The 57,133-nt window shown below is 63.7% G+C and carries 47 protein-coding genes (2 of these 47 cut by a window edge); 25 read left to right on the top strand and 22 right to left on the bottom strand.

Features of this window, described 5'->3' with window-relative positions; translation table 11 throughout:
* From HNE05_RS15230 to rpoS, 10 genes are all read left to right on the top strand, one after another.
* Window positions 1-568, top strand: partial view of an SOS response-associated peptidase gene (locus HNE05_RS15230; protein WP_173208908.1) — the 3' portion only. Its footprint begins 50 nt before the window's first position; 568 of the gene's 618 nt are visible here — the last part of the coding sequence; the start codon falls outside the window, past its left edge; the stop codon is at window positions 566-568.
* A gap of 243 nt (window positions 569-811) precedes the next feature.
* On the top strand, window positions 812-1,924 hold the full coding sequence (locus HNE05_RS15225; RefSeq protein ID WP_173208906.1) for an S-(hydroxymethyl)glutathione dehydrogenase/class III alcohol dehydrogenase: 1,113 nt from the start codon (window positions 812-814) through the stop codon (window positions 1,922-1,924).
* A 97-nt stretch (window positions 1,925-2,021) separates the two neighbouring features.
* Window positions 2,022-2,870 (top strand): S-formylglutathione hydrolase, encoded by an 849-nt coding sequence (gene fghA / locus HNE05_RS15220; RefSeq protein WP_173208903.1) that lies wholly within the window; start codon window positions 2,022-2,024, stop codon window positions 2,868-2,870.
* Between the two features lie 99 nt (window positions 2,871-2,969).
* On the top strand, window positions 2,970-3,443 hold the full coding sequence (ispF, locus tag HNE05_RS15215; RefSeq protein ID WP_173208901.1) for a 2-C-methyl-D-erythritol 2,4-cyclodiphosphate synthase: 474 nt from the start codon (window positions 2,970-2,972) through the stop codon (window positions 3,441-3,443).
* Window positions 3,440-4,498, top strand: coding sequence for a tRNA pseudouridine(13) synthase TruD (truD, locus tag HNE05_RS15210; RefSeq protein ID WP_173208899.1), 1,059 nt, complete (start codon window positions 3,440-3,442; stop codon window positions 4,496-4,498). The genes ispF and truD overlap by 4 nt, the downstream gene beginning before the upstream one ends.
* On the top strand, window positions 4,486-5,235 hold the full coding sequence (gene surE / locus HNE05_RS15205) for a 5'/3'-nucleotidase SurE (protein ID WP_173208897.1): 750 nt from the start codon (window positions 4,486-4,488) through the stop codon (window positions 5,233-5,235). Before truD ends, surE begins: the two co-directional genes overlap by 13 nt.
* Window positions 5,235-5,909 carry a protein-L-isoaspartate(D-aspartate) O-methyltransferase gene (locus HNE05_RS15200; RefSeq protein WP_420826971.1) on the top strand — a complete coding sequence of 225 codons (675 nt, stop codon included), beginning with the start codon at window positions 5,235-5,237 and terminating at the stop codon, window positions 5,907-5,909. Before surE ends, HNE05_RS15200 begins: the two co-directional genes overlap by 1 nt.
* Window positions 5,910-5,931: 22 nt before the next feature.
* Complete coding sequence (locus tag HNE05_RS15195; protein ID WP_173208895.1) at window positions 5,932-6,870, top strand: polyprenyl-phosphate transporter; 939 nt, start codon at window positions 5,932-5,934, stop codon at window positions 6,868-6,870.
* A gap of 102 nt (window positions 6,871-6,972) precedes the next feature.
* The gene (locus HNE05_RS15190; protein ID WP_420827011.1) at window positions 6,973-7,797 is read left to right on the top strand and encodes a peptidoglycan DD-metalloendopeptidase family protein; all 825 of its coding nucleotides are present in this window, start codon (window positions 6,973-6,975) and stop codon (window positions 7,795-7,797) included.
* Window positions 7,798-7,992: 195 nt separating this feature from the next.
* Window positions 7,993-9,000, top strand: a complete 1,008-nt coding sequence (gene rpoS / locus HNE05_RS15185) for an RNA polymerase sigma factor RpoS (RefSeq protein WP_173208893.1) — start codon at window positions 7,993-7,995, stop codon at window positions 8,998-9,000.
* A gap of 450 nt (window positions 9,001-9,450) precedes the next feature.
* On the opposite strand, the gene fdxA is transcribed toward rpoS, so the two are convergent.
* Both fdxA and mutS read right to left on the bottom strand, forming a co-directional pair.
* Window positions 9,451-9,774 (bottom strand): ferredoxin FdxA, encoded by a 324-nt coding sequence (fdxA, locus tag HNE05_RS15180; protein ID WP_160078909.1) that lies wholly within the window; start codon window positions 9,772-9,774, stop codon window positions 9,451-9,453.
* A gap of 139 nt (window positions 9,775-9,913) precedes the next feature.
* Window positions 9,914-12,481 (bottom strand): DNA mismatch repair protein MutS, encoded by a 2,568-nt coding sequence (gene mutS, locus HNE05_RS15175; protein ID WP_173208891.1) that lies wholly within the window; start codon window positions 12,479-12,481, stop codon window positions 9,914-9,916.
* Between the two features lie 78 nt (window positions 12,482-12,559).
* Here mutS and HNE05_RS15170 point away from each other — a divergent pair, with 78 nt between their 5' ends.
* The 3 genes from HNE05_RS15170 (at window position 12,560) to recX (ending at window position 14,688) form a co-directional block, all read left to right on the top strand.
* Window positions 12,560-13,051 (top strand): CinA family protein, encoded by a 492-nt coding sequence (locus HNE05_RS15170; protein ID WP_173208888.1) that lies wholly within the window; start codon window positions 12,560-12,562, stop codon window positions 13,049-13,051.
* Window positions 13,052-13,146: 95 nt separating this feature from the next.
* Entirely contained in the window at window positions 13,147-14,199 is a 1,053-nt protein-coding gene (gene recA / locus HNE05_RS15165; protein WP_173208886.1) for a recombinase RecA, read from the top strand.
* A 30-nt stretch (window positions 14,200-14,229) separates the two neighbouring features.
* The gene (recX, locus tag HNE05_RS15160) at window positions 14,230-14,688 is read left to right on the top strand and encodes a recombination regulator RecX (protein WP_173208884.1); all 459 of its coding nucleotides are present in this window, start codon (window positions 14,230-14,232) and stop codon (window positions 14,686-14,688) included.
* Between the two features lie 96 nt (window positions 14,689-14,784).
* Here recX and HNE05_RS15155 read toward each other — a convergent pair whose 3' ends face one another.
* Window positions 14,785-15,864 carry an LOG family protein gene (locus HNE05_RS15155; protein WP_173208882.1) on the bottom strand — a complete coding sequence of 360 codons (1,080 nt, stop codon included), beginning with the start codon at window positions 15,862-15,864 and terminating at the stop codon, window positions 14,785-14,787.
* Between the two features lie 385 nt (window positions 15,865-16,249).
* Window positions 16,250-17,653: an MBL fold metallo-hydrolase RNA specificity domain-containing protein gene (locus HNE05_RS15150; RefSeq protein WP_173208880.1), complete on the bottom strand. Its 1,404-nt coding sequence runs from the start codon at window positions 17,651-17,653 to the stop codon at window positions 16,250-16,252.
* A gap of 123 nt (window positions 17,654-17,776) precedes the next feature.
* Here HNE05_RS15150 and HNE05_RS15145 point away from each other — a divergent pair, with 123 nt between their 5' ends.
* Together HNE05_RS15145 and HNE05_RS15140 are read left to right on the top strand one after the other, a co-directional pair.
* Window positions 17,777-20,182: a phosphoketolase family protein gene (locus HNE05_RS15145; protein ID WP_173208878.1), complete on the top strand. Its 2,406-nt coding sequence runs from the start codon at window positions 17,777-17,779 to the stop codon at window positions 20,180-20,182.
* A gap of 69 nt (window positions 20,183-20,251) precedes the next feature.
* Complete coding sequence (locus HNE05_RS15140) at window positions 20,252-20,446, top strand: hypothetical protein (RefSeq protein ID WP_173208876.1); 195 nt, start codon at window positions 20,252-20,254, stop codon at window positions 20,444-20,446.
* A gap of 9 nt (window positions 20,447-20,455) precedes the next feature.
* On the opposite strand, the gene HNE05_RS15135 is transcribed toward HNE05_RS15140, so the two are convergent.
* Window positions 20,456-20,857, bottom strand: a complete 402-nt coding sequence (locus HNE05_RS15135; RefSeq protein WP_173208874.1) for a quorum-sensing-regulated virulence factor family protein — start codon at window positions 20,855-20,857, stop codon at window positions 20,456-20,458.
* A gap of 118 nt (window positions 20,858-20,975) precedes the next feature.
* On the opposite strand from HNE05_RS15135, the gene HNE05_RS15130 reads away from it, so the two are divergent.
* A complete protein-coding gene (locus HNE05_RS15130) occupies window positions 20,976-21,686 on the top strand; it encodes a tRNA-uridine aminocarboxypropyltransferase (RefSeq protein WP_173208872.1) in 711 nt (236 codons plus the stop codon).
* Between the two features lie 140 nt (window positions 21,687-21,826).
* Here the strand turns inward: HNE05_RS15130 and HNE05_RS15125 are convergent, their stop codons facing one another.
* On the bottom strand, window positions 21,827-22,717 hold the full coding sequence (locus tag HNE05_RS15125; RefSeq protein WP_173208870.1) for a DMT family transporter: 891 nt from the start codon (window positions 22,715-22,717) through the stop codon (window positions 21,827-21,829).
* 122 nt (window positions 22,718-22,839) lie between these two features.
* Between HNE05_RS15125 and erdR the strand changes: the two genes are divergently transcribed.
* Window positions 22,840-23,490 (top strand): response regulator transcription factor ErdR, encoded by a 651-nt coding sequence (gene erdR, locus HNE05_RS15120; protein WP_173208868.1) that lies wholly within the window; start codon window positions 22,840-22,842, stop codon window positions 23,488-23,490.
* 74 nt (window positions 23,491-23,564) lie between these two features.
* Window positions 23,565-23,930, top strand: a complete 366-nt coding sequence (locus HNE05_RS15115; protein WP_173208866.1) for a diacylglycerol kinase — start codon at window positions 23,565-23,567, stop codon at window positions 23,928-23,930.
* A gap of 235 nt (window positions 23,931-24,165) precedes the next feature.
* Here the strand turns inward: HNE05_RS15115 and HNE05_RS15110 are convergent, their stop codons facing one another.
* The 7 genes from HNE05_RS15110 to HNE05_RS15080 all read right to left on the bottom strand — a co-directional run bounded on the left by HNE05_RS15110 (window position 24,166) and on the right by HNE05_RS15080 (window position 32,071).
* Entirely contained in the window at window positions 24,166-25,497 is a 1,332-nt protein-coding gene (locus HNE05_RS15110) for a DUF58 domain-containing protein (protein WP_173208864.1), read from the bottom strand.
* A 37-nt stretch (window positions 25,498-25,534) separates the two neighbouring features.
* Entirely contained in the window at window positions 25,535-26,599 is a 1,065-nt protein-coding gene (locus HNE05_RS15105; RefSeq protein ID WP_173208862.1) for an AAA family ATPase, read from the bottom strand.
* Entirely contained in the window at window positions 26,596-27,879 is a 1,284-nt protein-coding gene (locus HNE05_RS15100) for a DUF4350 domain-containing protein (protein ID WP_173208860.1), read from the bottom strand. Before HNE05_RS15100 ends, HNE05_RS15105 begins: the two co-directional genes overlap by 4 nt.
* A complete protein-coding gene (locus HNE05_RS15095; RefSeq protein WP_173208858.1) occupies window positions 27,876-29,465 on the bottom strand; it encodes a DUF4129 domain-containing protein in 1,590 nt (529 codons plus the stop codon). The genes HNE05_RS15100 and HNE05_RS15095 overlap by 4 nt, the downstream gene beginning before the upstream one ends.
* Window positions 29,452-30,432, bottom strand: a complete 981-nt coding sequence (locus tag HNE05_RS15090; RefSeq protein ID WP_173208856.1) for a stage II sporulation protein M — start codon at window positions 30,430-30,432, stop codon at window positions 29,452-29,454. The genes HNE05_RS15095 and HNE05_RS15090 overlap by 14 nt, the downstream gene beginning before the upstream one ends.
* Window positions 30,429-31,163, bottom strand: a complete 735-nt coding sequence (locus HNE05_RS15085) for an RDD family protein (RefSeq protein ID WP_173208854.1) — start codon at window positions 31,161-31,163, stop codon at window positions 30,429-30,431. The genes HNE05_RS15090 and HNE05_RS15085 overlap by 4 nt, the downstream gene beginning before the upstream one ends.
* Before the next feature lie 92 nt (window positions 31,164-31,255).
* Window positions 31,256-32,071 carry a DUF2189 domain-containing protein gene (locus HNE05_RS15080; protein ID WP_173208852.1) on the bottom strand — a complete coding sequence of 272 codons (816 nt, stop codon included), beginning with the start codon at window positions 32,069-32,071 and terminating at the stop codon, window positions 31,256-31,258.
* A 172-nt stretch (window positions 32,072-32,243) separates the two neighbouring features.
* Here HNE05_RS15080 and sbcB point away from each other — a divergent pair, with 172 nt between their 5' ends.
* Window positions 32,244-33,677 carry an exodeoxyribonuclease I gene (gene sbcB, locus HNE05_RS15075; protein ID WP_173208850.1) on the top strand — a complete coding sequence of 478 codons (1,434 nt, stop codon included), beginning with the start codon at window positions 32,244-32,246 and terminating at the stop codon, window positions 33,675-33,677.
* 81 nt (window positions 33,678-33,758) lie between these two features.
* Here sbcB and mvaT read toward each other — a convergent pair whose 3' ends face one another.
* Complete coding sequence (mvaT, locus tag HNE05_RS15070; RefSeq protein WP_173208848.1) at window positions 33,759-34,133, bottom strand: histone-like nucleoid-structuring protein MvaT; 375 nt, start codon at window positions 34,131-34,133, stop codon at window positions 33,759-33,761.
* 377 nt (window positions 34,134-34,510) lie between these two features.
* On the opposite strand from mvaT, the gene purU reads away from it, so the two are divergent.
* From purU to HNE05_RS15055, 3 genes are read left to right on the top strand one after another with little or no spacing between them, the layout of a single operon-like run.
* Window positions 34,511-35,362: a formyltetrahydrofolate deformylase gene (purU, locus tag HNE05_RS15065; RefSeq protein WP_173208846.1), complete on the top strand. Its 852-nt coding sequence runs from the start codon at window positions 34,511-34,513 to the stop codon at window positions 35,360-35,362.
* Between the two features lie 48 nt (window positions 35,363-35,410).
* Window positions 35,411-35,830, top strand: a complete 420-nt coding sequence (locus HNE05_RS15060; protein WP_173208844.1) for a CBS domain-containing protein — start codon at window positions 35,411-35,413, stop codon at window positions 35,828-35,830.
* 32 nt (window positions 35,831-35,862) lie between these two features.
* Window positions 35,863-36,048, top strand: a complete 186-nt coding sequence (locus HNE05_RS15055; protein WP_173208842.1) for a hypothetical protein — start codon at window positions 35,863-35,865, stop codon at window positions 36,046-36,048.
* A 147-nt stretch (window positions 36,049-36,195) separates the two neighbouring features.
* On the opposite strand, the gene HNE05_RS15050 is transcribed toward HNE05_RS15055, so the two are convergent.
* Window positions 36,196-38,073: a methyl-accepting chemotaxis protein gene (locus tag HNE05_RS15050; RefSeq protein WP_173208840.1), complete on the bottom strand. Its 1,878-nt coding sequence runs from the start codon at window positions 38,071-38,073 to the stop codon at window positions 36,196-36,198.
* Window positions 38,074-38,201: 128 nt separating this feature from the next.
* Here HNE05_RS15050 and HNE05_RS15045 point away from each other — a divergent pair, with 128 nt between their 5' ends.
* Window positions 38,202-39,698, top strand: a complete 1,497-nt coding sequence (locus HNE05_RS15045; protein ID WP_173208838.1) for a helicase HerA-like domain-containing protein — start codon at window positions 38,202-38,204, stop codon at window positions 39,696-39,698.
* Between the two features lie 72 nt (window positions 39,699-39,770).
* Here HNE05_RS15045 and HNE05_RS15040 read toward each other — a convergent pair whose 3' ends face one another.
* From HNE05_RS15040 to HNE05_RS15010, 7 genes are all read right to left on the bottom strand, one after another.
* Window positions 39,771-39,965, bottom strand: a complete 195-nt coding sequence (locus tag HNE05_RS15040) for a hypothetical protein (protein WP_173208836.1) — start codon at window positions 39,963-39,965, stop codon at window positions 39,771-39,773.
* A 350-nt stretch (window positions 39,966-40,315) separates the two neighbouring features.
* Window positions 40,316-42,217 (bottom strand): sulfate adenylyltransferase subunit CysN, encoded by a 1,902-nt coding sequence (gene cysN / locus HNE05_RS15035; RefSeq protein ID WP_173208834.1) that lies wholly within the window; start codon window positions 42,215-42,217, stop codon window positions 40,316-40,318.
* The gene (cysD, locus tag HNE05_RS15030; RefSeq protein ID WP_219637198.1) at window positions 42,217-43,140 is read right to left on the bottom strand and encodes a sulfate adenylyltransferase subunit CysD; all 924 of its coding nucleotides are present in this window, start codon (window positions 43,138-43,140) and stop codon (window positions 42,217-42,219) included. The genes cysN and cysD overlap by 1 nt, the downstream gene beginning before the upstream one ends.
* Window positions 43,141-43,252: 112 nt before the next feature.
* Window positions 43,253-44,158, bottom strand: coding sequence for an extracellular catalytic domain type 1 short-chain-length polyhydroxyalkanoate depolymerase (locus HNE05_RS15025; protein WP_173208829.1), 906 nt, complete (start codon window positions 44,156-44,158; stop codon window positions 43,253-43,255).
* 26 nt (window positions 44,159-44,184) lie between these two features.
* Window positions 44,185-44,577 carry a hypothetical protein gene (locus HNE05_RS15020; protein ID WP_173208827.1) on the bottom strand — a complete coding sequence of 131 codons (393 nt, stop codon included), beginning with the start codon at window positions 44,575-44,577 and terminating at the stop codon, window positions 44,185-44,187.
* 14 nt (window positions 44,578-44,591) lie between these two features.
* Window positions 44,592-45,500 (bottom strand): sulfotransferase family protein, encoded by a 909-nt coding sequence (locus tag HNE05_RS15015; RefSeq protein ID WP_173208825.1) that lies wholly within the window; start codon window positions 45,498-45,500, stop codon window positions 44,592-44,594.
* A complete protein-coding gene (locus tag HNE05_RS15010) occupies window positions 45,500-46,336 on the bottom strand; it encodes a sulfatase-like hydrolase/transferase (protein ID WP_173208823.1) in 837 nt (278 codons plus the stop codon). Before HNE05_RS15010 ends, HNE05_RS15015 begins: the two co-directional genes overlap by 1 nt.
* Before the next feature lie 1,017 nt (window positions 46,337-47,353).
* Between HNE05_RS15010 and HNE05_RS15005 the strand changes: the two genes are divergently transcribed.
* Together HNE05_RS15005 and HNE05_RS15000 are read left to right on the top strand one after the other, a co-directional pair.
* Window positions 47,354-55,378, top strand: coding sequence for a type I polyketide synthase (locus HNE05_RS15005; RefSeq protein WP_219637197.1), 8,025 nt, complete (start codon window positions 47,354-47,356; stop codon window positions 55,376-55,378).
* A gap of 5 nt (window positions 55,379-55,383) precedes the next feature.
* On the top strand, window positions 55,384-57,133 hold the 5' end (the start) of the coding sequence (locus HNE05_RS15000; RefSeq protein ID WP_173208819.1) for a type I polyketide synthase. It continues 2,894 nt past the right edge of the window; the window shows 1,750 of its 4,644 coding nt (coding positions 1-1,750); the start codon lies at window positions 55,384-55,386; its stop codon lies off the right edge, out of view.

Raw genomic sequence — 57,133 nt, 5'->3', positions numbered from 1 at the left:
GCCGGGTTTCCCTGCCGGACAGGCACCGCACTGGAACCTCGCGCCGGGCAATCAGGTGCTGTTCCTGCGCCACGTTGATGGTGAACTGCACGCCGCCAGCGGCCGTTGGGGGCTGACCCCGGCCTGGCTGAATGACCTGAGCAAGGCGCCGTCCCATGCCCGTGCGGAAACCCTCAGCGAGCAGCCGATGTTCCGCGAGGCGTTCCGCCAGCGCCGCTGCCTGTTGCCGGCCAATGGTTTCTACGAGTGGCGCGGCGAGCTGCGCAAACGGCCATTCTGGCTGACCGGCGAAGAACCCCTGCTGCACTTCGCCGCACTGTGGGAGGCTTATCCGGCGGGTGATCAGTTGTACCTGAGCGTGGCCATGGTGACTCAGGCTGCCGCGCACCTGCGCCGACCCTTGCTGCTGGATGCCGAGCAGCAGCGCGCCTGGCTGGCCGAAGACACCCCGCTAGCGGAGTTGCAGGCGTTGTTGCTGATCCCGACCCCGCCGCTGCGTGAACGGGTGCTGGCCAACCTGGTCAACGATCCCAAGTTCGATGCCCCGGAGTGCCTGACGCCGGCGTGAAACAGTCCTATCTCTGTAGGGGCGAGCTCTGCTCGCGAAGCTCTTGATTGGCCGGCTTCGCGAGCAGAGCTCGCTCCTACAAATCCGCTGCGTCTCGCCTGCCGATAAATCAGCCGAGTGCTGATACTCCGGCCGTTGCGCCAAGCCCTCCTTCAATAATGTTTTGCTTGGCGGCGGATTATTCGGCAAAGCGCACTGATCTACACTCTGCGCCACTTTCTACCCGCCTGTTGGAGAACTCCCATGATCAAGTCCCGCGCCGCCGTGGCTTTCGCCCCGAACCAGCCGCTGCAAATCGTCGAAGTGGATGTGGCGCCGCCCAAGGCCGGTGAAGTGCTGGTGCGCATCGTCGCTAGCGGCGTCTGCCACACCGATGCCTACACCCTGTCCGGTGCCGACTCCGAGGGTGTGTTCCCGGCGATCCTCGGTCACGAAGGCGGCGGCATCGTCGAGGCGGTGGGTGAGGGAGTGACCTCGCTGGCGGTCGGCGACCATGTGATCCCGCTGTACACGGCCGAATGTCGCGAGTGCAAATTCTGCAAATCCGGCAAGACCAACCTGTGCCAGAAAGTCCGTGCCACCCAGGGCAAGGGCCTGATGCCGGACGGCACCAGCCGCTTCAGCTACCAGGGCCAGCCGATCTATCACTACATGGGTTGCTCGACTTTCTCCGAGTACACCGTGCTGCCGGAAATCTCCCTGGCCAAGATCCCCAAGGATGCGCCGCTTGAGAAGGTCTGCCTGCTCGGCTGCGGCGTCACCACCGGCATTGGCGCGGTGCTGAACACCGCCAAGGTGGAGGAGGGCGCCACCGTAGCGATCTTCGGCCTGGGCGGTATCGGCCTGGCGGCGATCATCGGCGCGAAGATGGCCAAGGCCGCGCGGATCATCGCCATCGATATCAACCCGGCCAAGTTCGAGGTGGCCCGCGAGCTGGGCGCAACCGACTTCGTCAATCCCAAGGAGCATGACAAGCCGATCCAGGACGTGATCGTCGAGATGACCGATGGCGGCGTCGACTACAGCTTCGAGTGCGTCGGCAACGTCAAACTGATGCGTGCCGCGCTGGAGTGCGCGCACAAGGGCTGGGGCGAGTCGGTGATCATCGGCGTGGCCGGTGCCGGTGAGGAAATCAGCACCCGCCCGTTCCAGCTGGTGACCGGGCGCGTCTGGCGCGGTTCGGCCTTCGGTGGCGTACGCGGCCGCACCGAGCTGCCGAGCTACGTGGAAAAGGCGCAGAAGGGCGAGATCCCGCTGGATACCTTCATTACTCACACCATGGGTCTGGAGCAGATCAACGAAGCCTTCGACCTGATGCACGAAGGCAAGAGCATCCGCACCGTTATCCACTTTTGATCCGTAGGGTGGACAACGCGGCCGTCCCGGCCGCTTGTCCACCTTGATTGGTGGAAAACGCTGCGCGGTTTTCCACCCTACGCGGGAGGAGTTTCACGTGACCCTGGAAATCGTCTCCAGCAACAAGAGCTGCGGCGGCTGGCATAAGCGCTATCGCCATCGCTCCAGCACGCTGAATTGCGACATGGTCTTCGCCGTCTACCTGCCGCCGCAGGCCGAGCAGGGCGCCAAGCTGCCAGTGCTGTACTGGCTGAGCGGCCTGACCTGCACCGACGAGAACTTCATGCAGAAGGCCGGCGTGCAGAAACTGGCCGCCGAGCTGGGCCTGGTCATAGTCGCGCCGGATACCAGCCCGCGCGGCGCCGAGGTGCCGGGCGATCCGGATGGCGCCTGGGACTTCGGCCTCGGTGCCGGCTTTTACGTCAACGCCACCCAGGAGCCCTGGGCGCGCCACTACCGCATGCACGACTATGTGGTGCACGAGCTGCCGGCGCTGATCGAGGCCAACTTCCCGGTGTCTGACCGGCGCGGCATCAGCGGTCACTCCATGGGCGGCCACGGCGCGCTGGTCTGTGCCTTGCGCAATCCAGGGCGCTACCGCTCGCTGTCGGCCTTCGCGCCGATCAGCAACCCGAGCAACTGCCCCTGGGGTGAGAAGGCCCTGGGCCGTTACCTGGGTGAAGATCGCAGCCGCTGGCGTGAGTGGGATGCTTGCGCCTTGCTGGCCGAGGCTACGGAGCAGCTGCCGATCCTGGTAGACCAGGGCGATCGCGACGACTTCCTCGTCAACCAGCTCAAGCCCGAGGCGCTGCAAGCGGCGGCCAAGGCCGCCGGTCATCCGCTGACCCTGCGGCTGCAGCCGGGCTATGACCACAGCTACTACTTCATCGCCAGCTTCATCGACGACCATCTGCGTCATCATGCGGCGGCCTTGCGCAACGCGTAGTCCGGATGCAATCCGGGAAATTGGCCCCCCGGATTTCATCCGGGCTACGGGTCAATCCGGTTAGAATCACGCCCTGACTTCTGCAGGGCGTTTTCTTTTATGCGTATCGGCCATGGCTACGACGTGCACCGCTTCGGCGAGGGCGATTTCATCACCCTGGGCGGCGTGCGTATTCCGCACAAATTCGGTCTGGTTGCCCATTCCGACGGCGATGTGCTGTTGCACGCGCTCAGTGATGCGCTGCTCGGCGCTGCGGCGCTGGGTGATATCGGCAAGCATTTCCCCGATACCGACCCGACCTTCAAGGGCGCCGACAGCCGTGTGCTGCTGCGCCATGTGCTCGGCCTGATCCATGCCAAGGGCTGGCTGGTTGGCAACGTCGACGCCACCATAGTCGCCCAGGCGCCGAAGATGGCACCGCATATCGAGACCATGCGCGGGCTGATCGCCGCCGATCTGCAGGTCGAGCTGGACCAGGTCAACGTCAAGGCCACCACCACCGAGAAGCTCGGCTTTACCGGTCGCGAGGAAGGCATCGCGGTACACGCCGTGGCACTGCTGGTGAAAGCATGAACGAATTGCAACTGCTCGGCCCGCGCGCCCATGACGAGGCTTGCGGGCGCGCCGTGCTCAAGGCCACCGCGGAAGACTTCCAGGTCGACGAAGTGCTCGACATTCCGCTGTCCGGCCAGGGCGAACATCTCTGGCTCTGGGTGGAGAAGCGTGGGCTGAATACCGAGGAGGCGGCGCGTCGCCTGGCCCGGGCCGCCGGCGTGTCGCAACGCAATATCAGCTATGCCGGGCTGAAGGATCGCCAGGCGCTGACCCGTCAGTGGTTCAGCCTGCACCTGCCGGGCAAGGCCGATCCGGATCTGAGCGGCGCCGAAGGCCACAGCCTGAGCATCCTCAAGAGCGCACGGCATTCGCGCAAACTGCAGCGCGGCGCCCATTCGGCCAACGGCTTCACCCTGCGCCTGACCCAGTTCGACGGCGACAAGGATGCTCTGGAGCAACGCCTGCAGCAGATCCAAGCCCAGGGCGTGCCCAACTATTACGGCCTGCAGCGCTTCGGCTTCCAAGGCGGCAACGTCTTCGAGGCGCGCCAGTTTGCCGAGCGCCACGAGCTACCGGAACAGCGCAACCTGCGTTCGCGCCTGCTCTCGGCGGCGCGCAGCTACCTGTTCAATCGCCTGCTGGCCGAACGGGTGGCGGCGGGCAACTGGAATCAGGTAGCCGTCGGCGATCTGCTGGCGTTCACCGACAGTCGCAGTTTCTTCATGGCCGGCGAAGCCGAGTGTAGCGATCCGCGCCTGGCCATTCTTGACCTGCATCCCACCGGCCCGCTGTGGGGCAGTGGGCCGTCACCGGCGGCTGGTGCGGCGCACGCGCTGGAGCAGGGCGTGGCGGCGAGCGAGCAGGCATTGGCGGACTGGCTGGTCGAAGCGGGCATGGCGCACGAACGGCGTATCCTGCGCCTCCCCATCGGCGGCTTGTCGTGGCATTATCCGGAGCCTGACATTCTGCAACTGCACTTCGTCCTGCCGGCCGGATGCTTCGCCACCGTAGTGGTGCGCGAACTGGTCGATCTACTGCCGGCAGGGCAGACGGAAAATCCATGCGAATTCTGATTTCCAACGACGACGGGGTAATGGCGCCCGGCATCGCCGCGCTACATGGCGCGCTGGCCGACTACGCCGACTGCGTCATTGTTGCCCCGGCCGAGGACAAGAGCGGCGCCAGCAGCTCGCTGACCCTCGACCGGCCGCTGCACCCGACGCGCCTGCCCAACGGCTATATCAGCCTCAACGGCACACCGACCGACTGCGTGCACCTGGGCCTCAATGGCCTGTTCGAGCAGGTGCCGGAGATGGTGGTGTCAGGGATCAACCTGGGCGCCAACCTGGGCGATGACGTGCTGTACTCCGGCACCGTCGCGGCGGCGCTGGAAGGGCGCTTCCTCAATCGCCCGGCATTCGCCTTTTCGCTGTTGTCGCGGCAGACCGAAAACCTGCCGACCGCCGCCTATTTCGCCCGCAAGCTGGTCGAGGCGCATGGCCAGCTCGACCTGCCGCCGCGCAGCGTGCTCAACGTCAACGTGCCCAACCTGCCGCTGGAACGCATCCGCGGCATCCAGCTGACTCGCCTCGGTCATCGCGCCCGCGCCGCGGCGCCGGTCAAGGTGGTCAACCCGCGTGGCAAGGAAGGCTACTGGATCTCGATTTCCGGCGACGCCGAAGACGGCGGCCCGGGTACCGACTTCCATGCGGTGATGCAGGGCTACGTGTCGATCACCCCGCTGCAACTGGATCGCACTTTCAGTGATGCCTTCGCCAGTCTCGAAGGCTGGCTGGAGGGCTTGCTCTGATGCGCGGCCAGGATCATCTGCAGCGCCACGGGATCGGCATGACCTCGCAGCGCACCCGCGAGCGTCTGATCGAACGGTTGTACGAAGAAGGCCTGTCCAATCCGCACGTGCTGGAAGTCATCCGCCGTACGCCGCGTCATCTGTTCGTCGATGAAGCCCTGGCGCATCGCGCCTACGAGGACACCGCGCTGCCGATCGGGCACAACCAGACCATCTCCCAGCCGTACATGGTCGGGCGCATGACCGAGCTGCTGCTGTCCGCCGGGCCGCTGGACAAGGTGCTGGAAATCGGCACCGGCTCCGGCTACCAGACTGCCGTGCTGGCGCAACTGGTCGAGCGGGTGTTCTCGGTCGAGCGCATCCAAAGCCTGCAGGATCGCGCCAAGGAGCGCCTGGCCGAACTCAAGCTGCGCAACGTGGTGTTCCGCTGGGGGGATGGCTGGGAAGGCTGGAACGCCCTGGGTCCCTACAACGGCATCATCGTCACTGCGGCCGCGGCAGAAGTGCCGCAGGCGCTGCTGGATCAGCTGGCCCTGGGCGGACGCCTGGTGATTCCGGTCGGCGCCGGCGATGTGCAGGAACTGCTGCTGATCGTCCGCGAAGAAGACGGTTACTCCCGGCATGTGCTGGATGCGGTGCGTTTTGTGCCTCTGCTCAATGGGCCAGTGGCCTGACCGACCTGCCAAGGAAAGCGCTATGAAGAATTACCTGCTGCTCTTCGCCAAGGGTATTGCGATGGGCGCGGCTGATGTGGTGCCGGGCGTTTCCGGTGGCACCGTGGCCTTTATCAGCGGCATTTACGATGAACTGCTGCGCTCGATCGCCAGCGTGCCGGAAGCCCTGTTGCAGCTGCTGCGCGGACGCATCGTCAAAGCCTGGCAGACGGCCAATGCCACCTTCCTGCTGGTGCTGATGAGCGGCATTCTGACCAGCATCTTCAGCCTGGCGCGGCTGATTACCTGGCTGCTGGCCGAGCATCCTATTCCTGTCTGGTCGTTCTTCTTCGGCCTGATCCTGGTGTCCAGCCACCTGGTGGCACGTGAGATCACGCGCTGGAACTGGACACGTTTCGCCAGCTTCGTGCTGGGCATTGCCTTCGCCTGGTGGATCACCGTGGCCTCGCCGGTGCAGTGGGACAGCGATCCCCTGAGCTTGTTCTTGGCCGGCGCCATTGCCATCTGCGCGATGATCTTGCCGGGTATTTCCGGTAGTTTCCTGTTGGTGCTGATGGGCTTGTATGCCGTCGTACTGGGTGCGGTGAAGACGCTGGATATCGCTGTGTTGGCGGTCTTCGCTGCTGGCTGTCTGGTGGGTATTCTGAGCTTTGCCCGTTTGCTCACCTGGCTGCTGGCGCGCTGGCGTGATCTGACCCTGGCGTTCCTGGTCGGCCTGATGCTCGGTTCGCTGAACAAGGTCTGGCCGTGGAAACAGACCCTGACCTGGCGCACCGACAGCCATGGTCAGCAGACACCCCTGCTGCAGGACAACCTGCTGCCGGCGCAGTTCGCTCAGCTCAATGGTCAGGATGCCCAGCTCTGGCTGGCTATTCTTCTGGCCATTGCTGGTGTGGTCCTGGTTCTGGGCCTGGAGTGGCTGGCCGGACGCAAACAGCAAACGACTGGCTCCGCTGCATAATTCCGGCACAATAGCCGCTCTTATAAGAAACACCTGCATAGGGAGCTCGGGGTGACAGTCACAACCAAACAGCAGCGAAATGGCCTTGCCGGTCGAACCGGCCTGGGTGCATTGCTTTTCGCCGTCTTGCTCAGCGGTTGTGGCAGCTCTCCGACTACGCCGGTGCAGGTGGTTGATCGCAATCATGCCGGCGGCCAGCAGGCGCGCCCCCAGGCCACCGGCGGCCAGTACATCGTGCAACGCGGCGATACTTTGTATTCGATTGCGTTCCGTTTTGGTTGGGACTGGAAGGGGCTGGCAGCGCGCAACAATATTCCCGCGCCCTATGTGATTCGCCCCGGCCAGATCATCCGTTTCGACTCCCCCCAAAGCAGCGCCCCGGTAGTGGCTCAGGCCAGCAAGCCGAACAATCCTCCTGTAGTGGCGGCTCAGCCGCCGGTTACTCGTGTGCCACAGCAACCGCCGACGCAGACTTCGTCGCCCCCCGTTCAGGCCAGCAAACCACCGGTAACGGCCCCGGTTGTACCCGGCAAAGTGCAGCCGGTAACCCGTTCGGCGAAAGGCTGGGCCTGGCCGGCGAATGGCGTTCTGATTGGCAAGTTCTCGTCAAACGGCAGTTTGAATAAAGGAATTGATATCGCCGGTGAATTGGGCCAGCCTGTTTTGGCTGCGTCTGATGGTTCCGTTGTGTACGCCGGAAGTGGGTTACGGGGCTACGGCGAACTGGTGATCATCAAGCACAGCGATACCTACGTAAGTGCTTACGGACATAACCGTAGACTGCTGGTGCGGGAGGGGCAGCAGGTCAAAGCCGGACAGAATATCGCCGAGATGGGTTCCACGGGAACCGACCGGGTGAAACTCCACTTCGAGATTCGCCGTCAGGGCAAACCTGTGGATCCGCTGCAATATCTGCCACGTCGCTGACCTTGCTACCAGTCTGTTCCAGAGTAGGAGGAACGGGCTCGGGTGTTGCCAGGGAGTGAGTTCAGTTTTATTTCAGGTGCGAAGTGAACGGCAGCAGGTCTGTTTCGGCAGGCGTGGGGGGCCGGTTCTCTCTGAAGTGAAACTGGAATGGGCGCCGCCAGGGCTTGTTGTCGAACTCAGCAAAGGACAACAACAATGGCACTCAATAAAGAAGCGCCGGAGTTTGACGTCGACGATGAAGTGCTGCTCATGGAGCCCGGCATCGTCCTGGAAGATGTGTTAAGCGAGGATTCCGAGCTACCGCTTTCCAGCGCCAAATCCAGAAACTCGACCACTAGTCTCAAGCAGCACAAATACATCGATTACACCCGGGCGCTCGACGCCACTCAGCTCTATCTCAATGAAATCGGCTTTTCCCCTCTACTGACTCCTCAGGAAGAAGTGCACTTCGCGCGTCTAGCGCAGAAGGGTGATCCTGCGGGTCGCAAACGCATGATCGAAAGCAACCTGCGGCTGGTGGTGAAAATCGCCCGGCGCTACGTCAATCGGGGTCTTTCCCTGCTGGATCTGATCGAAGAGGGCAACCTCGGGCTGATCCGCGCGGTGGAGAAGTTCGACCCGGAACGTGGCTTCCGCTTTTCGACCTATGCCACCTGGTGGATTCGTCAGACCATCGAACGGGCGATCATGAATCAGACCCGCACGATTCGTTTGCCGATCCATGTGGTCAAGGAACTCAACGTCTACCTGCGCGCCGCGCGTGAGCTGACGCAGAAACTCGATCACGAGCCATCGGCCGAGGAGATCGCCAATCTGCTGGAAAAACCCGTGGGCGAGGTCAAGCGCATGCTCGGCCTCAACGAGCGGGTTAGTTCGGTGGATGTTTCCCTGGGGCCGGATTCGGACAAAACCCTGCTCGATACCCTGACCGACGATAAGCCGACCGACCCCTGCGAGCTGCTGCAGGACGACGACCTTTCGCAGAGCATTGACCAGTGGCTGTCGGAACTCACCGACAAGCAGCGCGAGGTGGTGATTCGCCGCTTCGGTCTGCGCGGTCACGAGAGCTGCACCCTGGAGGAAGTCGGCCAGGAGATCGGCCTGACCCGCGAGCGGGTTCGGCAGATCCAGGTCGAAGCGCTCAAGCGTCTGCGCGAGATCCTCGAGAAGAATGGCTTGTCGAGTGACGCCTTGTTCCAGTAAGTACTTCTGGCGGCATGAGAAACCCGGCTTCGGCCGGGTTTTTTATTGTTGGCGTTGTAAGTCATTGCTTACAGGGGCTGTAGGAGATTGCAGGCGGCTGGCGCCGGTGATGGGCTTTTTTATTACCTTGTAAAAATTCAACTATTTGAAAAGTATAGGTTTATTTTTAAATGCGGTTCGCTCTTGGCTTCTCTTGTCGCCCAGTGGTGGCCTTGTTCGGCAGGCACGAAGCGCTAATATGAACCCCGTGCAAAGGGAAAAGCACAGGCCCTCAAGGAAGAAGGTCAGGAACCACCGCAGGACGCGGTTCATCAGGATGATGAGCAGGAGACAGAGGGAGTAGGGAAAAAAGAGCGGGCGGTTAATCACCGCCCCTTTTTTTGTCCGCAGAAAAGCTGCACACAGTAAAAGGCCCGCATTGCGCGGGCCTTTTGCGTTGCAGTGAAGCGCTTAGCGCTCCAGGTGCTGCAGCTTGTCCTTCACGCCGTCCCACTCTTCGGCGTCCGCCAGCGCTTCTTTCTTCTCGGTGATGTTCGGCCAGACTTCGGCCAGGTCGGCGTTCAGTTCGATGAACTCCTGCTGGTCTTCCGGCACCTCGTCTTCGGAGAAGATCGCCTGGGCCGGGCATTCCGGTTCGCACAGGGCACAGTCGATGCACTCGTCCGGGTGGATTACCAGGAAGTTCGGGCCTTCGTAAAAGCAGTCAACCGGGCAGACTTCCACGCAGTCGGTGTATTTGCACTTGATGCAATTGTCGGTAACGACGAATGTCATGGTTCGATTCTCTCCTCGGGCGGCGGCCTGATCCCTTTCTGCGTCGGGCTTGCAGGCGTTCTGTATTGGCCGCGGCTCAGGCTGTAAACCGGGCGGTCGTAAAATTGCGCGCGATTCTATCAGCTTGCGCCGCTTGGCGTTAGATGCGCGTCTTCCATGTATATAACAGCTCCAGGGCCCGGCGCGGTGTCAGATCATCGGGATTGATCTTGGCCAATTCCTCCAGCACGGGGTGCGGCAGGCTGGCAAACAGGTCGTTCTGCAACGGAGCTGCTGGCTGGCCAGGGACGCTGCGTGGCATTTCGTGGGGCAGACTGGTGGTTTCCAGGCGTGCCAGATGTTCGCGGGCGCGGGCGATCACCGGCGCCGGCACACCGGCCAGTTGTGCCACGGCCAGACCGTAGCTCTGGCTGGCCGGGCCAGGCAGCACGTGATGCAGGAAGACGATGCGCTCGTTGTGTTCGGTGGCGTTGAGGTGCACGTTGGCCACCACCGGCTCACTTTCCGGCAGCACGGTCAGTTCGAAGTAGTGGGTGGCGAACAGCGTCCAGGCGCGCAGGCTGGCCAGCTGCTCGGCGGCCGACCAGGCCAGCGACAGGCCGTCGAAGGTGCTGGTGCCACGGCCCACTTCATCCATCAGCACCAGGCTGCGTTCGCTGGCGTTATGCAGGATGTTGGCGGTCTCGCTCATCTCGACCATGAAGGTCGAGCGGCCGCCGGCCAGGTCGTCGCTGGAACCGATACGGGTGAAGATGCGGTCAACCAGCGACAGCTCGCAGCTGGCTGCCGGAACGAAACTGCCGATATGGGCGAGCAGCACGATCAGCGCGGTCTGGCGCATGTAGGTCGACTTACCGCCCATGTTCGGGCCGGTGATGATCAGCATGCGCGTGTTGTCGTCGAGGCCCAGGTCGTTGGCCACGAAGGGCGTATCCAGCACCTGCTCGACCACCGGGTGGCGACCCTGACTGATGCGCATGCACGGCTCTTCGACGAAGCGCGGGCGATTGAGGTCTAGGTTCAACGCGCGCTCGGCCAGGTTGCTCAGCACGTCCAGCTCGGCCAGGGCCGCGGCGGTGTCCTGCAGCGGCGCCAGGTGGCCGATCAGGTGTTCCAGCAGTTCGTCATACAGCAGCTTCTCGCGGGCCAGGGCGCGGCTCTTGGCCGACAGCGCCTTGTCCTCGAATTCCTTGAGCTCCGGGGTGATGAAGCGCTCGGCGCCCTTCAGGGTCTGGCGGCGGATGTAGTCGGCCGGGGCCGATTCGGCCTGCTTGCTCGGCAGCTCGATGAAGTAGCCATGCACGCGGTTGTAGCCAACCTTGAGGTTGGCCAGGCCGGTACGGGCCTTCTCGCGCACTTCCAGATCCATCAGATACTGGCCGGCGTTCTCGCTGAGCGACTGCAGTTCGTCCAGTTCGGCGTCGTAGCCGGTCTTCAGCACGCCGCCGTCGCGGATCACCGCCGGCGGGTTGTCGATGATGGCGCGGGCCAGCAGGTCGGCCAGTTCCGGGTAGGTGCGGATGCTCACCGCCAGTTCGGCCAGATGCGGCACGTCCAGCTGGGCCATGCCGCTTTGCAGTTGTGGCAACGCAGCCAGGGCATCGCGCAGGCGCGCCAGGTCGCGTGGGCGGGCATTGCGCAGGCCGATGCGGGCGAGGATGCGCTCTAGGTCACCGATGTCCTTGAGTTGCGGCTGGATCAGTTCGAACTGGTAGCGGTCGAGCAGGCAGGCGATGGAGTCCTGGCGGCCTTCCAGTACGGCGCGATCACGCAGCGGGCGGTTCAGCCAGCGGGTCAGCAGGCGGCTGCCCATGGCGGTCTGGCAACGGTCGACCACCGATTGCAGGGTGTTGTCGCGCCCGCCGGCGAGGTTGGTGTCCAGTTCCAGGTTACGCCGGCTGGCACCGTCGAGGATCACCGTGTCGTCCAGGCGCTCGTGGCGCAGGCTGCGCAGGTGCGGTAGGGCGGTACGCTGGGTTTCCTTGGCGTAGCCGAGCAGGCAGCCGGCGGCGCCGATGGCCAGGCTCAGGTTCTCGCAGCCGAAGCCTTTCAGGTCCTGAGTGGCGAATTGTTGGCACAGACTTTTGCGCGCCGTGTCACGGTCGAAGTCCCAGGGCGCGCGGCGGCGGGTGCCGCGGCGCTTGTCCACCGGCAGGCCCTGCGGCCAGTCGTCGGGGATCAGCAGTTCGGCCGGGCTCAGGCGCTCCAGCTCGGCCAGCAGGTTTTCCCAGCCCTTGAGCTCCTGCACGGTGAAGCGACCGCTGGTGATATCCAGCGTGGCCAGGCCGAACAGGCGCTCGTCGCCCAGCACGGCGGCCAGCAGGTTGTCGCGGCGCTCGTCGAGCAGGGCCTCGTCGCTGATGGTGCCGGGGGTGATGATACGCACCACCTGGCGTTCGACTGGGCCCTTGCTGGTGGCCGGGTCGCCGATCTGCTCGCAGATCACCACCGACTCGCCGAGCTTGACCAGTTTGGCCAGGTAGCCTTCGGCCGAGTGGTGGGGAATGCCGCACATCGGGATCGACTGGCCGGCCGACGAACCGCGCGCGGTCAGGGTGATATCCAGCAGCGCCGCGGCTTTCTTCGCGTCTTCGTAGAAAATCTCGTAGAAGTCGCCCATGCGGTAGAACATCAGCTGATCGGGGTGCTGATTTTTCAGCCGCCAGTACTGCTGCATCATCGGCGTGTGGGCGGAGAGATCACTCATGGTTCTGGCTGTCCGGCTTAATTCACAAAGTCGCGTAGTGTACGGTATCCGCCGAACCCGCTTAACCCCGGAGCGCATATGGATTCCCTAACTGTATTGGCTACCCGCCTGGGGCAGGGCCTGCAAGCCGCACACGCCCAGGTCTGCACGGCCGAGTCCTGTACCGGCGGCGGGATTGCCGAGGCGATCACCCGCATTGCCGGCAGCTCGGCCTGGTTCGAGGCGGGCTATATCACCTATTCCAATGCGCAGAAGACCGCCCAGCTGGGGGTGCCGGCCGAACTGTTCGAGCGCGTCGGTGCGGTCAGCCAGGAAGTGGTCGAAGCCATGGTGCGCGGTGCCCAGCGGAATAGTGGGGCGCGGTTCGCCGTGGCGGTCAGTGGCGTGGCCGGCCCAGGTGGTGGCTCGCCGGAGAAACCGGTGGGTACGGTCTGGCTGGCCTGGGGCGATGCCGATCAGCTGTATAGCCAGCGTTGTCAGTTTGCCGGCGACCGCAGCGAAGTACGCAGGCAGACGGTCGAGCGCGCGCTGCAGGGGTTGCTCCGACTGACGGCAGGAGAAAAACCCTGACAGGGGTAGGCGAGCGACTTGCCTTATGGAATACTACTGTCTACTTATACAGTTGTTAGTGGGCGATTGGCCCTCTTGAATACGTGAGGATGGAAATGGACGACAACAAGAAGCGTGCTTTGGCGGCGGCCCTGGGCCAGATCGAAAAGCAATTCGGCAAAGGCGCAGTGATGCGCATGGGCGACCATGAACGCCAAGCCATTCCGGCCATTTCCACCGGCTCCCTGGGCCTCGACATCGCCCTTGGCATTGGCGGCCTGCCAAAAGGCCGGATCGTCGAGATCTACGGCCCGGAGTCCTCGGGTAAAACCACCCTGACCCTGTCGGTGATCGCCGAGGCGCAGAAGATGGGTGCCACCTGCGCCTTCGTCGACGCCGAACACGCCCTCGATCCGGACTACGCCGGCAAGCTCGGCGTGAATGTCGATGACCTGCTGGTATCGCAGCCGGATACCGGCGAACAGGCCCTGGAAATCACCGACATGCTGGTGCGCTCCAACGCCGTCGACGTGATCATTGTCGACTCCGTGGCCGCCCTGGTACCGAAAGCCGAGATCGAAGGCGAGATGGGCGACATGCACGTCGGTCTGCAGGCCCGTCTGATGAGCCAGGCGCTGCGCAAGATCACCGGCAACATCAAGAACGCCAACTGCCTGGTGATCTTCATCAACCAGATCCGTATGAAGATCGGCGTGATGTTCGGCAGCCCGGAAACCACCACCGGCGGTAACGCCCTCAAGTTCTACGCTTCGGTGCGCCTGGACATCCGCCGTACCGGCGCGGTCAAGGAAGGCGACGAAGTGGTCGGCAGCGAAACCCGCGTCAAAGTGGTGAAGAACAAGGTTGCGCCGCCGTTCCGTCAGGCCGAATTCCAGATCCTCTACGGCAAGGGCATCTACCGCACTGGTGAAGTCATCGACCTCGGCGTGCAGCTCGGCCTGATCGAGAAGTCGGGCGCCTGGTACAGCTATCAGGGCAACAAGATCGGCCAGGGCAAAGCCAACTCGGCCAAGTACCTGGAAGACAACCCGGAAATCGGCAGCGCCATCGAGAAGATCATCCGCGAGAAATTGCTGGTGGCTTCCGGCCCAACCGCTCGTGCCGAGTCGACGGCCGATGCCGACGATCTGGCCGATATCGACGCCTGATCGTCACCGCCTGAGCGCCGGTAGCCGTCCATGATGCTCGATACCCTGGTTGCGGTGCGGCGTACCGCGATGGATCTGCTGGCGCGCCGCGAGCATGGGCGTGTGGAGCTGACCCGCAAGCTGCGTTTGCGCGGCGCCCCGGTGGAGCTGATCGACAGCGCCCTCGACCGCCTGGCGGAGGAGGGGCTGCTGTCGGAGTCGCGCTATCTCGACAGCTTCGTCAGTAGCAAGGCTCGTTCCGGTTATGGGCCGCTGCGCATTCGCGAGGAGCTGGCCCAGCGCGGCTTGCCGCGAGCAGCAATCGAGCAGGCGCTGGCCGCCGCGGATATCGACTGGTCGGCGCAGTTGCGTGAGCTCTGGCAGCGCAAGTTTCCCGCTGGTTTACCCACGGATGTCCGTGAGCGGGCCAAGCAAGGGCGCTTCCTTGCCTATCGCGGTTTTTCCCAGGAACAGATCGGTCGCCTGCTACGCGGCGCCGACCTGGACTGAATTCCCCTTTGAGCCTGGGGTTCTCACCTCCGGGCTCTCTTTTATCCGCACTCTCCATCTGTTGCAGCGCTGTGCCGGTGGCCAGTGCCGTGTGTCTCAGCCGTTCTGCGCCCAGTTCTGTGGCAGGTTGATGAAGTCCACCAACTCGCGCAGGCGGCCATGGTCGCGGGCGTTGAAGTGGAAGGCCAGGCGGGTCAGCTCGCAGAACTCCGGTTCGTCACTTTCCGCCTCGCTGTGATCCTTTTGCGAATAGCCACCGCTCAGGCACAGATCGGCGAACTCCTTGTCCAGGGTCTTCAGGGCTGCGGCGTTGAGCGGGTGGTTCATGCGAATCAGGAAGCTGCCCTTGAGCCAGCGCGTCGAGTGGAAGTTGCGGTAGAAGCGGGCGATCTCCTGACCGGCTTCCTCGGCGCTGTGGGCCACACGCATCAGGTGCATGTCACTGGGCAGGATGTAATGGCGTTCCAGCAGTTGTTCGCGGATATAGCGCAGGGCTTCTTCCCAGTAGTTGCTGCCTGGTTCATCCAGCAGAACGATGGGCACCAGTGGGCTCTTGCCGGTCTGCACCAGGGTCAGTACTTCCAGCGCCTCGTCCAGTGTGCCGAAGCCGCCCGGGCAGAGCACCAGGGCATCGGCCTCCTTGACGAAGAACAGCTTGCGCAGGAAGAAGAAGTGGAATGACAGCAGGTTGCCGCTGCCATGCACGGTGGCATTGGCACCCTGCTCGAAGGGCAGGGTGATGTTGAAGCCGAGGCTGTTTTCCAGGCCGGCCCCTTCGTGGGCGGCCGCCATGATGCCGCCACCGGCGCCGGTGATCACCATCAGGTCCAGGCGGGCGAGGGTCTGGCCGAGTTCGCGGGCCAGGCGGTAGGTCGGGTGATCAGTCGGGGTCCGCGCGGAGCCGAACACGGTGACCTTGCGCCGGCGTTTGAACTGTTCGAGGGCGCTGAAGGCGAGCTCCATTTCCCGCAGGGTTTGCAGCATGATCTTGGCGTCCCAGCGGTTGCGGTCGGCCTGGGCCATGCGTACCACAGTGGTGAGCATTTCCTGGTACAGCGGAAGGTTGGGGCTTGCGGGCGGTACCACCAGGCTGGCGAGTTCGGCCACTTTGCCGCTCAGGTCGATCCCGCTGGTTTGAAAATGCCGAGACAGATAGTCGTCCGGTTCATAAGGCATAGAACTTCTCCTTTCTGGGTCCGGTTCGGGTCATTTCACTTCCTTGAAGCGCCCGACCCTGCATAAGAACCTGTTTACGATCTCCTGGCCGTCGGCCATGCCGCGTTAAAAACAGCCTCTGAATGCTCATTTACAGCACGTAAACTCCGCTTCCTCGGCGTTTTGACCAGCCGGAGGCTGTTACTGGCGTAGCGCCTTGTCTGGCTCTAGTCCAAAAGATCGTAAACAGGTTCTACGAGTATGGCTGGGTCGTGGCGCTTTGAGAGGCAAACGAGCGGCGGGTTGCAGCGCGGCAGCCAGGCTTTTGTAACCGGATTGATCGGCGGAGGCGGCAGGTCAGCCTGTGGGCTGAACAGCAGGCTGACCTCGACGGAGGCGAGGTCCCTCAGAGAGCAATCTGTTCGCCCGGTTCGGGGATGCTGGCGACCCAGTTGAGTTGGTCATGCAAGGCCTGCTGCAGCACCTGCATTTTTTCCAGCTCGCCATGTACCAGGTACAGCTCCGGGCGATGGTCGAAGTGCCGGACCCAGTCGATCAGCTGCGACTGCCCCGCGTGGGCGGAGAAGCCGCCGAGGGTGTGTACTTTGGCTTTCACCGCAAGGCGCTGGTGCAGCACCTTGACTGTACTGGCGCCGTCGACGATGGCACGACCCAGGGTGCCCTTGGCCTGGAAACCGGGGAATACCAGGTGGCACTCGCTGCGCCAGAGGTTGTGCTTGAAGTGATGGACGATGCGCCCGCCGGTGCACATGCCGCTGCCGGCGATGATGATGGCGCCGCTGCGGATCCGGTTGATCGCCATGGAGTCTTCTGGTTGCGGCGTGCAGCGCAGGATCGGCAGCCAGTCTTCGATGCGCTTGCTGCTTTTGCTCTGCAGGGCGGCGCGATCCGCCGGGTCGAACTGCTCCTGGTAGCGTGAGTAGATGGCGTTGGCGCGAATGGCCATGGGGCTGTCGAGGAACACCGCTTGCTGCGGCAGACGGCCTTCCTGATAGAAGCGTCCGAGGTAGTAGATCAGGTCCTGGGTGCGGCCGACGGCGAAGGAGGGGATCAGCACATTGCCGCCATCGCGGTGGGCCTGCTGCAGGATGGCGGCGAGCTCGTCGAGGGTGTCGCTGCTGCAGCGGTGATCGCGGTCACCGTAGGTGGATTCGAGCAGCACCACGTCGGCGCGATTGAGAGTGGTGGGGTCGCGCATCAGCGGTGAGCAGGTATTGCCCAGGTCGCCGGAGAACACCAGGCGGCGGCTCAGGTGATGATCCTGCACGACCATCTCGACGATGGCCGAGCCGAGGATATGTCCGGCCTCATGGAAGGTCACCTGTACGCCCTTGGCCACTTCATGTGCGGCCCCATAGGCCAGTGGTCGGCGCTGGCGCAGCACCTGTTCCGCGTCGAGGCTGGTGTACAGCGGGCTGATCGGTGGCTTGCCCAGACGCGCGCGCCACTTGTTCTCCCACTCGGCGTCATGCTCCTGGATATGCGCGGCATCCAGCAGCATCAGCTCCATCAGTTCGCAGGTGGCCTCGGTGGCGAAAATCGGCCCGCGGTAGCCGGCGGCGCTCAGTTTGGGTAGCAGGCCGGTGTGGTCGAGGTGGGCGTGGGAAATCACCACCGCATCCAGGCTGAGCGGATCGAAGGGGAAGGGCGCGCGATTGCCACCTTCCTCCTCGCGACGACCCTGGCGCAGGCCGCATTCGAGCAGCACCCGCGCGCCATCGCGGCTTTCGATCAGGTAGCAGGAACCGGTGACTTGCTGGATAGCGCCGAGAAAGCTGAGCAGAGCCATGGACGTGTCCTTACAGGTTGAATGACTGCAGGTTGCCGTGTCCGTTGGTCGCGGGCCTTGATACAGGTCAGCCGGGACGGGGATGGCGAGGCCTAGACTGCGATAAACCCGAGGAGCCGAACCATGTCGCAGATCTTTCCGAGTGCCGCTGAGCTGGACGCACATGCCGCTGACGAGAGCAGTTTTGCCCAGTGGCGGCTTGGCTACGGCCCTGTGCAGCATAGTCCAGAGACCCAGGCGGCCGTGTTCCGCCTGGCTCATCAACTGGTACAGAGCGGTCGGCAGCCGGATCTGGCCCGCGTCTATCGATTCCTCTGGGCGCTGGATCGCCTGAATGCTGCCGGTCTCTGGCTGGTAGTACACATGACCTATGCCCGGCGCGTACGTCTCGATGGCACGGCCTTGCAAACCGAGGACTTCAAGGTGCAACCAGAAGGGCATACCGGCGGTGCCCTGAACATGGTGCCGGCCTATGCCGGCTATCTGGCGCTCAACGCGCTGACCGGTGAAACCCGCGGCTGGTTGATGGGGCAGGGGCACTGCGTGGCGGCCATCGAGGCGCTCAACCTGCTCACGGCCAACCAGCATCCGCAACAGGCACAGCGCTACACGCGCGACGAGGCCGGGATGAGCCGCCTGGTGGCGGACTTCTACAGCTATGCGCAGGCACCGGATGGCAGTGTGGGCGTGCCGCTGGGCAGTCACGTCAATCCGCATACCGGCGGGGGCATTGCCGAGGGTGGCTACCTTGGCTTTGCCGAGTTGCAATACACCCATATACCGCTGCCCGGCGAAAAGCTGGTGGCCTTCCTCTCCGATGGAGCGGCCGAGGAGCAGCGTGGCAGCGACTGGATGCCGCGCTGGTGGCGCGCCGAGGATTGCGGGGTGGCGCTGCCAGTGATGATCGCCAATGGTCGGCGCATCGAACAGCGTACCGAACTGGGCACCCACGAGGGGCTGGACGGCTTTCGCCAGCACCTGCGTGGCTGCGGCTTCGACCCGCTGAGCTTCGACGGCCGCGACCCGGCGGCGTTTGCCTGCGCCCTCTGGGAGATGGAACAGCGCCTGGAGCACCGCGTGCAGGAGTTGCACAACCAGATCCTGCACTATCCGCTACCGATGTCCTACGGCATTGCCGAAACGCAGAAAGGTTTCGGTTTCTATGGCGCCGGCAGCAATGCCGCGCACAACCTGCCACTGCCGGGCAATCCACATGGCGATGCTGCCGTCCGAGCGCTGTTCAATCAGCACGCGGCGCCCTTGTGGGTAGCGCCGAACGAACTGGCACAGGCCTGTGCGCTGTTCATCACCTCACGCAGTGCGCGCCCGGCTGAGCGTGAGCATGTTCTGGCAGTACGTCAGCCAGCCACCCCGCAATTACCTGAGCTGCACTACCAGTCCAGCGATTGTTCACCGATGGCGGCCCTGGATCGATTCTTTGTCGATCTGGTGCAAGCCAATCCGGGGCTGCGGCCGCGGGTGGGCAATCCGGACGAGCTGGCCAGCAACCGCCTGGGCGGCGTGCTCAAGGCGCTGAAACATCGGGTCAGCAGCCCGGAAAACGAGCAGGAGTCGCTGCACGGCGCGATCATCACCGCGCTCAACGAGGAAGCAGTGGTATCCGCCTGCCTGGCCAATCAGGGCGGGCTGAACCTGGTCGCCAGCTACGAGGCTTTCTGCGTGAAGATGCTCGGCGCCGTGCGCCAGTGCCTGATCTTCGCCCGTCAGCAGAAGGAGATCGGGCGCCCGGCGGGCTGGCTGGGTTGGCCGCTGGTGGCGACTTCGCATACCTGGGAGAACGGCAAGAACCAGCAGTCGCATCAGGACACCACGTTCTGCGAGGCCTTGCTTGGCGAGATGAACGACATGCTGCGGGTGCTGTTTCCCGCCGATCACAACTCGTTGCTGGCCTTGTTACCAGAGATCTACCAGGCACGCGGACAGCTGGCCTGCGTGGTGGCACCCAAGCGCGAGCGGCCAACGGTCTTCGATCAGCAGCAGGCCGAACGCCTGGCCCGTGATGGCGCCATCCTGCTGGATCAGGCGCCGGGTGCCGAGCCGCTGCTGTTGATTGCTACCGGCAGCTACCAGTTGGCCGAGATGCGCCGCGCCGCCGTTCGTCTGAGCGCCGCAGGCTGCGCCTGGCGTCTGATTTACTTGCAGGAACCAGGGCGCTTCCGCGCGCCGCGTGATGTCTGGGAGGCCATGGCCGTGGCCCCGGCAGCGCTGCTCGAGGAGCTGTTCCCGGCGGCCTGTGGCCGCCGGATACTGCTCACCCACATGCGTCCCGAAGTGGCTCGCGGGCATCTCTGGCCGATTCTGGGCGAGGCCCGCTGGCAGCGTGTGCTGGGTTACCAGAACCGCGGCGGGACGCTGAACGAGGTCGGCATGCTGTTTGCCAATCGGGCCAGTTGGGCGCATGTGCTGCAGGCGGCGGCTGAACTGCTGGAGATGAGCCCGCTGCAGTTGCTCAGCCCTGAGGAGTGGGCGGCGGTCTGTGGTGAGGGAGATCCCCTGAGCCTGCGTTGACAACCTGTAAGCAGGTTCTGAGGCGGGTTGGTCAGGGATGACATGAGGACGGCAAAGGGAGTGGCAGGTATGCCCAAGTTGACGCTGGAACTGGATCTGGAGCTGTATCGCCTGCTGGTGCAGGCCTCGCGAACCGCTGGACTAAGCCTGGAAGACGAGTGCCGCCGACGCCTGGAGGGCGGTGTGCGGCGCTCACGCTACATGGAGGCGCTGCTCGCCGAGTTACGTGCCGACGACGAGCAGAGGCGCGCCGAAGGCAGTTGAGCGCGCGGTCTATTGCAGACCGCAATCGGTCTTGGCGAAACGCTCGGTGGTGACCGGACGATTGCTCTGGTACTCGCTGAACTCGTAACGCAGCACGGCTCCGCGGGCCAACAGCTGGCGATAGCCGGTGTTGGCGCAGACGCTCTTCGCCAGTTGCTGGCGTACCGCGTCGGGGTTGCCGCGCATCTGCGCCGCGTGTCCGCTGCGCACGCTGAGGTGATTGATCAGTTCGTTGCCTTGCACCGTGTAGCCCTGGTCGAGGATGTCCTCGTTGATCGCCCGCGGCGTACCGACGCTGCTTTCCTTGGCCACCTGGCCGAGCATGCGGGCCAGCTCGTATTCCTGCAGGGAAGCCGCCTGGGCGATGGGCAGGACGAGGCTGAGGGCGAGCAGGGTGACGGGGCGCAGCATGGACGATCTCCTTAAATAAGACAGAATCCTTCGACCGGCCGGCAGCTGGCGGGTTCAGTCGTTGCCCATCTTACTCTAGACTTGCGCGCCCTTTGCTCTTCACTCCGCAGGTTTATCCATGACTCACGCCGTTGCCCGGCTGCGCGCCGAACGCCTGGCACGCAGCCTCAAGCCTTTCGTGGCGCGCGGCTCGCGGGCACCGCGCTGCCCGCGTTGTCGGGTGCTGGGTAGTCATTGCCTGTGTGCCTGGCTGCCGCAGGTCGAGGCGCGGGCGGGGGTATGCCTGCTGATGTACGACGTGGAAGCGCTGAAACCGAGCAACACCGGCTGGCTGATTGCCGATCTGGTGGCCGATACCTTCGCCTTCGGCTGGCAGCGCACGACGGTCGATCCGGCCCTGCTGGCCTTGCTGGCCGATCCGCAGTGGCAGCCCTATGTGGTGTTTCCCGGTGAGTATGCCGAGCCGCGGCGGGTCATCGGCGAACTGCCGGCAGACAGCGGCAAGCGCCCGCTGTTCATCCTGCTCGATGCGACCTGGACCGAGGCGCGCAAGATGTTCCGCAAGAGCCCCTACCTCGACAGCCTGCCGGTGCTCAGCCTGCAGCCGGAGCAGCTGTCGCGCTACCGCCTGCGTCGCTCCAAGCGCGACGAGCACCTGTGTACCGCCGAAGTCGCCGCCCTGTGCCTGGAACAGGCCGGCGATGGCCGGGCGGCGGGCGCGCTGGATGCCTGGCTGGACCTGTTCACCGAACGCTACCTGGGGGCCAAGCACCGCTGGCCGGTGGACGAGAACAGCTCCGCGCATCTGGCCGTCAAAGCCTTTCTCTAGCAGGTTGTTGAAAAACTACCTGCGTTGCCATCGCGGCGTTAAAAACAGGCTCAAAATGCTCATTTACAGCTCGTAAACTGCGCTTTTTCGCCTGTTTTTGCCTTGCGCTGGCTGCCTCGCCAACGTTTTTCAACAACCTGCTAGTTCGTCAGGGTCTTCTTCGGCCATAGCTGCGCCAGCAGCATGCCGGCGAACATCAGGGCGCAGCCGATGTAGCCCTTCAGTGCCAGTGCTTCGCCGAGGAGCAGCGCGCCGGCGATGGCGGCGAATACCGCTTCCAGTGACAGGATGATGGCCGCGTGCGAGGCGATGGCATGCTTCTGCGCCACCACCTGCAGGGTGAAGCCGACGGCCACACCGAACAGGCCGCCGTAGAGAATCGCTGGGCCGGCGGCGAGGATGGCGTCGAGTTTGATCTCTTCGAGGATCAGGGCCAGGACCAGGCTGATCACCGCGCAGGTGGCGAATTGCAGCAAAGCCAGGCGCAGCGGATCGTGGCGGCTGGCGAAGAAGCTCACCAGCAACACATGCACACCCCAGACGAAGGCGCCGGCCAGCTGCAGCCAGTCACCGGAGGCGACCTGGAAACCTTCGCCTACGCTCAACAGGAACATCCCCGCTACCGCCAGGCCGGCGCCCAGCCAGGTGCCCATACCGGTCTTGTGGCCGATGAACAGGCCAAGCAGCGGCACCACGATGACGTACAGACCGGTGATGAAGCCGGAGTTGGTGACGCTGGTGAACAGCAGGCCGACCTGCTGCAGGTTGATGCCCAGCGACAGGGCCAGACCCATGATCAGACCGGCGAGCAGCAGGCTGCGGTTGATCGGTTCGGGCGCTTTTTCGCCACCACGGCGGCTCAGCAGCACGACCAGTGGCAACAGCACCACGCTGGCCAGGGCGAAGCGCAGGCCGGTATAGAGGAAGGGGCCGATGGCATCCATGCCCAGGCGTTGCGCCACGAAGGCCGAGCCCCAGATCATGGCGGTCAGTAACATCAGCAGGTCGGCGCGCAGGGCTTGGCTTCGCATGGTCTGTCTCGGCAGTAAAAAGCCGCGACTTTGCCGCAAAGCGCGCGACTTGACCACCCCGTCAGGGCTGGGCATGCTTGGCGCCGCTTGCTGCCAGGCCCACAACAACAACAGGGAATTCCATGGCCGTTTACGAAATCCTTATCGCTGACGATCACCCCTTGTTCCGCAGCGCCCTGCAGCAGGCCTTGAGCCTGGGCCTGGGCCCGGATGTGCGGCTGGTGGAAGCGGCCAGCATCGCCGAACTGGAAACCCGCCTGGGTGAGAAGAGCGACTGGGACCTGGTCCTGCTCGACCTCAACATGCCCGGTGCCTACGGTTTTTCCGGCCTGGTGCTGCTACGCGGGCAGTACCCGCAGGTGCCGGTGGTGATGGTCTCGGCACAGGAAGAACCCGCCGTGGTGGCGCGTTCGCGCGAGTTCGGCGCCAGTGGCTTCATTCCCAAGTCCAGTTCGCTGGAAACCATCCAGCAGGCGGTACGCCAGGTGCTCGACGGCGATGTCTGGTGGCCGGCGTTGACGGCCGAAGCGGCCAGCGTGTCGGCCGAGGCCAAGGCAGCCAGCGCTGGCCTGGCCAGTCTCACCCCGCAGCAGTTTCGCGTGCTGACCATGGTCTGCGAGGGCCTGCTGAACAAGCAGATTGCTTATGAGTTGAGTGTTTCCGAGGCAACCATCAAGGCGCATGTCACCGCCATCTTCCGCAAGCTCGGCGTACGTACCCGTACTCAGGCGGCGCTACTGCTGCAGCAGATGGAATCGATTCCGGGGCAGTGACACTGCTACCCTTCACGTATTTTTGACGGCTCCGGCCCCAGGCTTTGGCGCAGTCTTTCTCAGGTAGTCATGCAATGTCGCCATTCAAGGGCCAGACCGGTCTGAAACGTATCCTCAATGCCGCCGGCTACTCGCTGGACGGCCTGCGCGCTGCCTTCGCCGGTGAAGCTGCATTCCGTCAGTTGGTGCTGCTCAACGTGGTGCTGGTGCCCCTGGCCTTCTGGCTGGATGTCAGCCCGGTGGAGCGCGCGCTGATGGTGGCGGTGGGCCTGTTGGCGCTGATCGTCGAGCTGTTCAACTCGGCGGTGGAGGCGGCGATCGATCGCATTTCCCTGGATCGCCACCCCTTGTCGAAGAATGCCAAGGACATGGGCAGCGCCGCGCAGTTCATTTCGCTTAGCCTGATCGCCTTGGTCTGGGCGATCATCCTGATCGGCTGACTCGCGTAGCCCGGATGCAATCCGGGAGCGGCCATCCCGGATTGCATCCGGGCTACGGTTGGTACTGAAACCTGTTTGCGATTTTTTGCCGGCACCTAAACGGCGTGTAGGGCAGGCACGGATCGCTTTTGCTCCCTCTCCCTCTCCCTCTCCCGTTCACGGGAGAGGGCTGGGGAGAGGGTTAGTGCTCTCCCGCAAGTGGGAGAGGGGAGTCTCAGCGGTCAGAGACAGGCCCTTACAGCACCCCAGCCTTTTTCCAGGCCAGATAGCGCCCGACCAGTTCCGGCCCCAGCTCGCCCGGACGGGCGTCGAGCACCGGGATGCCATGGGCCAGCAGGCGTTCGTGCAGGCCGGCGCGGGCATTCAGGTAGTTCACCGTGCCGCAGTAGCCGAGCGCCTGTTCGTAACTCTGCACCGGGGTGTGGCGCAACTGGTCGAGGACTTCCTCACGCAGGCTGGCGATCAGCACACGGTGCTGGCGGCTGAGGCGCTTCACTGCCCCGAGCAACTCTTCATCGTCCTCGTCGCGCAGGTTGGTCACTAGCACCACCAGGGCGCGGCGGCGCTGGCGTACCAGCAGGTTATTGATCGCCGTGGCGTAATCGGCCGGTCGGCGGGTGCTGTCCAGGGCATACACGGCGTTGAGCAGGGTGCTGATCTGCGCCTGGCCCTTGACCGGCGGCAGGTACTGGTCCTGGTCGCCGGCGAAGGTCGCCAGGCCCACCGCATCGCCCTGGCGCAGGGCCACGTAGCTGAGTAGCAGGCTGGCATTGAGGGCATGGTCGAAGTGCGACAGGTCGCCGTCCTGGCTACGCATGCGCCGCCCGCAGTCGAGCAGGAAAACAATCTGCTGGTCGCGCTCGTCCTGGTATTCGCGGGCGATCGGTGTGCGTTTGCGCGCGGTGGCTTTCCAGTCGATCTGGCGCAACGTGTCGCCATCGCGGAATTCGCGCAACTGGTGGAACTCCAGGCCCAGGCCGCGGCGTGGGCGCTGGCGCACGCCGAGCTGGCTGAGCCAGTCGTCCACGGCCATCAGCTGGGCACCATAGAGGCGGGCGAAATCCGGGTAGACGCGGGTTTCCCCCGGCAGCTCCAGGTAGCGCCGGCCTTGCCACAGGCGCAGCGGGCTGGGCAGGTTGAGTTCGCAGCGGGCAAAGCGGAAGTGCCCGCGCAGCAAGGGGCGCACGCGGTAGCCGCACTGGGTCTGCTCGCCGGGGCGCAGCTCGACGCGTTGCGGCAGGTATTCGAAGTCCATGCGCTCGGGCACGTGGTCGAACAGCTCGATGCTCAGCGGCTGGGGGTAATCGTGATGCAGGGTCAGCTGCACCTCGCTCCAGCGGCCCAGCGGCAGGTTGCCCGGCAGCTGGCGCTCCAGGCGCGGCGAGGGCAGGCGGCGCAGCCACAGGGCATCGACGGCGGCGAGCAGCAAGAGTGCCAGCAGCAGGCCCCACCAGAGGGGCTGCAGGGTTTCCGGCAGCTTGACCTTGAGCAGCGGCAGCGTGCCCAGGACGATGGCCAGGGCCAGCAGCGCACCGAGCAGGCTGAGCAGGAGGCGCGAAGGTTTCATGCCGGGTATGCGCCTCGAACGAGCGGTTGGCGTTGCATCACAGGCGCGGCGCCGGCACTTGGTCGAGCAACTGCTGCAGCACCTGGTCGACCGACAGACCTTCGATGTCCAGCTCCGGGGCCAGACGTACGCGGTGGCGCAGCACGGCCAGGGCGCAACCCTTGACGTCGTCCGGCAGGACGAAATCGCCGCCACGCAGCAGGGCACGGGCGCGGCCGCCGCGCACCAGGGCGATTGAGGCGCGTGGCCCGGCACCCATTGCCAGGCCCGGCCAGGTGCGGGTGGCGCGGGCCAGGCGCACGGCGTAGTCGAGCACCTGCTCGTCGATGGCCAGGTCGCTGGCGATCTTCTGCAGGGCCAGTACGTCCTTGGCTTGCAGCAGGGTACGCAGGGGCGCCACTTCGAGCATGTCGGCCTTGGCCGAGCGGGTGACCTGGCGCACCAGGGTCATTTCTTCATCGGCCTGCGGGTAGTCCATGCGCAGCTTGAGCATGAAGCGGTCCAGCTCGGCTTCCGGCAGCGGGTAGGTGCCTTCCTGCTCGATGGGATTCTGCGTGGCCAGCACCATGAAGGGTTGTGGCACCGCCATGGCCCGGCCTTCGAGGGTGATCTGGCGCTCCTGCATGACTTCCAGCAGGGCCGCCTGGGTCTTGGCCGGGGCGCGGTTGATCTCGTCTGCCAGCAGCAGGTTGGTGAAGGCCGGGCCCTTGCGCAGCTTGAACTGCTCGCTCTGCAGGTCGTACACGGCGTGGCCGGTGACGTCGCTGGGCATCAGGTCGGGGGTGAACTGGATACGTGCGAACTCACCGCCGAAGCAGCGTGCCAGGGCGCGTACCAGCAAGGTCTTGCCCAGGCCGGGAACCCCTTCGATCAACACATGGCCGCCGGCGATCAGCGCTGTCAGCACATCGTCGACCACGGCGGTCTGGCCGATCATGGCCTTCTGCAGCTCCAGACGCAGGGCCTGGAGCATCTGGCTGGCGCGCTGGCGTTGGCTGGCCGGGTTGCTGGCCGGGCTGGCGGGCGGTGCGACAGGGGCTGCTGGGGCTGTTGGCGCAGCGGCAGGAGCGGGCGTAGGTTGTTCCGGCGTGTGTTCGCTCATAAGGCATTCCTGAGGGTTTGCAGGTTGGCGACCTGACGGGTGAAGTCGGCAGCAGACAGCTTCTGCGCAGGCGCGGGGCGCATGGCTTGGCTGATGGCGCTGGTGGGGATACGGGTAAGGCGCCCGAGCACTTGCCACTGATCGGCCACGGGCAGGCGTTCGAAGCCCGGGTGACGGTGGCGGGCGCGGCGCTGGATATCGCGCTGCAGGCTGTGCAGCAGATGGCTCTGGCCGCTGCGCCGGAGGAGGAAGTCGGCACCGCCGCGCAGGTGTTCTTCCAGTTGCCGGCGGGCATGGCTGGGCTGCCCCTGCAAGGGGCCATGGCGCAGGCCGACATGCCAAAGCAGCAGGGCGATCAGCAGGCCCAGGGCGGTCAGGGCCGCAGGGTAGTGGTCGAGCAACTGGCTGAGCAGGTTGTCGCGCACGGCGTTGTAGATCAGGGTGACGCTGCTGTCCTGGCTCAGGTACCAGAGCAGCCAGGCATTGTCGTATTGGTCGATATTCTCGTTCTGCCAGATCCAGGCATCGGTGAGCACGGTCACCAGGCCATCGCCGTGGTACAGCTGCAGCATGTGCGTGGCTTCACCGCTGTTGGCCCAGGCATGGGCGCGGTTCTTGGCGTCGTACAGGTGGTATTCGGTATCAAAGTCGACGTAGGCCGGCGCGTCCTCGTTCTCCAGGTAGAGCTTGGTCAGCCCCGGATAGCGGTCTTCATCCTCAGCTTCGACCTGGGCGGCGACGGCATCGGCGAGGTCTTCTTCCGCGGCGCTGTCCTCGTCGTCGAGTGGGTCTTCCTCGACGGGCTCGTCGCTGTTTTGCTCTTCGCTGGTTTCGCCGTCGCCTGCTTCTTCGGCGTCGAGGTCTTCGGTGAGGTGCTGCTGGATACCCAGGCTGTCGAGCAGCAGGTCGTCGCTCTTGCCTTCCTCTTCGTCCCAAATGCTTTCCGCGACGATCACCAGGTGGCCGCCCTTGGCCGTCCACTCCAGCACCTGACGGGCCTGGCGCGGGGTCATGTCTTCACGGCCGCTGAGCAGCATCAGGGTCTGCCCGGCAGCCGGCAGCTGACGCAGGACGGAAATACCGTCGGCGCGGCTTACGGTCAGTTTGCGTTGGCGCAAGAACATTTCCGCAGCGAGGAACGGATCGGCTTTGGCTTCCGGGGCGGGGCCGTGTTCGATCGTCTCTTCGTAGGGTTGCAGCTGGCTCAGGACGTAGATGGCCAGCAGGCCGATCACCAGTGCCACCAGGCTGCCCATGGCAAAACGCGTGGTGCGGTTCATGCCGTGGCTCCTGCCGGGAACAGCCGGCGCCAGGCGTCACACAGGTTCTGCTTGAGCGCTTGCGGAGGCAGGCGATGACCATAGGCGAGGTTCTGCCAGTGGCCGGTCAGTACGGCGCTGAAACGATGCAGCTCGGTTTGTTCGAGGCGTTGCACCAGTTGCAGGACTTCGCCTTCGGTGTGTGAACCTTTCAGCGGCAGGCGGTAATCATGCAGGAGACGGCTGAGCAGGGCGCGGTAGAGCAGGCCGAGGGCTTCGCGTGGTTGGTCGGCCCAGAGTCGTTCGGCGACGCTGGCGACATCGTCCGGCAGGCTTTCCGGAGCCAGCTCCAGGCCGAACAGCTGGCTCGGCATCTCGCGAATGCGCCGTTGCGGCAGGCCGATGCGGCTGGCAAAGGTGCTCAGCCATTCGCGATAGCGCCACAGCAGGAGGACGATCAGGCTGATCAGCAGCGTCCACAGCAGCACCTCGAAAATGCTCGCGACTATGCTCACGCTCTTGAAGTAGTCGAACAGCTTGCCGAGACCTTTGAAGATCTTGGCCAGGCCCTCGAGGTCTTCCTTGTTCAGTTCCTCGGTTTCTTTCTTGGGTTCGTCGCCGATACGCCAGCGGGTGACCGTCTCGCGGTTCTCGAATGGCGGGTTGTCGAGCAGCTTGTCGATACTGTCCTGGGCGGCCTGGCTGGTCAGCGATTGCTTGAGCAGGCGTTCTGCATCCGGGCCGATGGGGTCTTCGACGGGAACCGGGCAGCTGCCGCTGCGGCTTTCGGCCCAGGCCTCCTGGCCCGGGGTGAAGAGCAGCAGACTGCAGAGCAGAGCCAGTGCATAGGCGCTACCGGTCAGGCGCTGGCGCAGGCGGCGGAACACCAGTTCGATGTCCCAGGCTTCCAGGGCGGTGCGCCGATTGAGGTAGAGGGTGAAGCCGCAGGCCACGTAGATCGGCTCCCAGAACACCAGTATCAGGGCGTAGAGCAGGTTGGACAGATGCTCCAGCCATAGCCACTCGGGGCTGGTTTTCTGCAGCATGCTTTGCCAGTCCCAGTCGATTGCTACCTGCTGTGGCAGCAGCAGATAGAACAGGCCGGCCAGGCCCAGCCAGAGCACGCCTTCCAGATGCATGCCGAGCACGGTCAGCCAGGTGGCGCTGCCGCTGTTGCCCTGGCCGAGCACGACCAGGCGTTTGCTGCGTTCGGCGCCTGACAGGCCTTCGAGTTGCAGCACTGGCAGGTCGAAACTGCGCGTCGGGCTGAAGCGCCGCCAGGTCAGGCTGGCCAGCAGCTGCGGGCGGAGCAGGCCGGGCAGGGCCTTGAGTGCCTGCTTGAGGCTGGGGGTGTCACCGAACAGGGCGTGCGCGAGGATATACAGCGGCAGGCGTTCCCAGGCCGGCTTCAGCCACCAGAAGATGAATACGGCCAGACCCGGGTACTGCCACAGCAGCAGGCTGAGCACGGCGAATATCGGCAGGGTGACCAGGGCCCAGCTGGCCATCAGCAGGCCGGCATGGCGTTGCGCCAGGAGCACGCCGAGATCGAGCGCTTCCCAGGTGTTGCGTGGGCGGATGGCGACGCTGGCGTCAGTCAGGCGCATGGCGATGGCGTCCGGCAAAAACGAAATAGGCGATGACCAGCAGCCACAGGGCGGCGCCAACGATGAATTTGATGGTCGGCGTGGTGTAGGTCATCGACGACCAGAAAGCTTCGATAAAAGCGGCGATGATCAGGAAAAAAATCACCCCGGCCACCAGCTGGATGCTGGGTTTGGAGGCCTGGCGCAGGGCTTCGCTGCGGCGCAGTCGGCCCGGGGCGAGCAGTGCCCAGCCAAGTTTGAGGCCGGCGGCACCGGCAAAGGCAATGGCGGTCAGTTCGAAGGCGCCGTGACCGATGACGAATGACCAGAAGGTTTCGCTGTAGCCGATGCGCGTCAGGTGGCCGGCGACGGCACCGATCATCAGGCCGTTGAACAGCAGGAAGAACAGGCTGCCCAGGCCGAACAGCAGGCCGCTGGCAAAGGTCTGAAAGGCGATGCCGATGTTGTTCATGATGTAGAAGCCGAACATCATCCAGTCATCGGCGGCGTCGCGTTCGCTGAAGCGGCCGATGCGCCGGGCGTCCGGGTCGTACATGCGTTCCATGTCGCTGACCTGGGCCGGATCGAGCAGGCCGTAGATCAGCTCGGGGAACTGCCAGGTGAGTAGCCCCATGCCGATCAGGCTGCCGAAGAACAACAAGCAAGCGGCTAGCACGCTGCGCCATTCGCGGCGAACCAGCTGAGGGAAACCGGCCAGGATGAAGCCGATCAGTTGTGCACCGAGATGGCTGCGGTGGCGGTAGAACTGCTGGTGGCCGCGCATTGCCAGGTGCTGCAGCTGGTCGATCAGGTGACTGCTGTAGCCACGTTCTTCGGCCAGCGCCAGGTGCTGACAGAGGTGGCGGTAATCGGCGGCGAAGTGTTCGCAGGCCTTGGCTTCGGCCTTGCCGCGCTCCAGTTGCTCCAGCAGGGCAGAGAAGCGCTGCCAGTCGGCGCTGTGCCGTTGTTCGAACAGGTGCTGTTTCATGTTGCCCCCAACAGGCCGCGAGCGATGCTGTTGAGGCGGGCCTCGGCCTGCTCTTCCGGTACGTCCAGGGGCTCGGCAAGAATGCCCGCCAGTTCGGTGCGCCGGGCCGCCGACAGACCACTCTGGCGTTCGGCGAAACCTTGCAGGGCACGCTGCTCGTTAAGACTCAGGCGGAACGGCGCACGTTCGCTGTCGCCCTCGGGAATCAGTGGGCGGTTGCTGTTTTCCTCCCGGTAGACCACCAGGGTGCCGGCCGCCAGGTCGCCGAGGCGTTTGAAGGACGGGTGACTCAGGCAGCTGATCAGGCCCAGGCAGTAGCCAAAGGGCAGCATGTCGACGAAACGCAACAGGTTACGGGTCAGCGAGGCGCCCCAGCCGACCGGGGTGCCATCGTCGTGCACCACGCGCAGGCCCATGATCTGTTTGCCTGGCGAACGGCCCTGGCGCAAGACCTCGAACAGCACCATGTACCACCAGTTGACCAGGAAAAACAGGATGCTGCCCAGGCCCACGCCGAACTGACCGAGAAAGCCCAGGATGATGAACATCAGCAACAGGATGGCGCCGCGGATCAACAGGTCTATGGCAAACGCCAAGATGCGCGGCAAGGCGCCAGCCGGGCGCAGGACCAGATCGATGCCTTCGGGGGTTTCCACATGGTGACGGGTATCCAGTAGCCGTTGGCGGATACGGGATGGTTCATGGGCAACGCTGGGCGGGGTAGGCTGCATCGGTCAACTGCGTCGAAGAAAGCCTGATGCTAGCCAGCAGCAGGAGGGAAGGCAATCGGGCTGCCTGGGCAGCCCGAACGTAGCAGGATGACTCAGTTGGCTGGCGCTGGCAGTACACCGAAGATGGTGCGATAGAGCACGCCCTGCGCAACGATGAACAGCGGGAAGGTCCAGATCAGGCCGATCATCAGCGGAATCATGCTGATGGTCAGGATGATGCCGAGCACGATGTAGAGAAAGAATACCTTGAACCAGTGCTGATTGATGGCTTTGCACGAGGTCATCATGGCGTCCCATGCCGACAGCTTGCGCTCGACGATCAGCGGAATGGTGAGGATGAAGGCAACGGCCAGGTACAGGCCGGGCAGGATGAACAGCATGAAGCCGAGATTGACCAGGATGCCCATCAGAATCGCGGCGCCGAGCAGCGGCAGGGTACGGCCGAAGTGGCTGAATACTTCGCCAAAGCGTACCGGCTGGCCGGCGGCCTGACGGATGCCGACCATGTTGATGCCGGCGACGAAGGGGTAGACCACTGCCAGCATGACCAGCAGGAAGGCTAGGCCCATCAGGACGAAGCCGAACACTCCGGCAGCCAGCAGGCCGTCACCAGAGCCATCCGCGAGGCCGGCCATGCCCACGGCACCGATGGCGCCAAACAGCGACATGACCATGATCATGACAAAGGAAGCAGCAAACAGCGCCGCGTAGAACACCAGAAAACCGCCCCAGATGATGCCTTTGGTGCCTTTGGTTTTCTGCCAGGCTTCACTCAGCAGATCGCCGATGGAGAAGTCGTAGCCGCGGTTGAGTGCTTCGGCAATCGATGGAGCCTGCCCTGGCGCAGAGACTTCCTGCAATTGACTGCCCGGCATGGCATAGGGGTTCTGGGCGATAACGTCGCTCATGGGTACTGTCCTTGTGGTGTGGGGAAATTCCAGTTGCGCATCCTAGCGAGAGAGTCAGGAATGCAGCAAGCGGCGGTGAACTTCGACGTGAGCGAAATCATGCTTTATCGCGTTTTTTATCGGCTATAGGCGCCTGATAGACTGCAGTCGACCTTATTTATGGAATACGCCCGTGAGCTCAAGCATCTTCTGGTACGACTACGAAAGCACCGGCATCAACCCGCGCAATGATCGCCCGCTGCAGGTGGCGGGTATTCGTACCGATGAAGAACTGAATGAAATCGGGGAGTCCCTAAACCTGTACAGCCGGCTGTCCATCGACATCCTGCCGCACCCGGCGGCTTGCCGGATTACCGGCATTACGCCACAGGTGTTGCAGGAGAAGGGCCTCAGCGAGGCCGAGTTCATGGCGCGGATTCATGCTGAGCTGGCGCTGCCGGGCACCTGCGGTGCGGGCTACAACAGCTTGCGTTTCGATGACGAGATGACGCGGTACAGCCTGTATCGCAACTTCTATGACCCTTATGCCCGCGAGTGGCAGAACGGTAATAGCCGGTGGGATCTGATCGATGTGCTGCGTACTGCCTATGCCCTGCGTCCGGAGGGTATCGAATGGCCGCGTGACGAAGAGGGACGGGTGTCGCTGAAGCTTGAGAAGTTGACCGTGGCCAATGGTATCGAACATGGCCAGGCCCACGATGCACTCGCGGATGTTCGCGCAACCATTGCTCTGGCGCGGCTGGTGCGCGAGCGCCAACCCAAGCTGTACGACTACCTGTTTCAGCTGCGCAGCAAGCACAAGGTAATGGAGCAGATTCGTTTGCTGCAGCCGCTGGTGCATGTTTCCGGGCGTTTTGCCGGCCAGCGCAACTACCTGGCCGTGGTTCTGCCGCTGGCCTGGCACCCGCGTAATCGCAATGCGCTGATCGTGTGTGACCTGCAGGCGCAGGTGCAGCCGTTATTGGAACTGGATGCGCAGACTCTGCGAGAGCGCCTCTATACCCGCCGCGAGCATTTGGGTGAAGGTGAATTACCGGTGCCGCTGAAGCTGCTGCATATCAATAGGTGTCCGGTGGTGGCGCCGCTGAATGTATTGCGTACGCAGGATATTGCCCGTCTGCAATTGAATATGCAGGAGTGCCAAGCGCGCGCGAAGTTGTTGAACGATGCCTCCGCACAGTGGCAGCCCAAATTGGCAGATATTTATGCCGAGGAAGAGTTCGCCACTGTGGCAGACCCCGAACAGCAATTGTATGCAGGGTTTCTGGGTGAGCGTGACCGGCGCTTATGTGAGCAGGTGCGTCAGGCGAGTGCGCAGCAATTGGCACAAGGTGATTGGGGATTTAGTGACGAACGCTTGCCCGAGCTGTTGTTTCGTTATCGGGCGCGCAATTTCCCGGAGTCGCTCGATAGCAATGAAGTTGCACGTTGGGAACGTTTTTGTCAGGAGCGCTTGAGTAATAGTGCGGCCGGTGCGCCCAACACGCTGGCGCAATTTGCTGAAGCATTGGCGCAAGAGTTGCCACGGGCGAGTACGGCAGAGCAGCAGGTGCTGCAGCAGTGGCAGGGTTATGTGCAGATGTTGCGGGTTGAACCGCAGGGCTGAGGCCTGTGTCGCGTCGGCAATTAAGCGGGGGAATAAAAAATGCCGGCAATTTGCCGGCATTTTTTATTGTTCTTTGCGACCTTAGCCGAGCAGGGTGGCCCAGCCTTCAACAACGGCAGCGCCCCACTTGGCTTTCCACTCTTTCAGAGTCTTGTGGTTGCCGCCTTTGGTTTCGATGACTTCGCCAGTGTTCGGGTTCTTGTACTGCTTGACCTTGCGGGCGCGTTTGCTGCCAGTGGCTTTGGTAGTGCGCGGAGCCTTGCTCATTTTGGCTTCCGGGTCGAGCAGGGCAATGATGTCACGCAGGGATTTCTGATATTCGCCCATCAGGGTGCGCAGTTTGCCTTCGAATTCCAGCTCTTTTTTCAGCTTGTCGTCTTGCGACAGATTCTTCAGGCGTTCTTGCAGTTCTTTGATGGCTTCTTCGGTGGCGCGGTATTCGTTGATCAGGGACATGTGCTTCTACCTTGTAAGGTGGCGAGTGACGATGATGAAGTGAAGCAATAATAGACAGGCACTTGGATCAAGTAAATACGCGGGTAAAGTTTTGTGCGAGTTATTTCAGGCAATATATCTCCATGCACTCATTCTTCTTGTAACTCGAATGTCGTAATACCCGGATTGTGCAGATTGTATGCGGTTTGTGCTGTAGGTCTGCATGGTCTGCAGGTCACGGCTGCATCGAGGTCGTCAATTATCTCTTTGTTGGCGAGCCCTGGCATTGCTCAGGTGCAGTGCGTGTGCTTCTCAGGGCTGGCGGGTTGGTGCGAGTACTGAAGTTTTCTCGGACACTGGCTAGAATGGCGCCCTTGCAAAGTTTCTGGAGTTTTCCCATGCGCACTTTTCGGCTGGTCATTGCCTGCCCGGACCGCGTTGGCATTGTCGCCAAAGTCAGTAGTTTTCTCGCCACCTATAACGGTTGGATCACGGAAGCCAGCCATCACTCAGATAACCAGAGTGGCTGGTTTTTCATGCGTCATGAGATTCGTGCGGATTCGCTGCCCTTTGATCTTGCTGGCTTCCGTCAGGCATTTGCCCCGATTGCCCGCGAGTTCGCCATGGAGTGGCGGGTAACCGACTCGGCGCAGAAGAAGCGTGTGGTGCTGATGGCCAGTCGCGAGTCACATTGTCTGGCCGACTTGCTGCACCGTTGGCACAGTGATGAGCTGGACTGCGATATCCCCTGCGTCATCTCCAACCATGATGACTTGCGCAGCATGGTCGAGTGGCATGGCATTCCTTTCCACCATGTGCCGGTCAATCCGCAGGACAAGGTACCTGCCTTCGCCCAGGTGGCGGGGCTGATCGGCGACTGCCAGGCCGATGCCGTGGTTCTGGCGCGCTACATGCAAATCCTGCCGCCGCAACTTTGCGAGGACTTTGCCGGGCGCGTCATCAATATCCATCACAGCTTCCTGCCGTCTTTCGCCGGTGCCAAACCCTACCATCAGGCCTCGCTGCGCGGGGTCAAGCTGATTGGTGCCACCTGCCACTATGTCACCGAGGAGCTGGATGCCGGTCCGATCATCGAGCAGGATGTGGTGCGGGTCAGCCATCGCGACAGTATCGAGACCATGGTGCGCCTGGGGCGCGATGTGGAGAAGATGACTCTCGCCCGTGGGCTACGCTATCACTTGGAAGATCGCGTACTGGTACACGACAACAAGACGGTGGTGTTCGACTGAGTCTGGTTGCCGTGGCCGTATCAGGATTCACGGCAAAGGAGCTCAGCGATGCTCAAATCAATCAAGGTGCGTGACTACATGACCACGCACCTGGTGACTTTCCACGGCGACACCGACCTCTACAGCGCCATCGGCCTGCTGCTCGAACATCGCATTTCCGGGGCGCCGGTGATTGACGATCAGGGCAGTCTGATCGGCCTGCTGGGTGAGACCGACTGCTTGCGCGGCATACTCTCCGGTGCCTATTTCGAGGAAACCGGTGGTACCGTCAGCGCCTACATGAGCTCGCAGGTTGAAACGATTTCCGCTGAAATGAGCGTGATCGAAGTGGCCGAGCGCTTGCTGCATGGCGGCCATCGGCGCTTGCCGGTGGTTGAGGGGGGGCGTTTGCTGGGGCAGATCAGTTGTCATGATGTGTTGCGTGCGGTCAAGGAATTTGCCCAGCACGAACGTGGGCTGCCACGCTGACTGAAGGCTGCAATCAGCCCGTCGAGGTTTCTATGCGCAACTCTCGCAAGCCCGGCACGGCCAGTCCGCCACCGACTCTCGGTGAGGGCTGCACCAGCCGCTATGACCTGGATGCGTTGAGTGAGGAGGACGGCACCGAGTTTCCCGGTGCCGCAGAGCTGTGGGCGGCTCTGCAGGTGCCTGCAGAGCAGGCCGAAGATCCGCCCGAGCCGCAATAGCAGCGTAGAGCCTGTTTACGATCTTTTGGATTAGAGCCAGACAAGGCAAAAGTGGCCGAAAAAGCGCAGTTTACAAGTTGTAAATGAGCATTTTGAGGCCACTTTTAACGCAGGATGGCCGACAGCCAAGAGATCGTAAACAGACTCTCAGATGCGGAAGCTATCCACCAGCTGCTTCAGGCGGCTGGCCTGTTGCTCCAGGTCGCCACAGGCGCGCAACGTGGCGTGCAGGTTCTCCACGCCTTCCTGGTTGAGGGTGTTGATCTCGGTGATGTCCATGTTCAGGGCTTCGACCACCGAGGTTTGCTCTTCGGTGGCGGTGGCGACTGACTGGTTCATCCCGTCGATTTCACCGATGCGCTGAGTAACACTGCCCAGGCGCTCACCGGCCTGGTTGGCAATGGTCACGCTCTCGCTGCTGTAGCGCTGGCTTTCGGTCATGGTATTGACCGACTCGCGCGCATCCACCTGCAGCTCCTCGATCATCTTCTGGATTTCCTGGGCCGACTCCTGGGTGCGGTGTGCCAGGTTGCGGACCTCGTCGGCGACCACGGCGAAACCGCGGCCGGCTTCACCGGCGCGTGCCGCCTCAATAGCGGCGTTCAGGGCCAACAGGTTGGTTTGCTCGGAAATGCTCTTGATTACCTCGAGGATCTGCCCGATGTTCACCGTTTTGCTGTTGAGTGCCTCGATACTGGTGCTGGATGCACTGATCTTGCTCGACAGTTCATTCATCGCCGAGATGGTCTTCTTCAGCACCTGACTGCCGTCTTCCGCTAGGCGCCGCGCATCGGAAGCCTCATGTGAGGCCTGCGCCGCATTGCGCGCAATCTCCTGCGCTGCCGCGCCAAGTTCGTTGATCGCCGCTGCCACGCTGGTGGTGCGATTGGCTTGCTCGTCGGAGTTGACCATCGAGGAGTTGGAGGCGTTGACCACCAGCTTGGCTACTTCGTTGACCTGTTGGGTGGCCGAGGACACTTCGCGGATCGAGGCGTGGATGCGCTCGACGAACTGGTTGAAGGATTTCGCCAGTTGGCCAAATTCATCCTGACTCTGGATATGCAGGCGCTTGGTCAGGTCACCTTCGCCCTGGGCGATGTCCTGCATGGCCCGGCCCATCACCCGCAGTGGTTGCATCAGCACGCTGATCAGCATGCTCAGCAGGAACATGATCAGCACGACGGCGATCACCGTGGCAACGATGGCCGAGGCGCGGAACTCGCTGAGGGTGGCATAGGCCTTGTTCTTGTCGATGGACAGGCCGACGTACCAGTTCACCGAGGGCAGGCCCTTGACGGCGGTGAAGGTGAGCAGGCGGGGGGCGCCATCCAGCTCCGCTTCACTGAAACCACTGCTGACTTGGGGGGTGTTCTGCGGGTAGACCTCCTTGAGCGACTTCATCACCAGATCCTTGTCCGGGTGCACCAGGATCTTGCCATCCGAACTGACCAGGAAGGCATAGCCCATGCCGCCGAAGTCCAGCGAGTTGATGATCTGGACCAGGGTGTTCAGGCTGAGGTCGCCGCCCACTACGCCGGTACTGCCGGCCGGGGTGGCAATGGTGATGATCAGCCCGCCAGTGGCCACGTCGACATAGGGTTCGGTGAGGGTGGAGCCGCCAGCCGCCATGGCATCCTTGTACCAGGGGCGGGTGCGCGGGTCGTAGTCTGCCGGTATATCGCTCTCCGGGCGAGAGGTGAAGATACCGTCGGCGGCGCCCAGGTAGGTGAAGGCGAAGGTCGAACTCAGAGCACGTTGCTGCAGGGTTTTCACCAAGCTTTCGGGCGTGGTCTCGCTGTCGATTGACTGGGCAACGTTTTCCACCAGCAGGATGCGCCCGGATAGCCAGTTCTGGATGTTGCTGGCAGTTACTGCACCAAGACTCTGCAGCTCGCTTTCCAGATCGGACTTGATCACGTTGCGTTGCAGGTAGTCGTTGTACAGGGTGAACAGGGAGAAGGCTGCGATTACCACCAGGGAGGCGGCTAGCAGTATCTTGTGGCTGAATTTCAGGTTCTGGGTCATGGTTGCTTGCGTCCGGTAAGGTCTGGCAGCAGTCTTGTAGGTGGCCGTTCGACGAAGCGCCGGCTTTATAGGTAACACTACCTATTACGACATAACTGCAGTAAAGCTTTAGCCCGAGGGAAGGCAAGATGCCGGTAACCGATTCATTCGTATTGGGTTCCGACCCACTGGGTCATCCCATTGCCCAGGCGTTGCGCCTGACTAATCGTCATGGCCTGGTGGCGGGTGCCACCGGTACCGGCAAGACGGTGACCCTGCAGCGCCTGGCTGAGTTGTTCAGCGATGCTGGAGTGGCGGTGTTCGCCGCCGATATCAAAGGTGATCTCTGCGGCCTGGGGGCGGCGGGTAATCCTCAGGGTAAAGTGGCCGAGCGCATAGCCGGCATGCCCTGGCTGCAGCACCGCCCGCAGGCTTACCCGGTGACACTCTGGGATGTGGCGGGCAAGAGTGGCCATCCCCTGCGCACCACGCTCAGCGAAATGGGCCCGCTACTGCTGGCCAACCTGCTGGAACTCACGGATAGCCAGCAGGCGGCGCTCTATGCCGCGTTTCAGGTCGCCGACCGCGAAGGTTTGCTGTTGCTCGATCTGAAAGACCTCAAGGCGCTGCTCAACCATCTCAAGGAACATCCCGAGCTGCTCGGGGAGGATCGTGCGCTGTTTGCCGGAGCGTCTGCACAGGCCCTGCAGCGGCGCCTGGCGACCCTCGAGCAACAGGGCGGCGATGCCCTGTTCGGCGAGCCGGCGCTGCAACTGGAAGATATTCTGCGTCCCGATAGAGACGGGCGCGGACGCATCCATCTGCTCGATGCCAGCCAGCTGGTCCACGAAGCGCCCAAGGTCTACGCCACCTTCCTGCTGTGGTTGTTGGCCGAGCTGTTCGAGCAACTGCCCGAGCGGGGCGATGCGGATAAGCCGGTGCTGGCGCTGTTCTTCGATGAGGCTCATCTGCTCTTTGCCGATACGCCCAAGGCCCTGCAAGAGCGTCTGGAGCAGGTGGTGCGGCTGATCCGCTCCAAGGGCGTGGGGGTCTATTTCGTGACCCAGTCGCCGAGTGATCTGCCGGATGATGTGCTGGCCCAGCTTGGCTTGCGTATTCAGCACGGTTTGCGTGCTTTCACCGCCAAGGAGCAGAAGTCCCTGCGCGCGGTGGCCGATGGCTTCCGTCCCAATCCCGAGTTCGACAGCCTCAGCGTGCTCACCGAGCTGGGCATTGGCGAAGCGCTGGCCGGCACCCTGGAGGAGAAGGGCACGCCGGCCATGGTGCAGCGCGTGGCTATCGCCCCGCCGCAGTCACGTATCGGCCCCTTGAGCGAGGCCGAGCGCGCCGCATTGTTGCGCGGTTCGCCGCAAGCCGGGCGCTATGACAAGCCGTTTGATCGCGAGTCAGCCTATGAAATGCTTATGGTGCGTGCACAGCAGCAAGCGGATGAGGCTCCTGCGGTCAAGCCGAATGCAGCAGGTCAGGGAGCGGAGGCGGGCGGCCTGGGCGGTATGGCTGGCGAATTGCTGGGCAGTCTCGCCAGTCAGGTCATGAAGACTGCCGTACGCCAGGCGGCCAACCAGATTGGTCGACAGCTGGTGCGGGGGCTGATGGGCTCTCTGCTGGGCGGCAAGCGTCGCTGAAGCTGCTGTGAGCTGGGCATAAAGGCGCCAATAGGCGCCTTTATGGTTTATGGCCGCACTAGCAAAGACACTTCAATCGCTTTCCCGGGCCTGTTCGATCTTGTGCAGTTCCTGCTGGAACGCCTGGTCGAGGAGGCTGGGCTTCTTGCGCCAGGGTTTGCGCTCGGGGTCCGGTTGAGCGGCGTAGGTAATAACTTCTCCGCCGTATACATCCTTGTAACGTTGTGCCTGGCGTTCTAGTTCAACGCGCAGTTCATCTTTCGTCACGTGAGTATCCAAGGTTGCTGCTGGGGGGCGTGTCCGTCGGGTTCGTCCGTTGTCCGTTATTGCGACAATGGGCCGAAGGCCGGCGAACTAGGTTCGGGGTGTATCGAGCAACTTCAGCAGGTGATCAACTGTTGAAGTTGATGGGGGGGATTATAACGGGTGTGCTTGTAATTGCGCGCAACTACAAGAGCCTGTCTGTTACCCACTACGGTCTTTAGAGTGTACTGGGTTTGTAACAGTTCAACATGACTTGATCTTGTCCACAGCAATAAGTGTGTCAAGCACCAGCGCGCTGGTGCTGTCCAGGTTATTGCTAAAAGGGTTGCCGGGCATATTTGCCCGGCACACTTTCAGTGCACCAGGCCGCGGGCGCGCAGCTGTTCAACGATATGATCGGCGGCCTGCTCGGCGCTGTGGCGGCTGGTTTCGATGTGGATCTCCGCCGCTTCCGGGGCCTCATAGGGGGAGTCGATCCCGGTGAAGTTCTTCAACTCACCCCGTCGCGCCTTCTTGTACAGGCCTTTGGGGTCGCGTTTCTCCACTTCACTCAAGGAAGTGTCAACGAAGACTTCGATGAACTCCCCTTCTGCGACCAGGTTGCGGGCCAGCTCGCGCTCGGAGCGGAAGGGCGAGATAAAGGCACTGATAACGATCAGGCCGGCATCGACCATCAGCTTGGAAACTTCGCCGACCCGACGAATATTCTCCACTCGATCCGCCGCGGTGAAGCCCAGGTCCTTGTTCAGCCCGTGGCGCACGTTGTCGCCATCGAGCAGATAGGTGTGCACCCCCATGGCGTGCAGGCGGCGCTCCAGCAGGTTGGCGATGGTCGATTTGCCGGCGCCGGACAGGCCGGTCAGCCATAGCACGCAGGGCTTGTGGCCGTTGAGGCGGCCACGCGCCGCTTTGTCGACTTCCAGGGCTTGCCAGTGGATGTTCTGCGAGCGGCGCAGGGCAAAGTGCAGCATGCCGGCGCCGACCGTCTGGTTGCTGTAACGGTCGATGATGATGAAGCTGCCCATGTCGCGGTTTTCCGCGTAGGGGTCAAATGCGGTGGCGCGATCCAGGCTCAGGGTGCAGACGCCAATCTCGTTCAGCTCCAGGGTTCTGGCGGGTAACTGGTCGAGGCTGTTGACGTCGATCTGGTATTTCGGCGGGCTGAGTGTCGCGCCGACTGTACTGGCGCCCATCTTCACCAAGTAGGCGCGGCCTGGCAGCAGGGCCTGCTCGGCCATCCACACCACTGTGGCTTCGAACTGGTCGGCGACTGCCGGGGGCGCATCGGCGCTGGCGATTACATCGCCGCGGCTGATGTCGATCTCGTCGCTCAGGGTCAGGGTGACGGACTGGCCGGTAGTGGCTACGGCCAGATCGCCGTCGAGGGTGACGATACGCGCTACTGTGCTGATCTTGCCCGAGGGCAGCACGCGGATTGCGTCGCCAGGGCGCACACTGCCGCCGAGGATGCGACCGGAAAAGCCGCGAAAATCCAGGTTGGGGCGGTTCACCCACTGCACCGGCATGCGCAGGGGCGCATCGTCCTGGGCGCCATCGATGGGCACGCTCTCCAGGTGCTGCATCAGGCTCGGGCCCTGATACCATGGGGTGTTGCTGCTGGGGCCGGTCATGTTGTCGCCGCGCAGGGCGGACAGCGGGATGCTCTGGATGTGCTCGATGCCCAGCTTGCTGGCGAAGGCGCGGTAGTCGGCGTCGATCTGCTCGAAGACTTCCTGCGAGTAATCGACCATGTCCAGCTTGTTGATCGCCAATACCACACGCTTGATGCCGATCAGTGAGACCAGATAGCTGTGGCGGCGGGTCTGGGTCAGCACGCCTTTGCGCGCATCGATCAGGATCACCGCGAGGTCGGCGGTCGAAGCGCCGGTGATCATGTTGCGGGTGTATTGCTCATGGCCGGGAGTGTCGGCAACGATGAACTTGCGTTTCTCGGTGGCGAAGAAGCGATAGGCGACATCGATGGTGATGCCTTGTTCGCGCTCGGCGGAAAGGCCATCGACCAGCAGGGCGAAATCCAGTTCGCCGCCCTGGGTGCCGACTTTCTTCGAGTCGCTTTCCAGGGCGCTCATCTGGTCTTCCAGAAGTGCCTTGGCGTCGTACAGCAGGCGACCGATCAGCGTGCTCTTGCCGTCATCGACACTGCCGCAAGTGATGAAGCGCAGCAGGCTCTTGTGCTGGTGCACCTTGAGGTACTGCTCGATGTCCTCTTCGATGAGGTGGGTGTGTGCGTTCATCAGAAGTAACCCTCGACCTTTTTCTTTTCCATCGAGCCACTGCTGTCGTGGTCGATCATCCGTCCCTGGCGTTCGCTGGTGGTGGCCAGGAGCATTTCCTGAATGATGCCAGGCAGTGTGTCGGCTTCCGACTCCACCGCGCCGGTCAGTGGGTAGCAGCCCAGCGTGCGGAAACGTACGCTTTTCAGTTGCGGCACCTCGCCTTCGCGGAGCGGCATGCGCTCATCGTCGACCATGATCAGTGTGCCATCGCGCTCGACCACCGGGCGTTTGGCGGCGAAGTACAGCGGCACGATCGGAATGCCTTCCAGATAGATGTACTGCCAGATATCCAGCTCGGTCCAGTTGGAAATCGGGAAGGCGCGGATGCTTTCGCCTTGTTGCTTGCGCGCGTTGTACAGGCGCCACAGTTCCGGGCGCTGCGCCTTGGGGTCCCAGCGATGCTGGGCGGAGCGGAAGGAGAACACGCGCTCCTTGGCCCGCGATTTCTCTTCGTCACGCCGCGCGCCGCCGAAGGCCAGGTCGAACTTGTGGGCTGTCAGGGCCTGTTTCAGGCCCTCGGTTTTCCACATGTCGGTGTGCATCGAGGAGCCGTGGCTGAACGGATTGATCCCCTGCTCCTGGGCTTGCGGGTTGTGGTGGACCAGCAGCTGCATGCCCGATTCCTTGGCCATGCGCTCACGCATCTCGTACATCGCCTGGAACTTCCAGGTGGTGTCTACGTGCAGCAGAGGAAAGGGGGGAGGGGACGGAAAGAATGCCTTGCGCGCCAGATGCAGCATCACCGCGCTGTCCTTGCCGATGGAATAGAGCATCACCGGGTTTTCCGCTTCGGCAACCGCTTCGCGGAAAATATCGATGCTTTCCGCTTCCAGACGTTCGAGGTGGGTCAACTGCGACATAGTGGCATTCTCTGCATGCATAACGATTTAACTGCGGCTGCTGGCGCCCGCGCGCTGCAAGTCCGCCATGGCCAGTGCAAGGCCTGTTCCATGACGGACTATAACGGGCATGCCGGTCGTTGTCTGGCGCTGCTCAGCGGTTCTTCTGGAACTGTTTGGCAAAGTCCCAGGCCGCCTGGCTGGCGGAGAAGTTGCCGGCAAACAGCTTGCGATTGCGCCGACTGTCACCGCCGGGCCAGACATGCTCGCCGTTGGGGATCAGGCGGAGTTGCACGGCGGCCTGGCTCGGGCAGCTCCAGCTGGTCAGTTCCGAGCCGTCCGGCAGAGCCTGCTCGCTGGAGCCTGCACAATTATGCGCCTTGGCCATGATCTGCAGGGTTTCCGGTACGGAGCGGTGGGCCACGCCGGCGATGGCGTTCTCCCCCATGCCGCCGGCATAGGGTACGTTGCTGTCCTTCGCACCATGGATATGCAATACCGCTACGCTCTTCGCCCCGGCACAGCTATTGAGCGCCAGTGTGCCGGAAACCGGAATGATCGCGGCGATGTCCTGGGGGATTTCACAGGCCAGGCGGTAGGCCATCATCGCACCGTTGGAAATGCCGGTGGCGTAGACCCGCGAACGGTCCAGGGGATGGTGGCTGGCGATATCCCCGAGCATGCTGCGGATGAACTGCACATCGTCAACATTCTGCTCGGCGGCCTGGCCGCAACATTTACCGGCATTCCAGGTGCGGCGCTTCTTCATCAGCCGGGCGCCTGTGCCGTTGGGGTAGGCCACCATGAACTGGTTGCTGGCGGCGATGCGGTTCATGCCGGTGGTGCGCTCGGTGTCATCGGCATTACCAAGCCCGCCATGCATAACGATCATCAGCGGCAGCGGGCCCTGTGCATTGCTCGGTACGTAGAGCTTGTAGCTACGGGAGGCGCCGTTGACCTGCATTTCAAACAGCCGGCCTTCATTGCCGGCGGCCCCTGCCAGCAGGGGTGCCAGCAGCAACAGGCTCGACAGCAGGGTTTTGATCAGTGTGGTGCGCATGTGCCAGCTCCTTGGTCAATCTCGGCTCAGTAGTCTTCTTCGGCTTGCTGCACGCTGGCTACGTCCAGGGCAGCATCTTCCAGTTCACGTACGACCGAGAGATCGCTGCGCAGTTCGATGAGGATGGCTTCCAGCCACTGGATGTCGGTTTCGATCTTCTGCCGGTATTTGACGATGTCCTTGAGGCTGAGGTTTTCCGCAGGGCGGCCCTGGCCGTCGAACAGCAGGCGCACGCTGCCGGCGATCTCGCGACTGCCATTGAGGTGCGACAGCTCCCGCTCCAGATGGCTACGCACCCGGCGTGCCTGCACGCGTTGTTGCAGATCGTCGCGCAATACCTGCAGGTGCGGCGGCAGTGATGGCAGCTCCTCGAGAGGGCCTGGGGTAGAAATGTTACCGATGCGCGAGCGTGTGGGCATGCTGGGCTTCTCAGTCAGTGTTGATAGCCGAATTCCAGGGCCATTTTCTGTACTTCTGCCTTCAGGCAGGCACCATCGATGCGCCAGGGCAGGGGGGCACGCAAGGGCGGCTGTTTGGGTAAATGGGGCTGGAATACCGGGTCGCGCAGAAAATTGGGGTCGTTGCCGAACAGTGCATTGATCGGGCCGACGCGGGCAAAAGATGACTGTTCGGGGTGCAGCATGTCTTCCAGTGCCTCGATATCATCGCGCAGGCCCAGCCAGCGGCAGATGTCCGCCAGGCTGCCCAGAGGGTCGGACATCACGTCTTCGCCGCGCACATGCAGCTTCTGCCGTTCGGGGACCTTTTCCAGCAGTTCCATGATGTTCAGGTTGGTGTCATGCCAGGCCAGTTGCGGATCGATGATCGCCTGGTTTTCGGTGTAGTCGATCGAGTTCACCGAGAGGGCATAGCCACCTTCCTGCATCTTCATCACCGAGTTGCCCTGATTGGTCGGGTGGCGGGTCAGGTGCATATAAAAGGCATCGGGATAGGCGGCGTAGATGCGCTCCAGATAGATCGCGCTGGTGACATGCGCCGGGCTTTTCTCGATGGCCATCAGCGGCGCAATCGCCTGGCAGATTTCCTGGAAAACCTCGCTACCGCTACGGCTCTGCCGCGCGGCCAGCCAGTGGTTGGCCATTTCCACGGTGTTGCTGGTCTGTTCGCCGGCATAGATCTCGGCGACCGCACGCAGGATGCCGTGGCGCTGGAACTTGCCGAAACCAGCGTCACTCTTGCCGTCCCACATTTCCATCAGGCGATCGACGGTGAACAGGTTCAGCTCGGGCAGCCCGAATGCCTGTGGATGCTGGCCCAGCATGCCGGCGATCAATGAGGTATAGGATCGCGGCAACGCCAGGATGAACAGCGGCTGAGTCATCAGGCCTTGCCTGCGAAGCCTTCGACGAACGGCACTTCGAAGCACTTCTCGTGCATGATCGGGCCGTGGCCGAAATAGCCATCTTCACCGAACAGTTCGCCGTGGTCGGCGGTGATGATGAACCAGGTGTTTTCCGGGGCTTTCTCCATCAGCTTGCCGATCAGTCCATCGACGTACTCGACGCAGCGAATCTGCTGCTGGCGGAGCATTTCCATCTGCTCCTGATCGAAGAATGCCTCGCTGTCTGCGGCGTTGTGCTGGGCCTCACCGCCGAGGGTCTTGAACACGCCGTGTACCCCGGAGATGCGCGGCAGGTTTTCGTCCGTGAGCATGTAGGGGTAGTGGGTTTCGCCCAGGTTGAGGAAGTAGTAGTGCGGCTCGTCCTCGGGGAAGGTCATTTCCTCGACCATGCCGGCGAAGTCGTTGTGGTTGCTCATCAGCTTGTAGTCATCGAAGTGCTGGTTGATGGCGGTCTGCTGGTTGAGCACCGGCATCGATACGCGCGCCACCGTGCGGTAGCCGAGTTGGCCGAGCACCTTGGGCAGCGACAGTTCCGGGATGAAGTTGCGGAACGACACATCGGTGATCCCGGTGCGGGTCACCCACTGCACGAACTCTTCCTTGTACACCTCGGAGGCATAGACCTCGCGCGGGGTGTTGTGCGGCAGCATGCCCATGGTGAAGGCGTAGTGCGACGGCGCCGTCCAGGAGGCATAGCTGTAACGCTTTTCGATCTCGCCAACGCGCTCGATATTCGGTGTCTTGGCAGCCACGCAGGAGTCATAGCGGCAGCTGTCCATGATGATGAACACGATGTGGTTGATAGGTGCACTCATGGGGTTGTCCTCTCTGGGCTGGCTGGAATCGAGCGTGGATTGTCCTGTATCGCCGGATGGCGGCGCCTGGCATGGCTGCTATGTCTGTCGCGCGGGTAGGGCTGATGCACTGCGCGGGCGAATTGGCCGGCTGTGCCGGCCGGCAAGGCGAGCTTGCTTGGCCTGCGGGCGGTTTGTCGCTGCGTAGCTGGTCTGTCCATGGCCGCTTGGTTGTTCCCTGATTGCTTACGTCTCACCTGCACACTGTCGATCCCCGTGCATGTCTTTGCCGCAATGGTCAGCGGCGTACGGGGGCGAATTGTGCATCAAGCATGCCGCTCCCCATGTTGCTGACATATTACCGATCATGCCGCCAGTGGTTCCCTTGGGCCGATTGCAACCATCCCTGGCGCATGGGTCTTTGGCGCCGAGGCTGTTGGCTGGGAGTCCGGAGTGCGTTGTAATTTTGACTTATTGATCAGAAGCTTATGATTTTCGTTGTAATTTTGACATTATTAGGTGGTTGCTGGTAAAAAGCCACTACAAAAAATGCCTCCTTGCGGTGCAGATTGCGCCGCAATGGTTCGGGCAAAATAATGGCTGTGAAATAAATCCTGCATAAATTCATTGTCGCGTCGTTTTTTTGTCACGTGATGCGGCTTTGCTTTGGCTGTGCCGCTGGTTCTGGCCAGCGCTTGCGCAGTGTGGGTGAAGTACAAAGTTTCTAGGGCGACGCGCGAGCTTCATGCTGTTTACGGGTTTCTGCCCGTTTCTTGCAGTGGGTGCTCTTCAGGTGGTTGCAGCTGGAATTGGCCCCCGAGTGAGTGCGGACATCCGCCACACGGGGTTGTTTGCCTAAGGAATGAGGCTGCACGCATGAATGGCTCTCAAAGCGCTTCTGGCTTTCAGACGTTGGTATTTTCTCCAAGCGGTTTGGCGCACCCTGCTCTGGCAATTGCTGCCTCCCGGGCCGGTGGTCTTGGCGTCCTCGATCTGGAGCTCGCGGGCTGTGCGGTGCAGGGCGTCGAGCAGTTGGCTGTGCTCGCCCAGCATGCCGGGCCGCACGGCTTTGGCGTGCGTCTGGGCGATTTTGATCGCGCGCTGCACGATGCTCTGGTGCGTCAGGCGGGCACTGGTTTGTGTCTGCTGGTGGTGGGTGGCGAGCAGTTCAGCCCGTGGCGCGATAGCCTGCCAGCCCTGCGTGCCCGCGGTGTGCGCGTGCTGCTCGAGTTGTCGAGCAGCGCGCCGCTTGAGCCAGACCTGCTCGCTGCCGTTGATGGCCTGATCCTCAAGGGCCACGAAGCCGCCGGTTTCGTTGGCGAAAGCAGCTGCTTCATTCTCGCCCAGCACTGGCGCCAACAGAGTGACTTGCCACTCTACCTGCGTGGCGGCATCACCCCGCACACCGCCGCTGCCGCCGCCGTTGCCGGATGTGCGGGCGTAGTGCTGGACAGTCAGGTCCTGCTGCTGCAGGAGTCGCCGGTCGCCAGTGAGCTGTTCCCCCATCTGCGCAGCCTGTCCGGCAGCGAAACAGTCGCCGCCGGCAACGGCGAGTTCGGCTGTTACTGCCGGGTACTGCTGCGTCCCGGTTTTGCCACGGCCAAGGCCTTTGTCGCCGCGGCGGAATGTCTCACTCCCGCCGAATTGCGCGCGCGGGTGCTGGCCGAAATCAACTGGCGCGAGCCAGCCGCCGGGTTGCTGCCGCTGGGCCAGGATGTGGCATTCGCGGCTGCCTGGCAGAAACAGTACGGCAGCCTGGCGCAACTGCTCCAGGCCATCGATAACGCGGTGCAGAACAACCCGCAGGCTGCCCTGAAAGCGCGGGCGATCCAGGCCGATGCGCCACTGGCCCAGGCCCTGGGCCTGCCGTTGCCGCTGGTGCAGGGGCCGATGAGCCGGGTCTCGGACAAGGCCGAATTTGCCGAAGCCGTAGCCAGTGGTGGGGCGCTGCCGATGCTGGCCCTGGCCCTGCTCAAGGGCAAGCCGCTGGATGATTTGCTGAACAAGACCCACCAGCTGCTCGCCGGCCGACCCTGGGGTATCGGCCTGCTGGGCTTCGCCCCGCAAAGCCTGCTCGACGAGCAGATTGCCGCGGCCAAGCCCTACCAGCCCAACTACGCCATCATCGCCGGCGGTCGCCCGGACCAGGCAGTGCGCCTGGAGCAGTCGGGCATCCCGTCCTTCCTGCATGTGCCGTCGGCCAACCTGATCCCGATGTTCCTCAAGGAAGGGGCGCGGCGCTTCATCTTCGAGGGCCGCGAGTGCGGCGGGCATGTCGGCCCGCTGAGCAGCTTCGTGTTGTGGAGCAGCATGATCGACCGCCTGCTCGACGAGATCAAAGGCGGCGTGCCGGCGGCCGAGATCCAGGTGCTGTTCGCCGGTGGCATCCACGATGCCCGTTCCTCGGCCATGGTTCAGACCATGGCGGCGCCTTTGCTGGCGCTGGGCGTCAAGGTCGGCATGCTGATGGGCAGCGCCTACCTGTTCACCCGTGAAATCGTCGGCTCCGGCGCCATAGTTTCGACTTTCCAGCAGCAGGCCATCGACTGTGCGCGCACGGTCAACCTGGAGTCCGGCACCGGACATGCCAGCCGCTGCGCCTACACCCCGTTCGCCGCCGCGTTCTTCGCTCGCCGCAACGAGCTCAAGCAGCAGGCTGTGCCCGCCGACGAGGCGCGCGAGCAGCTCGACGATCTGATCCTCGGTCGCCTGCGCCTGGCTTCCAAGGGCAGCATGCGCATCGGTGAAGAGGCCAAGCTCAAGGTCTTCAGCGAGGACGAGCAAGTCGCCGACGGCATGTACATGATCGGCCAGGTCGCCACCCTGCGCGCCGCCGTTACCGATATCGCCAGCCTGCACCACAGCGTCACCGACGAGGCACTGGCCCTGCTCGAAGCGCATGTGCAGGCCCAGGACGAGCTGGCGCCGCTGAGCGGCGATCCGGCGGATATCGCCATTATCGGCATGGGCTCGGTGCTGCCAGGCTCGAAGACCCCGCGCGAGTACTGGCACAACATCCTCAACAAGGTCGACGCGATCACCGAAATCCCGGCCCATCGCTGGGACTGGCGCCTGTACTTCGACGAGAACCGCAGCACCCCGGACAAGATCTACTCGCGCTGGGGCGGCTTCCTCGACGACATGGTCTTCGATCCAACCCGTTACGGCATGCCGCCGAAATCCATCGAGTCGGTCGACCCGATGCAGCTGATGGCCCTGGACATAGCCCGCCAGACCCTCAGCGACGCCGGCTACGAGCAGCGTGGCTTCAATCGCGAGAAGGCCTCGGTAATCATCGGCGCCAGCGGCGGTGCCGGCGACGTCGGCATGCAGTACGGCCTGCGCTCCGAGCTGCCGCGTTTTTCGGGCGAGCTGCCGAGCGCGATCGCCGAGCGCCTGCCGGAATGGACCGAAGACACCTTCGCCGGCATCCTGATCAACGTCATGGCCGGGCGCATCGCCAACCGCCTGGACTTCGGCGGAGTCAACTTCGCCACCGACGCCGCTTGCGCCTCGTCCCTGGCGGCGATCTATCAGGGCATCAACGAACTGCTCTCCGGCCGTAGCGATCTGGTTATCGCTGGCGGCGTGGATACCGTGCAGGGCCCGTTCGGCTACCTGTGCTTCAGCAAGACCCAGGCCCTGTCGCCGCGCGGCCGTTGCCGCACCTTCGACGAATCGGCCGACGGCATCGTGATTTCCGAAGGCATCGCCATGCTCGCGCTCAAGCGCCTGAGCGATGCCGAGCGCGACGGCGACCGCGTCTATGCGGTGATCAAGGGCATGGCCGGCAGCAGTGACGGCAAGGCCAAGGGCCTCACCGCGCCGTTGCCTGCCGGGCAGTTGCGCGCCATGCGCCGGGCCTACCAGCAGGCCGGCTTCGGCCCGGAAAGCGTCGGCCTGTTCGAGGCCCACGGCACCGGCACGGTGGCCGGCGACACCGCCGAACTGGACAGCACCACCTCGCTGTTGCGCGAAGCCGGCAGCCGACCGGCGCAAGCCGTGGTCGGCTCGGTGAAGACCATGATCGGTCACACCAAGGCCACCGCCGGCGTGGCTGGGATGATCAAGGCGGCCCTGGCCCTGCATCACAAGACCCTGCCGCCGCACCTCGGCGTGCAATCGCCGAACGCGGTATTGAAGGCCGCCGACAGCCCGCTCTGCGTGCTGGATGAGGCGCAGCCCTGGCTGGTCAATGGTGAGCAGCCGCGCCGCGCCGCGGTCAGCGCTTTCGGTTTCGGTGGCACCAACTTCCACGCGGTATTGGAAGAGTACGCGGGCGAATATCGGCCCTGGTTGCAGCCTAGCGTCAGCGATGCCTGGGCGGCCGAGCTGCTGCTGTGGCGCGCCGCCAGTCGTGAGCAGTTGCACAGTCAGGTTGCCGCGCTGCAGCAGCAACTGGCGGCGCCGGGCAAGGTGGCGTTAGCCGATATCGCCTGCCACCTGGCGGCCAACCTTGGCAGCGGTATGCACAGTCTGGCCCTGGTGGTCGGTAGCCTCGACGAGTTGGCCGACAAGCTGGACAAGGCGCAGCGACGCCTGGCCGGTGAGGCGTTGATCGACCCGAGCATTCAGCTGGGCGACAGCCTGGTCGAGGCCGGTCAGGTCGCCGTGCTGTTCCCCGGCCAGGGGTCGCAGAACATCCACATGCTGCGCGAAGTCGCCGTGCTGTTCCCGGCCGTGGCCGAGACCCTGGCTGCCGCCGACCAGCAGTTGCAGGGCACTACCGAGCGCTTTGCCGACAAGCCGCTGAGCCAGTTCATCTACCCGCGTAGCTGTTATGACGAGGCTGCGCGCCAGGCCGCCAGTGCGGCGCTGACCAGCACCGACATCGCCCAGCCGGCCCTCGGCGTGGTCGAGGCCGGCCTGTGGCGCCTGCTGCAGGAACTGGGCGTCAGCGCCGACATGGCCGCCGGGCACAGTTATGGCGAGTTCGTCGCCCTGTTCGCTGCCGGGCACATCGATTTTCCCACCCTGATCAGCCTGTCCGAGGCGCGTGGTCGCTTCATCGTCGAGGCCGCTGCCAGTGCTGGCAGCGAGCTGGGCAGCATGGCCATGGTGCAGGCGCCGCGAGCGGTGGTCGAGGCCAGCATCGGCCATCTGCCGGACGTGCTGGTGGCCAACCACAACGCGCCGGAGCAGAGCATCATTTCCGGCTCCCAGGCCGGTATCGCCAGCGCCCTGCAGGCCTTCCAGGCGGCCGGGCTGAATGCCAGCGCCATCCCGGTGGCGGCGGCCTTCCATTCGCCCTTCGTCGCCCCGGCGCAGTCGTTGCTGGCCGCGGCCATCGATGCGGCCAACTGGCAGCCGGGCAGCATGCCGGTGTACTCCAACAGCACGGCCGCGCTGCATAGCAGCGAGACGGCGCAACTCAAGGCGAGCATGGCCGAACACCTGGTCAAGCCGGTCGAGTTCGTCGCCCAGGTCGAAGCCATGTATGCCGCCGGTGCTCGCGTATTCATCGAGGTCGGGCCCAAGGCCGTGCTCAGCCGTCTGGTTGGGCGCATCCTCGACGGTCGCGCGCACCAAGCCATCGCCCTGGATGAGCGTGGCGCGGGCATCACCAGCCTGTTGACCGCCCTGGCCCGGTTGTTCTGCCTGGGTGTCAGCTTCAAACCCACCGCACTGTTCGCCCGCCGCGCTTGCCTGCGCAGCAGCAATGGCCGTCTCGACGGCCTGTGGCAGGACGCCAGCCTGCCCAAGCAGGCCTGGCTGCTCAACGGCAGCGGCGCCCGTCGCGCCAGCGCCGCGCAGCGGCAGATCGGCGTACGCCAGGGCGAAGTACTGCCGGCCGCGCCCAGCGAGCCACGCACACTGGTCGCAGCGGTCGCCCAACCCCTTTCAATTCCCGTCCCCCAACGCGCAGCGCAGGCTGCACCCCGAGTCAAGGAGAGGCTGGTCATGTCTGAAACAACGGCTCCCAACGGTGACGAAATGTCATCGGTGATGGCGGAGTATTTCGCCACCATGCGCCAGTTCCTGGAAACCCAGGAGCGGGTGCTCAACACCTTCATGGCCGGTGGTGCTGCGGCCAGCCAGCCGCGTGCCATGCCGGCAGCGGCTGCTCCGGCGCGTCGCCCGGCACCCGCTGCGGCACCGGCGCGTGTCGCGGTCGCACCGGCTCCGGTGGCGATGCCGGTGGCTGCCCCCGTGGTTGCCGCGCCTGCTCCGGTTGCTGCGGCGCCGGCCGTGGTTGCGCCAGCTCCGGCTGCGCCGGCTGCTCCTGCCGCCGCTCCGGCGCAGGTGGCGGGTGCCAAGATGAAGGACATCCTGCTGTCCATCGTCGAGGAACGCACCGGTTACCCGAGCGACATGGTCGGCCTGGAACAGAACCTCGAAGCCGACCTCGGCATCGATTCGATCAAGCGCGTGGAAATCGTCGGTGCCCTGCTGCAGACCCTGCCGCCGGCCTACGGCAGTGCCCTGGGCGAGGCGCGTAGCGAGCTGAACACGCGAGCGACGCTGGCCGACATGCTCAAGCTGCTGCAAAGCCTGGAGGTCGGCGAGGCGGCAGTCCCTTTTGATTTGGCCGGGGCGAACCCGATAGCTGCCACCCCCGTGGTCAGCCATTCGCCCCGGCATGTCGTGATTGCCGAAGCAGAAGAAATTCCGGCCAACGCCCTGCGCCAGTTCGAGCCCGGTTACTTCGTCATTACGGCGGACAACCACGGCCTGGCGCTGCGCCTGCAAGAGTGGCTGGAGCAGCGCGGCTGCACGGTGTCGTTGCTGGCACCGAGCCTTCTGGCCGATGAAGCGGCGCTGCTGGCCTGGTGCCGGGAGACCGCCGCCAATCCGGACAAGGTGGTCGCCGGCGTGATCCACCTGGCGGCGCTGGGCGCCCATGCCTTGCCGCGCGATGCGCAGCTGGGCAGCTGGCAGCGTGAGCTGCTGGTCAACGAGAAGTCGCTGTTCCTGATTTTGCATGCCCTGGCCGCGCAGCTGCGTAGCGATGCCCATGTGATGGCGGTCAGCGGCCTGGGTGGCCTGTTCGGTCGCGGTGACGCGTCGGCAGAGGCCAGCCTCAGCCTGCAGGGCGGCAGCAGCGGCCTGATCAAGTCCGTGCGTGAAGAGCGCCCGACTCTGCGTACCCGCGCCATCGATCTCGATCCGGCGCTGGCGGCTGCCGAGCAGCTGGCCATCATCAGCGCCGAGCTGCAGCTGGTCGGCGGGCGCCAGGAAGTCGGCTATCCGGGTGGGCAGCGCACGCTGTTCCGCACCCAGGCCCATGAAATTGCCAGCAGCGATCTGCTGCCGCCACTGAATAATGCCGTGGTCCTGGCCACCGGCGGCGCCCGCGGTATCACCGCCGAGGTGCTGCGCGACCTGGCCCGGCCGGGCAATGTGCTGATACTCACCGGACGCAGCGAGTTGCACGAGGAAGATCCGGCCACCGCCGGCCTCGACAGCCAGAACGCCCTGCGCCAGTACTTCATCGGCGAAGTGCGCGCCGGTCGCCTGCAGCTCAGCCCGGCGGACGTGCAGCGCAAGGTGGCGGCCATCGTCGCCCTGCGCGAGATGCACAGCAATATCGCCGACCTGCGCCAGGCTGGCGCCACGGTCGAGTACATCGCCGTCGACGTCACCCATGAGCCCGCCGTGCAGGCCCTGTTGATTGGCTTGCGCGAGCGCTATGGCAAGGTCAGTGGGGTGGTGCATGGCGCCGGGGTGATCGAAGACAAGTTGCTGGAAGACAAGAGCGCGGAAAGCTGGATGCGCGTGGTCGGCACCAAGGTCAACGGCATGCTGCTGCTGCAGAAGTATGTGGACGTGGCCGAGCTGGAATTCTTCGCCGTGTTCAGCTCGGTGGCCGGCCGGTATGGCAACAGCGGCCAGCTGGACTACGCCACCGCCAACGAGCTGATGAACCGCCTGTGCTGCCAGCTGCAACGGCAGTGGGGCGAACAGGTCAACGTGGTGTCGCTGAACTGGGGCCCCTGGGGCGCGACCAAGTTCGGCGCCGGCATGGTCACCGCCGACACCGAGAAGAAATTTGCCGACAAGGGCGTGGCCCTGGTCACTGCCGCCCAGGGTCGCCAGTTGTTCAGCGAAGCCCTGCGCCTGCGCGGCGCGCATGCAGTGGAAGTGATCGCCGGCGGCGGTCCCTGGGAGCAGCACGAGGCCGACATCGGCCGCTTGTTCGAGGCCGAAGCTGGTGCGGCGCAGGGTGGCATCAACCAGCCGCTGCTGACCCACGGCCGCATCGAGCATGGCGACAAGGGCACCGAGGTGCTCACCTTCACCATCGATACCGCCCACGGCTATCTGCAGGAACACTGCATCGACGGCATCCCGGTGCTGCCGGCGGCCGTGGCCCTGGAGATTGTCGCCGAGGCCGCCAGTGTCATGTGGCCGGGCTGGGTGGTCGCCGAGGTGGCCGAGTTCCGCCTGCTCAAGGGCGTGCAACTGAACGAGCCGACCCAGACCCTGGCCGTGGTGATCAACCCGCCGACCTACGCCAGCAGCGAAGGCTTCGACGCCAGCCTGACCATCCGTTCGGGCAGCGGCAAGACCCAGCGCATCCACTACCGTGCTGCGGTGAAGATGGCCCAGCAACTGCCGGAAGCGCCGCTGCATCGTCCCGGCGAATACCGCGAGCGTGAGCTGCCGGTGGCCAAGGCTTACCAGGAGTGGCTGTTCCACGGCCCGCGCTTCCAGGTGATCCGCGCCATCAACGGTCTGTCCAGTCAGGGCGCAGCCGCGCTGATGTGCCCCAGCTCGCCGCAACAGTGGCTGAGCGGTGCGCCAGCGCAGCAGCAGTGGATCGTCGACCCGGCGGTGCTCGATGCGGCGCCGCAGATGGCCCTGCTGTGGGCGCGCACCTTCCACGACGGCTCGGCACTGCCGGCGCAGTTCGGTCGGGTGATCCGCTACGTCGAGCAGTTGCCGGAGCGCTTTCACATGGACTTCCAGTGCCTGCCCGGTGAGGCCCAGCAGGTGCGCGCCAACGTGTTCTTCACCGATGACGACGGCAAGTTGCTGCTGCTGATCGAGGAGCTGGAGTGCATCGTCGATGCTCGCCTCAATCGCCTCGGCGGCACCCACCTGCGCAAGGAAACCGAGTGAGCCGCATGAGCCAGCCAGCCAACCAGCCGATCGCCATCATCGGCATGGCCTGCATCTTTCCGCAGGCCCCGGATATCGCCAGCTTCTGGCGCAATATTCTCGCCGCCACGGATGCCGTGAGCGAACCGCTGGCCGAGTGGGAAGCCTCGCGTTACCTGGATTCCGGGCGCATCGAAACCCAGTTTGGCGGCTTTCTCAATGACCTCTACCGCTTCGATCCGCGCGAGTTCGGCATCATGCCCAACTCGGTGGACGGCGGTGAACCGGACCAGTTCCTCGCCCTCAAGGTGGCCCGTGACGCGCTGCTCGATGCTGGCTACCTGAGCGACGAACACGATCACCGCGACACCGGCATCATCCTCGGCCACAGCACCTACCTGCACCGTGGCCAGGTCAGCCATATCCAGAATCACATCGTCCTCGACCAGACCCTGGAACTGCTCAAGGCGGCCCAGCCGAGCCTCAGCGACGATGACCTGGCGCGCCTGCGCGCGGCGCTGCAGAAGAAGCTGCCGCCGTCCAACACCGACATCGCCCCGGGCCTGGTGCCCAACGTGATGACCGGGCGCATCGCCAACCGCCTCAACCTCAAGGGGCCGAACTACATCGTCGATGCCGCCTGTTCCTCTTCGCTGCTGGCGGTCAATGCGGCCATGGACGAACTGCGCAACGGCCGCAGCCAGCTGATGATCGCCGGTGGGGTGAATGCCTCGCTGCCGGCCGAAGTCTCGGTGATCTTCACCCAGCTCGGTGCCTTGAGTGGGCGCAAGAAAGTCCGCCCGTTCGAGCAGGGCAGCGATGGCACCCTGCTCGGAGAAGGCCTGGGCATGGTGGTGCTCAAGCGCCTCGACGACGCCCTGGCCGATGGTGATCGCATCTATTCGGTGATCCGTGGCATCGGTCAGGCCAGTGACGGTCGCGGCACCGGCCTGCTGGCGCCGAGCGAGGAGGGCGAGGCCCTGTCGATCCGCCGCGCCTACGAGGGCAGTGGCGTGGAACCGGCCAGCATCTCGCTGATCGAGGCCCACGGCACCGGCATCCCGCTGGGCGACAAGACCGAGATCGCCGCCCTGCGCAGTGTGCTCGGCGCGCGCCAGGGCCTGCTCGGCAGCGTGGCGATCGGTTCGGTCAAGTCGATGATCAGCCACTGCATCCCGGCCGCCGGCATCGCCGGATTGATCAAGACCAGCCTGGCCCTGCACCACAAGATCCTGCCGCCGACCCTCTGTGGCACGGTCAATCCCGAGCTGCAGATCGAGCAGACGCCGCTCTACGTCAACACCGCCAGCAAGCCGTGGATTGCCAAACCGGATGCGCCACGGCGCGCCGGGATCAACTCCTTCGGCTTCGGCGGGATCAACACCCACGCCATTCTCGAAGAGGCGCCGAGCAGTGCCCTGCGCCCGCCGAGCCTGGGTCAGCGCGACTGCGAACTGTGCGTGTTCGCCGCCGACTCCACGGCGGCGCTGCTGCAGGATATCCAGCAGGTGCTGGGCTATATCGCCGCCAACCCGAGCCTGCGCCTGGCCGACCTGGCTGCCACCCTGGCCGCCCGCGACTGCAGCGGCAAGCCGGTGCGCCTGGCCGTGCTGGTCGCCGACCTGGCCGAGCTGGACAAGAAGCTGCAGCAAGCGGCGAAGAAGGTCGCCGAAGGCAAGTCGCCGCGCTGGATGACCCGCACCGGTCTGTCCTTCTGCAGCCAGCCGCTGGACGGCAAGCTGGCCTTCATCTTCCCCGGCGAGGGCTCGCAGTACC

Source organism: Pseudomonas campi (genome assembly GCF_013200955.2).
GTDB classification, from domain to species: domain Bacteria; phylum Pseudomonadota; class Gammaproteobacteria; order Pseudomonadales; family Pseudomonadaceae; genus Aquipseudomonas; species Aquipseudomonas campi.
This window is presented reverse-complemented; position numbering and strand designations above follow the sequence as displayed.

What these genes read in the sequence shown, in the direction of transcription:
- HNE05_RS15225 (WP_173208906.1), top strand. Translation starts at nt 812, where the DNA reads ATGATCAAGTCCCGCGCCGCCGTGGCTTTCGCCCCGAACCAGCCGCTG.
- ispF (WP_173208901.1), top strand. Translation starts at nt 2,970, where the DNA reads ATGCGTATCGGCCATGGCTACGACGTGCACCGCTTCGGCGAGGGCGAT.
- truD (WP_173208899.1), top strand. Translation starts at nt 3,440, where the DNA reads ATGAACGAATTGCAACTGCTCGGCCCGCGCGCCCATGACGAGGCTTGC.
- surE (WP_173208897.1), top strand. Translation starts at nt 4,486, where the DNA reads ATGCGAATTCTGATTTCCAACGACGACGGGGTAATGGCGCCCGGCATC.
- HNE05_RS15200 (WP_420826971.1), top strand. Translation starts at nt 5,235, where the DNA reads ATGCGCGGCCAGGATCATCTGCAGCGCCACGGGATCGGCATGACCTCG.
- HNE05_RS15195 (WP_173208895.1), top strand. Translation starts at nt 5,932, where the DNA reads ATGAAGAATTACCTGCTGCTCTTCGCCAAGGGTATTGCGATGGGCGCG.
- rpoS (WP_173208893.1), top strand. Translation starts at nt 7,993, where the DNA reads ATGGCACTCAATAAAGAAGCGCCGGAGTTTGACGTCGACGATGAAGTG.
- fdxA (WP_160078909.1), bottom strand. Translation starts at nt 9,774, where the DNA reads ATGACATTCGTCGTTACCGACAATTGCATCAAGTGCAAATACACCGAC.
- mutS (WP_173208891.1), bottom strand. Translation starts at nt 12,481, where the DNA reads ATGAGTGATCTCTCCGCCCACACGCCGATGATGCAGCAGTACTGGCGG.
- HNE05_RS15170 (WP_173208888.1), top strand. Translation starts at nt 12,560, where the DNA reads ATGGATTCCCTAACTGTATTGGCTACCCGCCTGGGGCAGGGCCTGCAA.
- recA (WP_173208886.1), top strand. Translation starts at nt 13,147, where the DNA reads ATGGACGACAACAAGAAGCGTGCTTTGGCGGCGGCCCTGGGCCAGATC.
- recX (WP_173208884.1), top strand. Translation starts at nt 14,230, where the DNA reads ATGATGCTCGATACCCTGGTTGCGGTGCGGCGTACCGCGATGGATCTG.
- HNE05_RS15155 (WP_173208882.1), bottom strand. Translation starts at nt 15,864, where the DNA reads ATGCCTTATGAACCGGACGACTATCTGTCTCGGCATTTTCAAACCAGC.
- HNE05_RS15150 (WP_173208880.1), bottom strand. Translation starts at nt 17,653, where the DNA reads ATGGCTCTGCTCAGCTTTCTCGGCGCTATCCAGCAAGTCACCGGTTCC.
- HNE05_RS15145 (WP_173208878.1), top strand. Translation starts at nt 17,777, where the DNA reads ATGTCGCAGATCTTTCCGAGTGCCGCTGAGCTGGACGCACATGCCGCT.
- HNE05_RS15140 (WP_173208876.1), top strand. Translation starts at nt 20,252, where the DNA reads ATGCCCAAGTTGACGCTGGAACTGGATCTGGAGCTGTATCGCCTGCTG.
- HNE05_RS15135 (WP_173208874.1), bottom strand. Translation starts at nt 20,857, where the DNA reads ATGCTGCGCCCCGTCACCCTGCTCGCCCTCAGCCTCGTCCTGCCCATC.
- HNE05_RS15130 (WP_173208872.1), top strand. Translation starts at nt 20,976, where the DNA reads ATGACTCACGCCGTTGCCCGGCTGCGCGCCGAACGCCTGGCACGCAGC.
- HNE05_RS15125 (WP_173208870.1), bottom strand. Translation starts at nt 22,717, where the DNA reads ATGCGAAGCCAAGCCCTGCGCGCCGACCTGCTGATGTTACTGACCGCC.
- erdR (WP_173208868.1), top strand. Translation starts at nt 22,840, where the DNA reads ATGGCCGTTTACGAAATCCTTATCGCTGACGATCACCCCTTGTTCCGC.
- HNE05_RS15115 (WP_173208866.1), top strand. Translation starts at nt 23,565, where the DNA reads ATGTCGCCATTCAAGGGCCAGACCGGTCTGAAACGTATCCTCAATGCC.
- HNE05_RS15110 (WP_173208864.1), bottom strand. Translation starts at nt 25,497, where the DNA reads ATGAAACCTTCGCGCCTCCTGCTCAGCCTGCTCGGTGCGCTGCTGGCC.
- HNE05_RS15105 (WP_173208862.1), bottom strand. Translation starts at nt 26,599, where the DNA reads ATGAGCGAACACACGCCGGAACAACCTACGCCCGCTCCTGCCGCTGCG.
- HNE05_RS15100 (WP_173208860.1), bottom strand. Translation starts at nt 27,879, where the DNA reads ATGAACCGCACCACGCGTTTTGCCATGGGCAGCCTGGTGGCACTGGTG.
- HNE05_RS15095 (WP_173208858.1), bottom strand. Translation starts at nt 29,465, where the DNA reads ATGCGCCTGACTGACGCCAGCGTCGCCATCCGCCCACGCAACACCTGG.
- HNE05_RS15090 (WP_173208856.1), bottom strand. Translation starts at nt 30,432, where the DNA reads ATGAAACAGCACCTGTTCGAACAACGGCACAGCGCCGACTGGCAGCGC.
- HNE05_RS15085 (WP_173208854.1), bottom strand. Translation starts at nt 31,163, where the DNA reads ATGCAGCCTACCCCGCCCAGCGTTGCCCATGAACCATCCCGTATCCGC.
- HNE05_RS15080 (WP_173208852.1), bottom strand. Translation starts at nt 32,071, where the DNA reads ATGAGCGACGTTATCGCCCAGAACCCCTATGCCATGCCGGGCAGTCAA.
- mvaT (WP_173208848.1), bottom strand. Translation starts at nt 34,133, where the DNA reads ATGTCCCTGATCAACGAATACCGCGCCACCGAAGAAGCCATCAAAGAA.
- purU (WP_173208846.1), top strand. Translation starts at nt 34,511, where the DNA reads ATGCGCACTTTTCGGCTGGTCATTGCCTGCCCGGACCGCGTTGGCATT.
- HNE05_RS15060 (WP_173208844.1), top strand. Translation starts at nt 35,411, where the DNA reads ATGCTCAAATCAATCAAGGTGCGTGACTACATGACCACGCACCTGGTG.
- HNE05_RS15055 (WP_173208842.1), top strand. Translation starts at nt 35,863, where the DNA reads ATGCGCAACTCTCGCAAGCCCGGCACGGCCAGTCCGCCACCGACTCTC.
- HNE05_RS15050 (WP_173208840.1), bottom strand. Translation starts at nt 38,073, where the DNA reads ATGACCCAGAACCTGAAATTCAGCCACAAGATACTGCTAGCCGCCTCC.
- HNE05_RS15045 (WP_173208838.1), top strand. Translation starts at nt 38,202, where the DNA reads ATGCCGGTAACCGATTCATTCGTATTGGGTTCCGACCCACTGGGTCAT.
- cysN (WP_173208834.1), bottom strand. Translation starts at nt 42,217, where the DNA reads ATGAACGCACACACCCACCTCATCGAAGAGGACATCGAGCAGTACCTC.
- cysD (WP_219637198.1), bottom strand. Translation starts at nt 43,140, where the DNA reads ATGCATGCAGAGAATGCCACTATGTCGCAGTTGACCCACCTCGAACGT.
- HNE05_RS15025 (WP_173208829.1), bottom strand. Translation starts at nt 44,158, where the DNA reads ATGCGCACCACACTGATCAAAACCCTGCTGTCGAGCCTGTTGCTGCTG.
- HNE05_RS15020 (WP_173208827.1), bottom strand. Translation starts at nt 44,577, where the DNA reads ATGCCCACACGCTCGCGCATCGGTAACATTTCTACCCCAGGCCCTCTC.
- HNE05_RS15015 (WP_173208825.1), bottom strand. Translation starts at nt 45,500, where the DNA reads ATGACTCAGCCGCTGTTCATCCTGGCGTTGCCGCGATCCTATACCTCA.
- HNE05_RS15010 (WP_173208823.1), bottom strand. Translation starts at nt 46,336, where the DNA reads ATGAGTGCACCTATCAACCACATCGTGTTCATCATCATGGACAGCTGC.